Source organism: Cryobacterium sp. Y50 (assembly GCF_002929805.1).
GTDB lineage: Bacteria > Actinomycetota > Actinomycetes > Actinomycetales > Microbacteriaceae > Cryobacterium.
The window spans coordinates 57,672-113,970 of sequence record NZ_PJJM01000094.1; the positions used below are offsets into that span (position 1 = coordinate 57,672).

The 56,299-nt window shown below is 63.2% G+C and carries 55 protein-coding genes, 1 tRNA gene and 1 pseudogene (1 of these 57 running past the window's edge); 44 read left to right on the forward strand and 13 right to left on the reverse strand.

The features are described 5' to 3' along the window. The 21 genes from tilS to CXY73_RS12405 all read left to right on the forward strand — a co-directional run. On the forward strand, nt 1–617 hold the 3' portion of the coding sequence (gene tilS / locus CXY73_RS12310) for a tRNA lysidine(34) synthetase TilS (protein ID WP_104177866.1). Its footprint begins 358 nt before the window's first position; 617 of the gene's 975 nt are visible here — the last part of the coding sequence; its start codon lies beyond the left edge, outside the window; its stop codon occupies nt 615–617. Nucleotides 618–645: 28 nt separating this feature from the next. Then, nucleotides 646–1,218, forward strand: a complete 573-nt coding sequence (gene hpt, locus CXY73_RS12315; RefSeq protein ID WP_104136152.1) for a hypoxanthine phosphoribosyltransferase — start codon at nt 646–648, stop codon at nt 1,216–1,218. A gap of 83 nt (nt 1,219–1,301) precedes the next feature. Next, on the forward strand, nt 1,302–3,311 hold the full coding sequence (gene ftsH / locus CXY73_RS12320; RefSeq protein WP_104136150.1) for an ATP-dependent zinc metalloprotease FtsH: 2,010 nt from the start codon (nt 1,302–1,304) through the stop codon (nt 3,309–3,311). Nucleotides 3,312–3,317: 6 nt separating this feature from the next. After that, nucleotides 3,318–3,887, forward strand: a complete 570-nt coding sequence (folE, locus tag CXY73_RS12325) for a GTP cyclohydrolase I FolE (RefSeq protein ID WP_104136148.1) — start codon at nt 3,318–3,320, stop codon at nt 3,885–3,887. Beyond that, nucleotides 3,884–4,741 carry a dihydropteroate synthase gene (gene folP, locus CXY73_RS12330; protein ID WP_104177867.1) on the forward strand — a complete coding sequence of 286 codons (858 nt, stop codon included), beginning with the start codon at nt 3,884–3,886 and terminating at the stop codon, nt 4,739–4,741. The genes folE and folP overlap by 4 nt, the downstream gene beginning before the upstream one ends. Then, nucleotides 4,734–5,096, forward strand: a complete 363-nt coding sequence (gene folB / locus CXY73_RS12335; protein WP_104136142.1) for a dihydroneopterin aldolase — start codon at nt 4,734–4,736, stop codon at nt 5,094–5,096. Before folP ends, folB begins: the two co-directional genes overlap by 8 nt. Continuing rightward, on the forward strand, nt 5,093–5,626 hold the full coding sequence (gene folK, locus CXY73_RS12340; RefSeq protein WP_104177868.1) for a 2-amino-4-hydroxy-6-hydroxymethyldihydropteridine diphosphokinase: 534 nt from the start codon (nt 5,093–5,095) through the stop codon (nt 5,624–5,626). Before folB ends, folK begins: the two co-directional genes overlap by 4 nt. Continuing rightward, the gene (locus CXY73_RS12345) at nt 5,623–6,099 is read left to right on the forward strand and encodes a DUF3180 domain-containing protein (protein WP_104136137.1); all 477 of its coding nucleotides are present in this window, start codon (nt 5,623–5,625) and stop codon (nt 6,097–6,099) included. The genes folK and CXY73_RS12345 overlap by 4 nt, the downstream gene beginning before the upstream one ends. Further along, nucleotides 6,092–6,628, forward strand: a complete 537-nt coding sequence (locus CXY73_RS12350) for a PH domain-containing protein (protein WP_233198302.1) — start codon at nt 6,092–6,094, stop codon at nt 6,626–6,628. Before CXY73_RS12345 ends, CXY73_RS12350 begins: the two co-directional genes overlap by 8 nt. Continuing rightward, the gene (locus CXY73_RS12355; RefSeq protein WP_104177869.1) at nt 6,625–8,298 is read left to right on the forward strand and encodes a PH domain-containing protein; all 1,674 of its coding nucleotides are present in this window, start codon (nt 6,625–6,627) and stop codon (nt 8,296–8,298) included. The genes CXY73_RS12350 and CXY73_RS12355 overlap by 4 nt, the downstream gene beginning before the upstream one ends. After that, nucleotides 8,295–9,056 carry a Rossmann-like and DUF2520 domain-containing protein gene (locus CXY73_RS12360; RefSeq protein ID WP_104136132.1) on the forward strand — a complete coding sequence of 254 codons (762 nt, stop codon included), beginning with the start codon at nt 8,295–8,297 and terminating at the stop codon, nt 9,054–9,056. The genes CXY73_RS12355 and CXY73_RS12360 overlap by 4 nt, the downstream gene beginning before the upstream one ends. Continuing rightward, a complete protein-coding gene (gene panC, locus CXY73_RS12365; RefSeq protein ID WP_104177870.1) occupies nt 9,053–9,925 on the forward strand; it encodes a pantoate--beta-alanine ligase in 873 nt (290 codons plus the stop codon). Before CXY73_RS12360 ends, panC begins: the two co-directional genes overlap by 4 nt. A gap of 111 nt (nt 9,926–10,036) precedes the next feature. Further along, entirely contained in the window at nt 10,037–11,506 is a 1,470-nt protein-coding gene (gene lysS, locus CXY73_RS12370; RefSeq protein ID WP_369831242.1) for a lysine--tRNA ligase, read from the forward strand. After that, a complete protein-coding gene (locus CXY73_RS22325; RefSeq protein ID WP_199184305.1) occupies nt 11,506–11,652 on the forward strand; it encodes a hypothetical protein in 147 nt (48 codons plus the stop codon). The genes lysS and CXY73_RS22325 overlap by 1 nt, the downstream gene beginning before the upstream one ends. Nucleotides 11,653–11,686: 34 nt before the next feature. Continuing rightward, the gene (locus CXY73_RS12375) at nt 11,687–11,866 is read left to right on the forward strand and encodes a hypothetical protein (RefSeq protein ID WP_104136123.1); all 180 of its coding nucleotides are present in this window, start codon (nt 11,687–11,689) and stop codon (nt 11,864–11,866) included. 5 nt (nt 11,867–11,871) lie between these two features. After that, on the forward strand, nt 11,872–13,335 hold the full coding sequence (gene cls, locus CXY73_RS12380) for a cardiolipin synthase (RefSeq protein WP_104136121.1): 1,464 nt from the start codon (nt 11,872–11,874) through the stop codon (nt 13,333–13,335). Between the two features lie 160 nt (nt 13,336–13,495). After that, nucleotides 13,496–16,021: an ATP-dependent Clp protease ATP-binding subunit gene (locus CXY73_RS12385; protein WP_104177872.1), complete on the forward strand. Its 2,526-nt coding sequence runs from the start codon at nt 13,496–13,498 to the stop codon at nt 16,019–16,021. Between the two features lie 100 nt (nt 16,022–16,121). Further along, the gene (locus CXY73_RS12390) at nt 16,122–16,688 is read left to right on the forward strand and encodes an amino-acid N-acetyltransferase (RefSeq protein ID WP_104136116.1); all 567 of its coding nucleotides are present in this window, start codon (nt 16,122–16,124) and stop codon (nt 16,686–16,688) included. Between the two features lie 211 nt (nt 16,689–16,899). Beyond that, nucleotides 16,900–21,627 carry an ExeM/NucH family extracellular endonuclease gene (locus tag CXY73_RS12395; RefSeq protein WP_104177873.1) on the forward strand — a complete coding sequence of 1,576 codons (4,728 nt, stop codon included), beginning with the start codon at nt 16,900–16,902 and terminating at the stop codon, nt 21,625–21,627. 131 nt (nt 21,628–21,758) lie between these two features. After that, complete coding sequence (locus CXY73_RS12400) at nt 21,759–22,406, forward strand: hypothetical protein (RefSeq protein WP_104136111.1); 648 nt, start codon at nt 21,759–21,761, stop codon at nt 22,404–22,406. A gap of 193 nt (nt 22,407–22,599) precedes the next feature. Further along, entirely contained in the window at nt 22,600–23,007 is a 408-nt protein-coding gene (locus CXY73_RS12405; RefSeq protein WP_199185351.1) for a dehydrogenase, read from the forward strand. Between the two features lie 147 nt (nt 23,008–23,154). Here the strand turns inward: CXY73_RS12405 and radA are convergent, their stop codons facing one another. After that, nucleotides 23,155–24,516 (reverse strand): DNA repair protein RadA, encoded by a 1,362-nt coding sequence (radA, locus tag CXY73_RS12410; protein WP_104136105.1) that lies wholly within the window; start codon nt 24,514–24,516, stop codon nt 23,155–23,157. Between the two features lie 53 nt (nt 24,517–24,569). Continuing rightward, nucleotides 24,570–25,349: an SGNH/GDSL hydrolase family protein gene (locus tag CXY73_RS12415; RefSeq protein ID WP_233198303.1), complete on the reverse strand. Its 780-nt coding sequence runs from the start codon at nt 25,347–25,349 to the stop codon at nt 24,570–24,572. 86 nt (nt 25,350–25,435) lie between these two features. On the opposite strand from CXY73_RS12415, the gene CXY73_RS12420 reads away from it, so the two are divergent. Beyond that, nucleotides 25,436–25,525: transfer RNA gene (locus CXY73_RS12420), tRNA-Ser, on the forward strand. A gap of 258 nt (nt 25,526–25,783) precedes the next feature. On the opposite strand, the gene CXY73_RS22825 is transcribed toward CXY73_RS12420, so the two are convergent. After that, a complete protein-coding gene (locus CXY73_RS22825) occupies nt 25,784–26,494 on the reverse strand; it encodes a site-specific integrase (protein ID WP_233198304.1) in 711 nt (236 codons plus the stop codon). A gap of 540 nt (nt 26,495–27,034) precedes the next feature. After that, nucleotides 27,035–27,634: a helix-turn-helix domain-containing protein gene (locus CXY73_RS12430; RefSeq protein ID WP_104177876.1), complete on the reverse strand. Its 600-nt coding sequence runs from the start codon at nt 27,632–27,634 to the stop codon at nt 27,035–27,037. Between the two features lie 104 nt (nt 27,635–27,738). Between CXY73_RS12430 and CXY73_RS12435 the strand changes: the two genes are divergently transcribed. The 4 genes from CXY73_RS12435 (at nt 27,739) to CXY73_RS12450 (ending at nt 29,770) form a co-directional block, all read left to right on the forward strand. Further along, nucleotides 27,739–27,948: an AlpA family transcriptional regulator gene (locus tag CXY73_RS12435; protein ID WP_104177877.1), complete on the forward strand. Its 210-nt coding sequence runs from the start codon at nt 27,739–27,741 to the stop codon at nt 27,946–27,948. A gap of 163 nt (nt 27,949–28,111) precedes the next feature. After that, the gene (locus tag CXY73_RS12440; protein WP_146071745.1) at nt 28,112–28,540 is read left to right on the forward strand and encodes a hypothetical protein; all 429 of its coding nucleotides are present in this window, start codon (nt 28,112–28,114) and stop codon (nt 28,538–28,540) included. 438 nt (nt 28,541–28,978) lie between these two features. After that, nucleotides 28,979–29,341 (forward strand): single-stranded DNA-binding protein, encoded by a 363-nt coding sequence (locus tag CXY73_RS12445; protein WP_104177879.1) that lies wholly within the window; start codon nt 28,979–28,981, stop codon nt 29,339–29,341. 42 nt (nt 29,342–29,383) lie between these two features. Next, complete coding sequence (locus CXY73_RS12450; RefSeq protein WP_104177880.1) at nt 29,384–29,770, forward strand: hypothetical protein; 387 nt, start codon at nt 29,384–29,386, stop codon at nt 29,768–29,770. Between the two features lie 61 nt (nt 29,771–29,831). Here the strand turns inward: CXY73_RS12450 and CXY73_RS12455 are convergent, their stop codons facing one another. Then, nucleotides 29,832–31,175, reverse strand: coding sequence for a hypothetical protein (locus CXY73_RS12455; RefSeq protein ID WP_104177881.1), 1,344 nt, complete (start codon nt 31,173–31,175; stop codon nt 29,832–29,834). Nucleotides 31,176–31,997: 822 nt separating this feature from the next. On the opposite strand from CXY73_RS12455, the gene CXY73_RS12460 reads away from it, so the two are divergent. Beyond that, complete coding sequence (locus CXY73_RS12460; protein WP_104177882.1) at nt 31,998–32,735, forward strand: hypothetical protein; 738 nt, start codon at nt 31,998–32,000, stop codon at nt 32,733–32,735. Further along, nucleotides 32,732–34,645, forward strand: a complete 1,914-nt coding sequence (locus CXY73_RS12465; RefSeq protein WP_104177883.1) for a hypothetical protein — start codon at nt 32,732–32,734, stop codon at nt 34,643–34,645. Before CXY73_RS12460 ends, CXY73_RS12465 begins: the two co-directional genes overlap by 4 nt. Nucleotides 34,646–34,672: 27 nt before the next feature. Here CXY73_RS12465 and CXY73_RS12470 read toward each other — a convergent pair whose 3' ends face one another. Continuing rightward, nucleotides 34,673–35,608, reverse strand: a complete 936-nt coding sequence (locus tag CXY73_RS12470) for a DNA-processing protein DprA (RefSeq protein WP_104177884.1) — start codon at nt 35,606–35,608, stop codon at nt 34,673–34,675. Nucleotides 35,609–36,225: 617 nt separating this feature from the next. On the opposite strand from CXY73_RS12470, the gene CXY73_RS12475 reads away from it, so the two are divergent. The 10 genes from CXY73_RS12475 to CXY73_RS12520 all read left to right on the forward strand — a co-directional run bounded on the left by CXY73_RS12475 (nt 36,226) and on the right by CXY73_RS12520 (nt 46,149). Next, nucleotides 36,226–37,410, forward strand: a complete 1,185-nt coding sequence (locus CXY73_RS12475) for a ParA family protein (RefSeq protein WP_104177885.1) — start codon at nt 36,226–36,228, stop codon at nt 37,408–37,410. A gap of 19 nt (nt 37,411–37,429) precedes the next feature. Beyond that, the gene (locus tag CXY73_RS12480) at nt 37,430–37,759 is read left to right on the forward strand and encodes a pilin (protein WP_233198305.1); all 330 of its coding nucleotides are present in this window, start codon (nt 37,430–37,432) and stop codon (nt 37,757–37,759) included. A gap of 8 nt (nt 37,760–37,767) precedes the next feature. Beyond that, entirely contained in the window at nt 37,768–38,463 is a 696-nt protein-coding gene (locus CXY73_RS12485) for a hypothetical protein (RefSeq protein ID WP_104177886.1), read from the forward strand. A gap of 11 nt (nt 38,464–38,474) precedes the next feature. Then, complete coding sequence (locus CXY73_RS12490; protein ID WP_104177887.1) at nt 38,475–39,725, forward strand: hypothetical protein; 1,251 nt, start codon at nt 38,475–38,477, stop codon at nt 39,723–39,725. 133 nt (nt 39,726–39,858) lie between these two features. Next, the gene (locus CXY73_RS12495) at nt 39,859–41,529 is read left to right on the forward strand and encodes a hypothetical protein (protein WP_104177888.1); all 1,671 of its coding nucleotides are present in this window, start codon (nt 39,859–39,861) and stop codon (nt 41,527–41,529) included. Then, nucleotides 41,526–42,998, forward strand: coding sequence for an ATP/GTP-binding protein (locus CXY73_RS12500; RefSeq protein ID WP_104177889.1), 1,473 nt, complete (start codon nt 41,526–41,528; stop codon nt 42,996–42,998). The genes CXY73_RS12495 and CXY73_RS12500 overlap by 4 nt, the downstream gene beginning before the upstream one ends. A 4-nt stretch (nt 42,999–43,002) precedes the next feature. Further along, complete coding sequence (locus tag CXY73_RS12505; RefSeq protein WP_233198306.1) at nt 43,003–44,067, forward strand: hypothetical protein; 1,065 nt, start codon at nt 43,003–43,005, stop codon at nt 44,065–44,067. Nucleotides 44,068–44,323: 256 nt separating this feature from the next. Beyond that, complete coding sequence (locus CXY73_RS12510; RefSeq protein ID WP_104177890.1) at nt 44,324–44,566, forward strand: glutaredoxin family protein; 243 nt, start codon at nt 44,324–44,326, stop codon at nt 44,564–44,566. A gap of 419 nt (nt 44,567–44,985) precedes the next feature. Further along, entirely contained in the window at nt 44,986–45,648 is a 663-nt protein-coding gene (locus tag CXY73_RS12515) for a hypothetical protein (protein ID WP_104177891.1), read from the forward strand. Between the two features lie 162 nt (nt 45,649–45,810). Continuing rightward, a complete protein-coding gene (locus CXY73_RS12520; protein WP_104177892.1) occupies nt 45,811–46,149 on the forward strand; it encodes a hypothetical protein in 339 nt (112 codons plus the stop codon). A gap of 177 nt (nt 46,150–46,326) precedes the next feature. On the opposite strand, the gene CXY73_RS12525 is transcribed toward CXY73_RS12520, so the two are convergent. Then, nucleotides 46,327–46,722, reverse strand: a complete 396-nt coding sequence (locus CXY73_RS12525) for a hypothetical protein (protein ID WP_104177893.1) — start codon at nt 46,720–46,722, stop codon at nt 46,327–46,329. A 320-nt stretch (nt 46,723–47,042) separates the two neighbouring features. Here CXY73_RS12525 and CXY73_RS12530 point away from each other — a divergent pair, with 320 nt between their 5' ends. Further along, nucleotides 47,043–48,098, forward strand: coding sequence for a DUF4238 domain-containing protein (locus CXY73_RS12530; protein ID WP_158254116.1), 1,056 nt, complete (start codon nt 47,043–47,045; stop codon nt 48,096–48,098). 285 nt (nt 48,099–48,383) lie between these two features. Continuing rightward, nucleotides 48,384–48,596: an ATP-binding protein gene (locus CXY73_RS23325; protein ID WP_304529283.1), complete on the forward strand. Its 213-nt coding sequence runs from the start codon at nt 48,384–48,386 to the stop codon at nt 48,594–48,596. 435 nt (nt 48,597–49,031) lie between these two features. Here CXY73_RS23325 and CXY73_RS12540 read toward each other — a convergent pair whose 3' ends face one another. The 4 genes from CXY73_RS12540 to CXY73_RS12555 all read right to left on the reverse strand — a co-directional run bounded on the left by CXY73_RS12540 (nt 49,032) and on the right by CXY73_RS12555 (nt 52,815). Then, a complete protein-coding gene (locus CXY73_RS12540; RefSeq protein ID WP_104177895.1) occupies nt 49,032–49,796 on the reverse strand; it encodes a hypothetical protein in 765 nt (254 codons plus the stop codon). A 163-nt stretch (nt 49,797–49,959) separates the two neighbouring features. Beyond that, the gene (locus CXY73_RS12545; RefSeq protein ID WP_104177907.1) at nt 49,960–50,829 is read right to left on the reverse strand and encodes an RES family NAD+ phosphorylase; all 870 of its coding nucleotides are present in this window, start codon (nt 50,827–50,829) and stop codon (nt 49,960–49,962) included. Continuing rightward, nucleotides 50,778–51,917, reverse strand: a complete 1,140-nt coding sequence (locus CXY73_RS12550) for a sce7725 family protein (protein WP_233198307.1) — start codon at nt 51,915–51,917, stop codon at nt 50,778–50,780. Before CXY73_RS12550 ends, CXY73_RS12545 begins: the two co-directional genes overlap by 52 nt. A 7-nt stretch (nt 51,918–51,924) precedes the next feature. Then, complete coding sequence (locus tag CXY73_RS12555; RefSeq protein WP_146071748.1) at nt 51,925–52,815, reverse strand: sce7726 family protein; 891 nt, start codon at nt 52,813–52,815, stop codon at nt 51,925–51,927. A 572-nt stretch (nt 52,816–53,387) separates the two neighbouring features. Here CXY73_RS12555 and CXY73_RS12560 point away from each other — a divergent pair. Continuing rightward, a complete protein-coding gene (locus tag CXY73_RS12560; RefSeq protein WP_104177897.1) occupies nt 53,388–53,948 on the forward strand; it encodes a recombinase family protein in 561 nt (186 codons plus the stop codon). 16 nt (nt 53,949–53,964) lie between these two features. Here the strand turns inward: CXY73_RS12560 and CXY73_RS12565 are convergent, their stop codons facing one another. Further along, a complete protein-coding gene (locus CXY73_RS12565; RefSeq protein WP_104177898.1) occupies nt 53,965–54,162 on the reverse strand; it encodes a hypothetical protein in 198 nt (65 codons plus the stop codon). A gap of 180 nt (nt 54,163–54,342) precedes the next feature. On the opposite strand from CXY73_RS12565, the pseudogene CXY73_RS23330 reads away from it, so the two are divergent. The 3 genes and pseudogenes from CXY73_RS23330 to CXY73_RS23585 form a co-directional block, all read left to right on the forward strand. Then, nucleotides 54,343–54,646 (forward strand): annotated as a pseudogene (locus CXY73_RS23330) (recombinase family protein); the annotation flags it as partial. Nucleotides 54,647–54,822: 176 nt separating this feature from the next. Continuing rightward, a complete protein-coding gene (locus CXY73_RS12575; RefSeq protein ID WP_104177899.1) occupies nt 54,823–55,278 on the forward strand; it encodes a helix-turn-helix domain-containing protein in 456 nt (151 codons plus the stop codon). A 31-nt stretch (nt 55,279–55,309) separates the two neighbouring features. Beyond that, nucleotides 55,310–55,897, forward strand: coding sequence for a PIN domain-containing protein (locus CXY73_RS23585; protein WP_104177900.1), 588 nt, complete (start codon nt 55,310–55,312; stop codon nt 55,895–55,897). 155 nt (nt 55,898–56,052) lie between these two features. On the opposite strand, the gene CXY73_RS12585 is transcribed toward CXY73_RS23585, so the two are convergent. Then, the coding region (locus CXY73_RS12585) for an SDR family oxidoreductase (protein ID WP_146071749.1) at nt 56,053–56,299 on the reverse strand (247 nt) is incomplete at its 5' end.

Below are 56,299 nucleotides of genomic sequence, written 5' to 3' on the forward strand. Positions count from 1 at the left end.
TCGAGCAGACCGGGGCGAGCGGCGTGCTGCTCGGTCATACCCTCGACGACCAGGCCGAAACCGTGCTGCTCGGGCTGGCCCGGGGCTCCGGGCCGACCAGCCTGCGCGGAATGGCGGCGCGAACCGGGTCGATTTTGCGACCATTGCTGGGCATCCGCCGCGCCGATACCCGGCAATTCTGCGCCGATACCGGCCTTACGCCGTGGACCGACCCGCAGAATTTCGACCCGCGTTACGCCCGGGTGCGGGCGCGCGAGACCGTGCTGCCGCTGCTGGAAAGCGAGCTCGGTCCCGGCGTAGCAGTAGCGCTTGCCCGCACCGCCCAGGCGCTGCGCGAAGATTCCGACGCGCTCGATGAGCTGGCAGCGGCTGCAGTACGCACGCACTGGGTCAATGGCACGATTGACGCGGCCGCTCTCGCCGCCCAGCCGGCCGCGGTGCGGCAGCGCGTGCTTAGGTTGGGAGTCGAGCAGGAGTGTGGGGTGTGGCTGGACCGTGCGCAGACCCTGGCCGTGGCGGCGCTGGCGACGGATTGGCACGGACAGGGGGCGCTCAGCCTGCCAGGCATTAGAGTTATACGGCAGGACGGATTGCTGATTTTCTCCGTGCCAGCGTAAATCTGAAGAAATGGACTGCATCTTTCATATGGAACCTCGCGACATTGACGGCGACCTCACCGAGATCCTGATCAGCGAGGAGCAGATCCGCGATCGCCTGGCCGAGATGAGTCGCCAGATCGAAACCGACTACGCCGGCACCGATCTGCTGCTGGTCGGCGTGCTCAAGGGCGCGGTCATGGTCATGGCCGATCTGGCTCGCGAACTGCACCACCCGATCACCATGGACTGGATGGCGGTCAGCTCCTACGGCTCGGGCACGCAGTCCAGCGGCGTCGTGCGCATTCTCAAGGACCTCGACACCGACCTGTCCGGGCGCAACGTGCTCATCGTCGAGGACATCATCGACTCTGGCCTGACCCTCTCGTGGCTGCTGGCGAACCTGAAAACTCGCGGTCCGGCATCCATCGAAATCTGTGCGTTGCTTCGCAAGCCGGATGCCGCGCGCGTCGATATCGACGTGAAATATGTCGGATTCAACATTCCGAACAAGTTCGTGGTTGGCTATGGCCTCGACTACGACGAGAAGTACCGCAACCTGCGCTCGGTCGGAATTCTCGCCCCACACGTCTACTCCACCGTCGCGGCTGCCGCGTTCTAGCCTCAGCGTGCGCACCACGCCAAGTTTTCCTTTGGGCGAACACACGACATTCCCTTGTAAACGCGCGCTAGCCTGAGGTCACCATGAACGTCAAGAAGCTTCTCCGCGGCCCCATTCTGTATATTGTGCTCGCCGTCATCGCAGTCTGGGTGGGGTCGAGCCTCATCACCATGTCCGGATTCCGTGAGGTCAGTACACAAGAGGGCCTGAGTTTTCTCAAATCGGGCAATGTAGCCGAGGCGACCATCGTCGACGGTGAACAGCGCGTCGATCTCACGCTGACCAAGGCCAGCGGGGACCTCGGCACCCAGGTGCAGTTCTATTACGTCGCTCCGCGCGGCGAAGAAATCATCACCGCGGTGACCGCAGCGAACCCGAAGGACGGCTTCACCGACGAGGTACCGCAGCCCAACTGGGTGCTCTCCGTACTCAGCTTTCTGCTGCCCGTGTTGCTCATCGGTGCTTTCTTCTGGCTCATGATCTCGATGCAGGGCGGTGGCAGCAAGGTCATGAAGTTCGGTAAGTCCAAAGCCAAGCTCGTCTCCAAGGAAAGCCCACAGGTCACCTTCGCCGATGTTGCCGGCGCCGATGAAGCCATCGAAGAGCTCGAAGAAATCAAGGACTTCCTCAAGGAGCCGGCTAAATTCCAGGCGGTCGGAGCCCGTATTCCGAAGGGCGTGCTGCTGTACGGCCCTCCCGGAACCGGAAAAACTCTGCTGGCCCGCGCCGTGGCCGGCGAGGCCAACGTGCCGTTCTATGCCATCAGCGGCTCGGACTTCGTCGAAATGTTCGTCGGCGTCGGCGCCAGCCGTGTGCGTGACTTGTTCAGCCAGGCCAAGGAAAATGCCCCGGCCATCATCTTCATCGACGAGATCGACGCCGTCGGTCGTCACCGTGGTGCCGGAATGGGCGGCGGCCACGACGAACGTGAGCAGACCCTGAACCAGCTGCTGGTGGAGATGGACGGCTTCGACGTGAAGGCGAACGTCATTCTGATCGCCGCCACCAACCGACCAGATATTCTTGACCCGGCTCTGCTGCGCCCGGGCCGGTTCGACCGGCAGATCGGCGTTGACGCGCCCGACATGCTCGGCCGCAAGCGCATCCTCGAGGTGCATTCCAAGGGCAAGCCAATGGCCGAGGGTGTCGACCTCGAGGTTCTCGCCCGCAAGACGCCCGGCTTCACCGGTGCCGACCTGGCCAACGTGCTCAATGAGGCCGCTTTGCTGACCGCTCGTTCGAACGCCCAGCTCATCGACAACCGAGCGCTGGACGAGGCCGTCGACCGGGTCATGGCCGGACCCCAACGCCGCACTCGCGTGATGCGTGACAAGGAAAAGCTCATCACGGCGTACCACGAGGGTGGGCACGCCCTTGTCGCGACCGCCATGAACTTCACCGACCCGGTCACCAAGATCACCATTCTGCCGCGTGGCCGGGCCCTCGGTTACACCATGGTCATGCCGCTTGAAGACCGCTACTCGGTCACCCGCAACGAGCTGCTCGACCAGTTGGCCTACGCCATGGGTGGCCGTGTCGCCGAGGAGATCATCTTCCACGACCCGACCAGCGGCGCCTCCAACGACATCGAGAAGGCCACGGCCACCGCACGCAAGATGGTCACCGAGTTCGGTATGAGCGCGGTCGTCGGTCCGCTCAAGCTTGGCCAGGGTTCCGGCGAGGTATTTCTCGGCCGCGACATGGGCCATCAGCGTGATTACTCGGAGCGCGTGGCCGAGAGCGTTGACCGCGAGGTGCGCCAGCTGCTCGAGGACGCCCACGACGAGGCCTATGAAGTTTTGATCAAGAACCGCGTGATCCTGGACGACCTCGCCACCGCACTGCTCGAGCACGAAACGCTCGACCAGAGCGCTCTCGCGGAGATCTTCACCAACGTCGAAAAGCTCCCGCAGCGCCCGCAGTGGCTCTCGAGCGACAAGCGCCCCGTCTCTGACGTGCCGCCGATCGCGATGCCAGCTCCGAAGGCTCCCATCGACGGCGCCGCCGTCGACGGTGGCATCACGAGCGGTGACGCCGCCCCCGCCAAACCGAAACGCGCGCCGGCCCGCAACCCCCGCCCCGCGACCGCTTAGGCGCCCGTGGCAGTGGACAGGGCACGCATCGAGGCGGCTGTTTCAGAGATTCTCGCTGCAATCGGCGAGGATACGGAACGGGTCGGCTTGGAAAGCACGCCGCGACGAGTAGCGGATGCCTACGCCGAGTTCTTCGCCGGCCTGGACCAGGACCCGCAGAAGCTCCTGCAAGATTTCGTGCCGGTCGATGGCAGAACCGGTGAACTCGTGCTGCTGCGCGACATCGCCTTCCGATCCATCTGTGAGCATCACCTGCTGCCGTTCCTCGGCACCGCTCACGTGGCCTACCTGCCGCGCGACCGGGTCGTTGGCCTCGGACGGTTGCCCGCCGTTGTCGAAACCATCGCCGCCCGGCCGCAACTCCAGGAGCGTCTCACCGAGGAAATCGCTGATGCTTTTCAGGACGGCCTCGACCCGCTCGGCGTGCTCGTCGTGCTCGATGCTGTGCACGGCTGTGTCGGCACTCGCGGTCCACGTCAAAGCGCCAGTTCGACCGTCACCATGGCCTCGCGCGGCACGCTGACCGAGCCGACCGCCCGGGCCGAGATCATTGCCCTGATCGCCGCCGGCCAGTGACACTCATCATGGGGGTGCTCAACGTCACACCGGACTCCTTCAGCGATGGCGGACGGTGGGCAGCAACGGATGCCGCCATCGAGCACGGTCTGCTGTTGCACGCCCAGGGCGCCGACCTGATCGACGTGGGTGGTGAATCCACTCGTCCGGGTGCCACGCGTATCACGCCGGCCGAGGAACAAAACCGGGTCATTCCGGTCGTCACCGAGCTCGCCCGGCAGGGACTATGCCTGAGCATCGACACGCTCAACGCCGCGACGGCCCGCGCGGCTGCGAAAGCCGGAGCGAGCATCATCAACGATGTTTCCGGTGGGTTGGCCGACCCCGATATGGCCGCTGTCGTCGACGACACGGGCCTGAACTTTGTGGTCATGCACTGGCGTGCCCATGCCCAGCTGATGGACACCGTCACCGAGTATGACAACGTCGTCACTGATGTCATGGCCGCGCTGAGCGCCCGGGTGGACGTGTTGACCGCCGCCGGCGTCGCTCGCGAGCGCATTGTGCTCGACCCTGGTCTCGGCTTCTCCAAGAAGGCCGAGCACAACTGGCAGTTGATCAACCGGCTGGATGCCTTTGTAGCACTCGGGCTGCCGATCCTCGTCGGTGCCTCGCGCAAACGCTTTCTGGCGGACGTTCTGCCGGTCGGTACTCCGGTGCTGGACCGCGACCTACCGACAGCCGTGGTGAGCGTGTTGGCCGCACAGGCGGGCGTCTGGGCGGTGCGCGTCCACGACGTCGCCGGCACCCGCGCGGCACTCAACGTGCTGTCCTGCGCGCTGCAGTCGACGCCCTTGGCCGCCAATGAGTTGTCGGGCGGGGCGCCCCGTCCGACACAATGGAACCATGACTGATTCGATCACCCTCACTGGCCTGCGGGTGAACGCCCACCACGGTGTCTACGACTTCGAGAAGGAAAACGGCCAGGACTTCGTCATCGACGTGACCGTCTGGCTCGATCTGCTGCGGGCGGCGGCGAGCGATGACGTGAGCCAAACCATCCACTATGGCGAACTTGCCGAGGAAGTCACCGACGCAGCCAAGTACAACCCGGTCGACCTCATCGAAACCGTCGCCGAACGCATCGCCGCCGTCGTGCTGGCCCACCCACCGGCACTCAGGGTGCAGGTCACGGTGCACAAGCCGCAGGCTCCCATTTTGGTGCCCTTCACCGACGTGGCCGTGCAGATCACCCGGGTGCGTCCATGACAGGCGATCGAGTCGTTCTGGCCCTCGGGAGCAACCTCGGCGACCGGGCAGCGACGCTCGCGAGCGCCGTGCGGGATCTCGCCAACCTGCCTGGGGCTACGCTGGTCGCGGTGTCGCCGGGCTACGAATCGGCAGCCGTGAAACTCGACGGTGTTGACGAGCGCGCCCCGCGCTATCTCAACGCGGTACTCACGATCGATTACAGCGGCGACGCCTACGAGCTGCTCGACGCCGTCAACGCCATCGAGGCTGAGCACGGCCGGGTGCGCGCCGAGCGCTGGGGCGATCGCACACTCGACATCGACATCATCGCCTTCGGACAGCTGAGCATCGACGACGCGCGCCTCATCGTGCCGCACCCGCGCGCAGCGGAGCGCGACTTCGTGCTCGCCCCCTGGCACGACCTCGATGAGCAAGCCACCGTTCCTGGACGGGGTCTGGTGCGCGACCTCCTCGCCGCGACCGGTAATACCGTGCGGCGATCAGCGGATGCCGCCGCCCTCTGCCCGGCACCGGGAGCACCGCGATGAAGCGCTCGCACGCGACCGGGCTGCTCGCGGTGTTGCTCATCGGTCTCGTGATCGGCTTTCTGCTCGAGATTGCGTTTGCGGCATCCGGTGCCCCCATCGTCGTTCCACCGGTTACGCTGTCGCTGACGCTCATGCTGTTGGCGGCCGTCGTCGTGAGCCTGGCCTGGCGGGTGCGTCAGGGTAGCCGGCGTAAGGCGCTGCGCCGCATCGACCCGTTCTGGGCGATGCGCGTGGCCGTGCTGTCGAAGGCGACCTCACTAGCGGCGTCGGTGCTGCTCGGCGGTTCTCTCGGCATTGTGCTGTACATCCTGACCCGATCGGTGGTGCCAGCGGTCACCTCGCTCTGGCTCGCGATCGGCACGGCGATCGGCGCGGCCGTCATGCTGGCGGCCGGCCTCGTGGCCGAACACTTCTGCATCTTGCCGCCCGACGACGACACCAACACCGACGAGCCCGGAGGTACGTGTGCCTGATCCCGACGATTTGAACCCACCCGAACACGCGCAAGTCGAACCGTCGGAACGGCTTGACTTGGTCGGCGTAGGTGAGTGGAAGCGGGTTTCCCCGAAATACGTGCTGGTCGAGATCGTCGGCACTATTCTGTTCGGGGTCGTGGTCTGCGGTGGCGCCAGCCTGCTCTGGCTGCTGCTCGATGCGACCTGGGCGCTGTGGGTCGGCATCGCGGTGCTCCTGATGACGATCATCAACCTGGTGTTCGAACCTCGCCGGGTGCGCTCCATCGGCTATCTGCTGCGCGAGGATGATTTGCTCTTTCGCCGCGGCATCCTCTTTCAACGCTTTGTAGCGGTGCCCTACGGACGGATGCAGCTCATCGATATCACCCGCGGCCCGGTGGCTCGCTGGCTCGGTCTGGCCGACCTCAAGTTTGTGACCGCTGCGGCAACCGCCGGGGTCTCGATCCCCGGGCTGCCCGAAGCAGATGCCGAAAGCCTGCGCGACCGTTTGGTGGAGCTCGCCGAGATCCGCCGGGCGGGACTGTGAGCGAGCCCGCCGTTCCGGCACCGCTAGCGGCACCGCGTACCGACCACACCGACGGGCAGTGGCACCGTTTGCACCCCGCGACACCGCTGCTGCGCGGCGGCATTTTCATGGTCGCAGTGCTCGGATTCGTGATCGCAAACCTGCGCGAACGGCTCATCGACCTGTTCCTGGGCGAGGAGAACTATGGCGGCGACCCGATTGATGAGATCTACCAGCGGGGCGGCACCGGGTGGGCGCTGCTCATCATCGCCGGTGTGCTGCTGGTCATTATCGTCGCGTTCTACCTGTCTTGGCGCATGCACACCTTTCGCATCAACGGGGAAGTCGTCGAGGTGCGCAGCGGCCTCATCTTTCGCAGCAACCGCAAGGCGCGCCTCGACCGGGTGCAGGGAGTGAACCTGGCTCGGCCGTTGATCCCCCGACTGTTCGGAGCCGCCAGGCTCGACATCGCCGTGGCCGGCCAGGACGGCAACGTACAGCTGTCCTACCTCGGCTCGAAATTAGCGGATGACCTGCGCCGCGACATCCTGCACCTCGCCTCCGGCCTGCGGCAGGCCAGAGCGCCGGTGGTCGCTGCGGACGCCGTTGCACCACCAAACGACCCGGCCTTGACCGGCGACGACGCAGCCCCCACCCTGATCGGCCCACCCACCGCGCACTCGACCCTCGGCAACTTCGCCGCGGCGCGCTGTAACGAGTTTGTGGCCTCGGAGCTTGACCCCGACGCCGCCCCGCCGGAGTCGGTCGTGCGCATTCCGCCCGGACGGCTGATCGGGTCGGTCGTGCTCAGCGGGTTCACCGTTTTTCTACTTCTGGCCGGCATCGGACTGATCGTCAGCGTGATCGCCGGCAGTAGCGGCTGGGTGCTCGTGGCCGTTCTTCCCGGCCTGATCGGCAGCGTCGGCTACTACTTCTCCCGTATCACCAAGCAGCTGCGGTTCACGATTGCGGGCACGGCTGACGGCGTGCGGGTCGGCTTTGGGCTGCTTTCCACGAGCAGCCAGACCCTGCCTCCGGGGCGCATCCACGCCATCAAGGTGTCTCAACCCATTCTCTGGCGTCGGCTCGGCTGGTGGCAGATCAGCATTAACACGGCAGGGCACGCTGCCGGGGCCAGCGCGAACAATCCTACGAGCACGGTACTCCTGCCGGTCGGCACCTTCGCCGATGTCGAGAAGGTGCTCGAACTGGCTCTCCCGGGCTTCACCACCGATACCCACGGGGCGCTGGTCGAAAACGGCATGCTCGGCGGCCGCAGGGTTGATGTCGGCGTGGCCGATTTCTACAGCAACGCGCCACCGCGAGCGGTCTGGCTGCGACCCTTCTCCTGGTGGCGCACCGGCTGGGCCGTCTCGGGCAATGTCGCCCTGATCCGCCGCGGGGTGCTGTCCCGCGACCTGATCCTCATACCGCTCGCCCGTATGCAGGGTGTGAGCGTGAAGCAGGGCCCGATCAAGCGTCGGCTACGCCTCGCCTCGGCCGACCTGCTCGCGGTTGCTGGCCCGGTCACGGCGTCGCTCAGCGTCATCGACGTCGATGAAGCGCTCGTGCTTTTCAAATGGATGTCCACCTGCGCGGTCAGCTCAGCGCTGGCCGACACCAGCCACCGCTGGAGCCGGGCCGAGGAGGCCCCGCAGCCGGCAGCCGACCAGTACGGAGCGACAGAATGACCGGAAAGCCTGGCCGCCTCGGCGTCGGAATCATCGGAGCCGGCCACGTCGGCCCCATTCTCGGCGCGGCACTCGCGGGTGCCGGCCACGCGATCGTGGGCATCTCGGCGATCTCGCAGGCCAGCCGCGATCGGGCCGAAGCCATTCTGCCGCTCGTGCCGATTCTAACCGTGCCCGAGGTAGTCGAGCGCAGTGAGCTGGTCATCATCGCGGTGCCCGATGCGCAGCTGGAGAGTCTGGTGCAGGGTCTCGCCGTCACGAACACGTGGCACCCCGGCCAGATCGTGCTGCACACCTCTGCCCGCTATGGCACCGCGGTGCTCGCGCCCGCCCTGACGGCCGGGGCGATCCCGCTCGCCATCCACCCGGCCATGGCCTTCACCGGCACGAGCCTCGACCTGGCCCGGCTCACTGACAGCTATTTCGCGGTGACCGCGCCCGGCCCGGTGCTGCCGATCGGGCAGGCCCTCGCGGTAGAGATGGGCGGCGAACCGGTCATCGTCGCCGAGGGCGACCGCGCCAGCTACGCCGAGGCGATCGAGATCGCCACCGCGTTTTCCACGTCGATCGTCGAGCAGGCCACGCGGCTACTCGCTGGAATCGGGATGGAGCAGCCGGGAGCCGTTCTGGGCCCGCTGCTGCGCTCCGCGATGGAGAATGCCCTCGGGCACACGAGCCCGGAACGCCTCGACCTGGCCGGGCTGGACGAAATCGCGCCCAGGCAGCATCCGCTTGACGACGACCGGACAATCGAATGAGCACACCAGAAGTAATCAGCACCATCACCGCCCTGCAGCACAGGCTCGGCCAGGCCCAGCGCCGCTCGGCGTTGGTCGGCGGAGACACCCGCATCGTGCTCGTGCCGACCATGGGCGCCCTGCACGCCGGGCACCTCGCCCTGGTTCGACGGGCGCACGCGCTCGGCGAGATCGTGGTGGTGTCGATCTTCGTGAATCCGCTGCAGTTCGGCGCCGGTGAAGACCTCGAGCGGTATCCGCGCACCCTCGACGCCGACCTGGCCACCCTCGCCGACGAGAAGGTGCCGTTCGTGTTCGCGCCCAGTGCCGGCGAAATGTATCCAGACAGCGCGAACGGCACGCGGGTTACCGCTGGCCCGATCGGCAGCGCCTACGAGGGTGCAGCGCGCCCCGGCCACTTCGATGGAATGCTCACGGTCGTCGCGAAACTGCTGGGCATCGTGGCACCGGATACGGCGGTGTTCGGTCAAAAAGACGGCCAGCAGGTTTTTCTCGTGCAGAGCATGGTTGCTGACCTCAACCTGCGCAGTGCGATCGAGGTCGTCGAGACCGTGCGTGAGCCGAGCGGGCTGGCCCTCTCGAGCCGCAACCGCTACCTCGACGACGCCGAGAATACGGCGGCGCAAGCTCTGTTCGCCGGACTGAACGCGGCCGCGTTGGCCGCGTTGGCCGGACCCGTCGTCGCCGTCGCCGCCGCACACGCACGCATTGCCGCCCAGCCGCTGGTTAAACTGGACTATCTCGTGATCGTGCACCCGCAGACCTTTCTTCCGGTCGACGACGCCTATCGCGGGCCGGCCAGGATGCTCGTGGCCGCGCGGGTCGGCACCACCCGGCTGATCGACAACGTGCCGCTTGCCCTCGGGTAGGCGCAGCAGCATCCGCTTATTTCTGACCTGACAGCACCAACGGAGAACCGCATGAGCCAGAACACCCCGCCCGCCGCACACGACGATGCCGAGGGCTTTTCCGACGTGGAAATGAACGAGCAGAAGGCCGTGCGCCTCGGCAAACGCGACCGCCTGAACGCGCAAGCTCAGAGCCCGGCCGGCGGTGCTTACCCGGTGTCGGTTCCGGTGACCCACACCATTCCGGCCGTGCGCGCCGAATTCGGCCAGCTCGAAACGGATGCCACCACCGGCGTCATCGTCGGCCTGGCCGGTCGCATCGTGCACCTGCGCAACACCGGCAAGCTGTGCTTCGCCAGCCTGCAGAGCGGTGACGGCACCCGCATTCAGGCCATGGTCTCGCTCGCGGCCGTCGGGGATGAGTCGCTTGCCGCCTGGAAAGACCTGGTCGACCTCGGTGACCACCTGTTCGTCACCGGTGAGGTCATCTCCAGCCGCCGCGGCGAGCTGTCGATCATGGTCACCGACTGGCAGGTCGCCGCGAAGGCGCTGCTGCCGCTGCCCAACCTGCACTCCGAGCTCAGCGAAGAGACGCGGGTGCGCAGCCGCTACCTCGACCTGATCAGCCGCGAGCAGGCCCGAACCAACGTGCGCTCCCGGTCGAAGGCCGTCACGAGTCTGCGCAAGACGTTCACCGATCTGGAGTTCATCGAGATCGAGACCCCGATGCTGCAGGTCATGCACGGCGGGGCATCCGCTCGCCCATTTCAGACCCACAGCAACGCCTTCGACACCGAACTGTTTCTGCGTATCGCACCCGAGTTGTTTTTGAAGCGGGCCGTGGTCGGCGGCATCGACCGGGTCTACGAAATCAATCGCAACTTTCGCAATGAGGGCGCCGACTCCACCCACTCGCCCGAGTTCGCGATGCTCGAGGCCTATGAGGCGTACGGCGATTACAACTCCATCGCCGACCTCACCCAAAAGCTGATTCAGGATGCCGCGTTCGCGATCGCTGGATCGCACGTGGTCACCTGGGCCGACGGCACACTGTTCGACCTCGGCGGCGACTGGGACCGCATCGGCATGTACGACAGCCTGTCCACGGCGGCCGGCATCACGATCACGCCCGAGACGCCGCTTGCCGACCTCGTCGCGCTCGCCGATCGCGAAGGCATCGAGATCGACCACCCGATTCACGGCAAGTATGTCGAAGAGCTCTGGGAGCACTTCGTCAAGGGCGACCTCGTGCGTCCGACCTTCGTGATGGACTTTCCCATCGACACGAGCCCGCTCGTGCGCGGCCACCGTTCGGTGGCCGGCGTGGTCGAAAAGTGGGACCTCTACGTGCGCGGCTTCGAACTGGCGACCGGCTACTCCGAGCTCGTCGACCCAGTCGTGCAGCGTGAACGATTCATCGAACAGGCCAGCCTGGCCGCAGGGGGAGACCTCGAGGCCATGCACCTTGATGAAGAATTTTTGCGCGCGCTTGAGTATGGCATGCCACCGACCGGTGGCATGGGCATGGGCATCGATCGTATGCTGATGGCACTGACCGGTCTCGGCATCCGCGAGACGATCCTCTTCCCACTGGTGAAATAATGAGCTATCTTCCCAAAGATGAATTAGAGCCCGACAAGGGCGGGCGCAAACCGCCGTCGATGAACCGCATCGCGATCTGGGTGATCGTCGGTGGCATCGGCGTCTATTTTCTGGGCAGCGGCATCTTTGGACTGCTCACCAGGTAGCGGGTATCCCAGCCTTTACGCGTAGTCTGGAGGTGTGATTGAGAACTTCTGGGGTAACGCGCTCTTTTCGGTCGTACCCACCATTGCGCTTGGCCTCATTTTCTGGCTGATGATGCGCTCAATCCTGCGCGCTGACCGCACCGAACGTAAGGTATACGCCCAAATCGAAGCCGAAGAACGCGCCCGGCTCGGTCTCGACAAACCGGTCACCTAAGTTCGATGTTCGGCATTGATGGCGTGACCATCACTGTTCTGCTGGCCCTGATAGTCGATTTTTCCATTCGCATCGTAGCAATCATTGTCGTGCCACGGAATCGACGCCCGATGTCGGGCATGGCCTGGCTGCTGACCATTTTCTTCATTCCGTACCTCGGCGTGCTGTTGTTCCTGCTGATCGGTTATCGCACACTGCCGAAGAAGCGCCGGTTGATGCAGGATGAAATCAATAGGTTCATTCTCGACAGCACCGACGGAATGGATTTGGTGCAGCACGACCGCCCGTGGCCGAGCTGGCTCGAATCGGTCGTCGAACTCAACCGCAACCTCGGGGCGATGCCGCTCGTCGGCGATAACACGGCGAGCCTGATCAACGACTATCAACTGTCTTTTGACACCATGATCGCCGACATCGACCGGGCTCAGAAATACGTGCACGTTGAGTTCTACATTCTCTCGCTCGATCACACCACGGCGCCGTTCTTCGACGCGCTCGAGCGCGCCCACCGGCGTGGGGTCAGCGTGAGGGTTCTGCTTGATCACATCCAGTCCATGCGCAAGCCCGGTTTCACGCAGACCAAACGGCGGCTGACGGATGACGGTATCGCCTGGCACCTCATGCTGCCCGTACAGCCGTTCAAGGGCAAATGGCAACGGCCTGATCTGCGCAATCACCGCAAACTGCTCGTGGTGGACGGCCTGGTCGGCTTCATGGGGTCGCAGAACATCATCGACCGCTCGTACAACATGCGCCGAAACATCCGTCGTGGCCTGCAGTGGAAAGACTTCATGACCCGGCTGGAGGGCCCGATCGTGTCTGGGCTCAACGCGATCTTCATCACCGACTGGTACAGCGAGACCAACGAGCTGCTCACCCGCGATATCGAGCCGGTGCATCCGCGGCCGGTGACGGATGCCCTCGACTGCCAGGTCGTTCCGAGCGGCCCCGGGTTTCGCGGCGAGAATAACCTACGCCTGTTCCTGGCACTGTTGTACTACGCGCAGGATCGCATCATCATCACCAGCCCGTACTTCGTGCCGGATGAGTCGGTCATGTACGCCATCACGACCGCGGTGCAGCGCGGACTGCACGTGGAGCTGTTCGTCTCCGAGATCGGCGACCAGGCCGTGGTCTATCACGCCCAGCGCTCGTATTACGAGGAACTGCTGACCGCCGGCGTGCATATCTACATGTACAAGGCGCCGTACATTCTGCACGCCAAGCACTTCACGATCGATGATGAGGTCGCAGTCGTCGGCTCGAGCAACATGGACCAGCGTTCCTTCAGCCTCAACATGGAGGTGTCGCTCATGGTGCGCGGCCCGTCGTTCGTGCGCAACCTGCGCACCATGGAAGACGAGAACCGACGCAACAGCCGCGAACTCACCCTCGAGGAGTGGCGCAAGCAGCCGCTGCGCTCGACCATCCTCGACAACCTCGCCCGGCTGACCTCCGCGGTGCAGTAGCGCCGGTAGCAAAACGGATGCTGCGCGCAGGGCGTGCGCGCAGCATCCGTCACTCTGTCTGCATCATCACGCCTACGGCGAACAAACACGCGCGAGCGGCGCAGGCTGGCTACTCTCGATGTAACGGCACCAACTGCCCTGGCGCCAAGGGAGCGATCACATGTTTGAAAGATTTACCGACCGAGCTCGTCGCGTCGTCGTTTTGGCCCAGGAAGAGGCCAAGATGCTCAACCACAACTACATCGGCACCGAGCACATTCTGCTCGGGCTGATCCACGAGGGTGAAGGCGTCGCCGCGAAGGCTCTGGAGAGCCTCGGCATCTCGCTGGACGCCGTGCGCGAGCAGGTTCAGGACATCATCGGCCAGGGGCAGCAGCAGCCCACCGGTCACATCCCCTTCACGCCTCGGGCGAAGAAGGTTCTCGAGCTAAGCCTGCGCGAAGCGCTGCAGCTCGGTCACAACTACATCGGCACCGAGCACATTCTGCTCGGCCTTATTCGCGAGGGCGAGGGCGTCGCCGCTCAGGTTCTGGTGAAGCTCGGCGCCGACCTCAACCGCGTGCGCCAGCAGGTCATCCAGCTCCTCTCCGGTTACCAGGGCAAGGAGCAGGTCGCCGTCGGCGCTAACGAGCAGGCGGCCAACACGGCCGGCAGTCAGGTGCTCGACCAGTTCGGTCGCAACCTCACCCAGATGGCCCGCGACAACAAACTCGACCCGGTCATCGGGCGCGAGAAAGAAATCGAGCGGGTCATGCAGATCCTCTCGCGTCGCACCAAGAACAACCCCGTGCTGATCGGTGAGCCCGGCGTCGGCAAGACCGCCGTCGTCGAGGGGCTCGCCCAGGCGATCGTCAAGGGCGATGTGCCCGAGACGCTCAAGGACAAGCAACTCTACTCGCTCGACCTCGGCTCTCTCATCGCCGGCAGCCGCTACCGCGGTGACTTCGAAGAGCGACTGAAGAAGGTCACCAAGGAGATCCGCACCCGCGGCGATATCATCGTCTTCATCGACGAGATCCACACCCTGGTCGGTGCGGGCGCCGCCGAGGGAGCCATCGACGCCGCGTCGATCCTCAAGCCGTTGCTCGCTCGCGGTGAGCTCCAGACCATCGGTGCGACCACCCTTGACGAGTACCGCAAGCACTTCGAAAAAGATGCTGCGCTCGAGCGCCGCTTCCAGCCGATCCAGGTGAACGAACCGTCGCTGCCGCACACCATCAACATCCTCAAGGGACTGCGCGACCGCTACGAAGCGCACCACAAGGTTTCGATCACCGACGGTGCCCTCGTAGCCGCGGCGAACCTTGCTGACCGCTACGTCTCCGACCGGTTCCTGCCGGACAAGGCCATCGACCTGATCGATGAGGCCGGCGCCCGCCTGCGCCTATCGATCCTGTCGAGCCCCCCGGAGCTGCGCGAATTCGACGAGAAGATCGCCGTAGTTCGTGCCGCCAAGGAACTCGCCATTGAAGAGCAGGACTTCGAGAAGGCCGCCGGACTGCGCGACGAGGAGAAGAACCTTCTTGGCGAGCGTCTGCGCTTGGAGAAGAAGTGGAAGTCCGGCGACGTCAAGACCACCGCGGTGGTCGACGAAGGCTTGATCGCCGAGGTTCTGGCCCAGGCCACCGGCATTCCGGTGTTCAAGCTCACCGAGGAAGAGTCCTCGCGGCTGGTCTTCATGGAGAAGGCTTTGCACCAGCGCGTCATCGGTCAGGAAGAGGCCATCTCGGCGCTCGCCAAGACCATCCGTCGCACCCGGGCCGGCCTGAAGGACCCGAAGCGTCCCTCTGGTTCCTTCGTCTTCGCCGGCCCCACCGGTGTCGGCAAGACGGAGCTCGCCAAGGCACTCGCCGAGTTCTTGTTCGACGACGAGGCCGCCATGATCTCGCTCGACATGAGTGAGTACGGCGAGAAGCACACCGTGTCGCGCCTGTTCGGTGCGCCTCCCGGATTCGTCGGCTTCGAAGAGGGCGGTCAGCTCACCGAGAAGGTGCGGCGCAAGCCGTTCTCCGTGGTGCTGTTCGATGAGATCGAAAAGGCTCACCCCGACATCTTTAACTCCCTGCTCCAGATTCTGGAAGAGGGTCGGTTGACGGATGGTCAGGGTCGCGTGGTCGACTTCAAGAACACCGTCATCATCATGACTACCAACCTCGGCACCAAGGACATCTCGGGCGGACCGGTCGGCTTCCAGCTGGAAGGCGACAGCACCACCGGGTACGAGCGTATGGCCGGCAAGGTCAAGGACGAGCTGAAGAAGCACTTCAAGCCCGAGTTTCTCAACCGCGTGGACGAGGTCATCGTGTTCCCGCAGCTGACCAAGCCTGAGCTGCTGCAGATCGTCGACCTGTTCATCAAGCGTCTCGGCGTGCGTCTGCTCGACCGCGACATGACCGTCGAGGTCACCGTCCCGGCCAAGGAACACCTGATCGAGGTCGGATTCGACCCGACGCTCGGTGCTCGTCCGCTGCGTCGCGCCATCCAGCGCGAGGTGGAAGACCGCCTGTCGGAGAAGATCCTGCAGGGCGAGCTCAACGCCGGTGACCACGTGCACGTGGACTTCGTCGAGGGCAAGCTTGTCTTCACCACGACGACCCGGGCAGAGTCGGTCGGCGTCGGAGTGAACACTGCAGCCGCAGTCGGCACCGGTCCGGCCACCCCCGACCTGGCTATCACTAGCGACTAGCAGTTCCAGCGCTAGTTTCAACAGAAGGGCCCGGCAGATGCGTCTGCCGGGCTTTTTCTGTGCCCTCACTAGACTGGTGGTTTGATCCTGAAACAGCCACATGAGAGGGCCGATCGGCGTGACCGTAGTGCAGCAGACCGCACCTGAACAACCCGAACTGGAGTATTCGGTGCGCCGCGCTCGCACGAGTGACGTTCCCGGCATCGAAGCGCTGGTCGAGCCGCTCGTACAGCAGCGCATTCTCCTCGGCAAGGACCGGGTCGTGTTCTACGAGGCGGTGCAGGAGTTTCGGGTCGCCGTCGACTCGTCCGGTACCCTGATCGGTTGCGGCGCGCTGCACGTCATGTGGGAAGACCTCGGCGAGGTGCGCACCCTGGCCGTCGACGCGACATGGCTTGGCCGCGGCGTCGGCTACACGATGATGCAACGCCTCGAAGCGGATGCCCAGGGCCTCGGCCTGAGCCGACTGTTCTGCCTCACCTTCGAGGTCGGCTTCTTCACCCGCAACGGCTTCAGCGACATGGGTACCGAAACCGTTGATCCGACCGTCTACGCCGAACTCGTGCGGTCGTCCGATGAGGGCGTCGCCGAGTTTCTCGACCTGGCTCGGGTGAAGCCGAACACGCTCGGCAACACCCGCATGGTGAAACGCCTGACTCGTTCCTGAACCGGCGGAATTCTGCGTGACCGGCCCGATCGTGGCTATCTGTGCTGCGTGGCGCCGATTTCAGCTGCGCATACGAGCAAAATGAGCGGAGTTTACCCCCCGGTCATGGGCCGTCACTAGGCTGCGAACTATTGCACCGACCGGCACCACATCACGGGAGCAAACCCCCGGGTGCAATGAGACCACCATCGTTCAATGAATGAGGAGATCCATGTCATCCGCCGTTCGCAGCCGCTCGAGGCTGGTTTTAGCCACACTTCTGGGGGTAAGCCTCGCGGCCGCTCCGATCATTGCCGTACCGGCCAGCGCCAATACCGCCGGCACCGGAGTCGTCATCAACGAGGCCTACTTCAACGGGGGCAGCTCGGGCGCGACCTATCTGAACAAGTTCGTCGAGCTGTACAACCCAACCGATGCCGACGTCTCGCTTGTCGGCACGTCGGTTCAGTATCGCTCGGCCACCGGAACGTCGAACCCGACCGGGGTCGTCGCCCTCACCGGCACCATTGCCGCCGGCGGCTACTACCTCGTACAGGGAAGCTCGAACGCCGCCAATGGCGCGGTACTGCCGACACCGGATGACTCCTTCGGCACCTCCTTTGCCGCTGGCTCCGGCACGATCTTCTTCGCCAACCAGTCCACGGCGCTGACCGCACCAGCCACGGGCTCGCTCACCGGGCAGGCCGAAATTCTGGACCTAATCGGCTACGGCAGCTCGAACACGTTTGAGGGAACGGTAGCAGCCAACGCATCCGTTACGACGTCGGTGAACCGCACTAACTTCTCTGACACCGACGTCAACGCCGCCGACTTCAGCTCGGGCGAGCCCACGCCGACGAACACGGCCGGCGAGACCGGCAGCCCGGTCGTACCAGACCCCGAACCGACTCCGGTACCCGACCAATTGACCGCGATCAACGCGATCCAAGGCACGACCGACGCGAGCCCGCTGGCCGGAACCGTCATCAAGACGTCGGGTGTCGTCACGGCCGCCTACCCGACCGGCGGCTTCGACGGGTTCTACCTGCAGACCGCTGGGACCGGTGGCGACGTTGACTTTGCAAGCCATACCGCATCGCATGGTGTTTTCGCGTACTCCAACTCGGCAACCGCGAACGTGCAGATCGGCGACCACGTACAGGTCGTGGGCACCGTCGTCGAATTCTTCGGCATGACCGAGGTGACCTTCGGCACCGTTGATGATGTCGTCCAACTCACCGACCCCGCTGTGTCGGTGACACCGGCTACGGTCTCGTTGCCCACCAGTATGCAACAGCGCGAAACCCTCGAGGGCATGCTGATCGCGCCCCAGGGCGACTTCACCGTCACCAACAACTACACGACCAACCAGTACGCCGAGATCGGCCTCGCCGCCGGAACGACACCCCTGGTGAACCCGACTGTGGCGGCACTGCCCGGCTCGGCCGAGTACACGGCGGCCATCGCGGCCAACGCCGCACGTGCAGTGACCCTCGATGACGGTGCGAGCACGAACTTCCTCTCCAGTACCAACCAGGGAACCCCGGTGCCGTACCTCACCGTCGCCGATCCCCTGCGCATCGGTGCGGCCGTGACCTTCAGCAAGCCCGTGATCTTCGACTACCGCAACGCCGCGTGGAAATTCCAGCCCACCGCGGCGCTGACCGCCGCAAACGCCGCCACGGTTCAACCGGCTACGTTCGCCAATACGCGAACGGATGCTCCCGAAGACGTGGGCGGGGACATCCGTCTCGCGAGCTTCAACGTCTTGAACTACTTCTCCACCGTCGGTGATTCCCTTTCCGGTTGCTCGTATTACAACGACCGGGCCGGGAACCCGATCACCGTGCGAAGCGGATGCGACGCCCGCGGCGCCGCGAACACCGTCAACTTCGAACGGCAGCAGGCCAAGATAGTCTCGGCCATCAACGCCCTCGACGCCGACGTTGTCTCGCTTGAGGAGATCGAGAACTCGGCCGCTTTCGGCAAGGACCGCGACGACGCCCTCGCCAACCTGGTAAACGCCCTCAACGTAGCGGTCGGCAGCACGGTCTGGGCTTTTGCGGCCTCTCCCACTGAGCTTCCCGCCAACGAAGACGTCATCCGCACCGCCTTCATCTACAAGGCCGGTACGGTCGAAACCGTGGGAGGATCCAAGATCCTCACCGGTTCCGCGGCCTTCAGCAACGCTCGCCAGCCACTCGCCCAGGCCTTCGCGCTGGTCGGTGACACGGACAGCTCGTTCCTCGCCATCGTCAACCACTTCAAGTCGAAGGGCTCAGGTACCGGCGTCGACGCCGACATGAATGACGGTCAGGGTGCCTCGAACGCCTCCCGGGTGAACCAGGCCATCGCCCTCGTTGACTTTGCCAGCGGGCTGAAAACCAGCACGGGCATCGACCGGGTGTTTCTCACGGGTGACTTCAATGCTTACGACCTGGAAGACCCGATCAGGGTGATCACCGACGCCGGGTATATCAACCAGGGTGCCAAGACTGGCGAGTACAGCTATGCCTTCGGCGGTACGGTCGGTTCGCTCGACCACGTGTTCGCTTCGCCCGAAGCGGATGCCACGGTGAACGACGTCGACATTTGGAACATCAACTCCGTTGAATCGGTGGCCCTTGAATACAGCCGCTATAACAACAACGTGACCGACTTCTACGTTGCCGACGCGTTCCGTTCCTCCGACCACGACCCGGTCGTGCTCGGACTCAACCTGGCCACGCCCACCGCGGTGGAGCTCAACCTGCTCAACATCAACGACTTCCACGGACGCATCGACGCCAACACCGTCAAGTTCGCCGGAACCGTCGAGCAGTTGCGGGCCGAGTACGGCGACGCGAACTCGCTGTTCCTCTCGGACGGTGACAACATCGGCGCGTCGCTCTTCGCGTCGGCGTCGCAGAACGATCAGCCCACCATTGACGTGCTCAACGCCCTCGGTCTCGCAGCCTCGGGCGTGGGCAACCACGAGTTCGATCAAGGCTTTTCCGACCTCACCGGTCGAGTGGCCGATGCTGCCAACTTCGACTATCTCGGGGCCAACGTCTACAACGTGGGAACAGAGACTCCCGCGATGCAGGAGTACGCCCTCCTCGACGTGGCGGGCATCACCGTGGGAGTGATCGGCGCAGTGACGGAGGAGACCCCCACCCTGGTCTCGCCCAATGGTATCGCCAGCCTCAGCTTCGGCGACCCCGTCGAAGCGGTCAACCGCGTTGCGGCCCAGCTCACCGACGGCGACCTGACGAACGGCGAAGCGGATGTCCTGATCGCTGAGTACCACGAGGGTGCCGGCGCTGGGACTCCCGACGGCGCAACGCTCGAGCAGGAACTCGCAGCCGGCGGGGCCTTCGCGAGCATCGTGAATGAGACCTCGGCCGAGGTCGATGCGATCTTCACTGGTCACACGCACAAGCAGTATGCGTGGGACGCCCAGGTACCCGGAGCGGCCACCGGCGTCACGCGCCCGGTGCTGCAGACGGGCAGCTACGGCGAGAACATCGGCCAAGTCGTGCTCAGCTATGACGTGGCCTCCGGCGACACCACCACGGTGAAGAACCGCAACGTGGCCCGCTCGATCGTTGCCGATGCCGACCTCGTGGCCGCGTACCCGCGCGTCACCGAGGTTCAGACCATCACCAATGCCGCGTTGGCCGAGGCCGCGATCCAGGGCAATGTGCCCGTGGGTTCGGTCACCGCCGACATCACTAGGGCGTGCCTCGGCGGAGTCGCGCCGTGCGCCGAAAACCGCATGGCGCCATCCGCTCTGGGGACGCTCGTGGCAAACTCGCTTCGCGCATCGCTGGCCGACCCCACCATCGGCGGCGCCCAGATCGGTGTCGTCAACCCCGGTGGGATGCGCGCAGACCTCTCGCTCGCACCCGATGGTGTCGTCACCTACGCCGAGGCGAACGGGGTGCTGCCATTCCTGAACAACCTCTGGACGACGAGTCTTACCGGCGCGCAGTTCAAGACTGTGCTCGAGCAGCAGTGGCAGACCAACGCCGATGGCACCATTCCCAGCCGTCCGTTTTTGCAACTCGGTCTGAGCGACAACGTGAACTACACGTTTAACGCGTCAAGAGATACCGGAAGCCGCATCACGGGCATCTGGATCGACGGCGCCCAGATCGATCCGGCGCAGTCCTACCGCATCGGTTCGTTCAACTTCCTGCTCACCGGAGGCGACAACTTCCGTGAGTTCAAGAACGGAACGAACACCCGTGATTCCGGCCTCGTCGACCGTGATGCCTGGATCTCCTACATCCAGGCCAACAGCCCGTTGTCACCGTCGTTCAAGGCCAACCAGGCTTCGATCACCGGCGCCCCCACGGCCGCAGTCAACCTGGGTGATACGATCACCTTCACGGTGGGCAGCCTCAATATCACCTCGCTCGGCGCCCCGAAGAACACCCAGCTCGCGCTGAGCTGGTCGGGCACCGACGTGGGTACGGCATCCGTTGATTCGACGGGCACGGCCACGGTCACCGTGACGGTGCCGGCCGACGCCGTGGAGAACAGCGTTCTCGAGATGACCGCGGTTGAATCGGGCACCATTGTGCGCCTCGCCATCGCGGTTGCCGTGAGCGCCGAACCGGGAGATGCGCCCACCGCAGCCCTGGAGAAGGAGCTCACCAAGAAGCTGCGGAACGCGATCGACACCGACCAAAACTCCTATCGGGCCGGTGACATGGTCGTTGTCGAGGTCGGAGTGCAGCACGCCGGAGAGTACGTGTCGGTGTGGGCCTATGACAAGAAAAAGGCCGCCAACCTCGGCGGCTGGTTACTCGTCAGCGCAGAGGGCACGGTGAGCGTCACGCTCGCCGACGGCCTCAAGCACGGCAAGTACAGCGTCTCCGCGCAGAATGCTAACGGTGACCTAATCGGCTGGACCGACGTCACTGTTGAACACGCCAAGAAGGCCCCGAAGCCGCCGAAACCAGGGCACCGCTAGGGCACGGTTATCGCAGGGGCCCGCTCGCACCGTTTCGGTTGCGGGCGAGCCCCTGCGTGTTCCGGCGGCAATTGCTGCCGACACGCACGCCATTGCCAGCTTCCGGCTCCGAACATCAATAACCTTGGGGCATGTCGTCGATCAAGCAACCGGTCGGCCGCCAGTCCAGCAAAGTCTACCGGCGCCGACGTTTCGTAGTGGGGCTCGGCGTGCTTGCCGTGCTCGTGATCCTCTTTCTTATCATCGTGCAACCGGGGGTGAGCAAGAGCGACGCCGACTCCCCGAAAAAGCCAGGCGCAGCCACGACCGAGACGGCCACACCAACGGATGCCGCCACCGCCATTCCCGAGGTCACCACCGCCGTCGATGGCTCGGCCTGCGACCCGTCCGCGGTTGCGGTCGCGGCCATCACCGACGCCACGAATTACGCGACCGGCGTGTTGCCGCAGCTGTCGCTGAGTCTGACCAACATTGGCACCACTGCTTGCGTTATCAACGCCGGCAACGCCCAGCAGGTGTTCACCGTGATGAGTGGTGAAGACGTCTATTGGACCTCGACCGATTGCCAGACTAATCCGATCGACGCCGAGGTGACACTCAAGCCCGGTGTGGTCATGCCGCTCGCAACCCCGATCAGCTGGGATCGCACCCGCTCGGCCGTTGACACCTGCCAGACCGAGACCCGCACCGCGGTTCCGGCCGGCGGGGCGTCATACTACCTGCACGTGACCGTGGACGGCATCGAAGCGGCCGACCCGGCGTTGATGATTCTGAACTAGGAGTCGGCGGAACAGTACGTAACGCCGGAAGGACTGCGCCACGTCGTCCCCACTGCTTCAAGGTGACCCGGGGTTTCCGGCGCAGCGTTCCGAAGGCCGCGCCGCACCGGGCCGAGCGTGGGGCGGGTATCCGTTCGCTCGTGGCATGCGCTGCCAGCTGGGCGTGTTCGGCTGTGCCTGATTGAATGAATGGGTGACCGATACGACTGCCAACACCCGTTCCGAGGCGCTCGCCGCCGCTCTGGCGGCGCAAGACGTCGTCGCTGTCGCCTATGCGCTGCGCAACGATTACATGATCGTGCCGCAACTCGTCGTCAACGGGGAGGCAGCGCAGGTGCGGGTCTTCGGCCGCGAAGGCTCCGACAAGCGGATGCTGCTGCTCTTCTCGGCCGCCGACAACTACGCGCGTGTGGTGCCCGACGATCCGAATCCGCGGGTCATGGTCTGCGACGGCCAGTGGCTGCGGGAATTTCTCACCGTGCATGCCGCTACCCTGGAAATGGTGTTCTTCGACATCGCCGGGCCGAACGTGATGCAGGCCGCTCCGGCCGATCTGCTCAAGGCGCTGAGCCCCGAACTCGGCCAGAGCGACGCCGACTGAGGCCTCGCCCGGGCACGCGGCAGCGCATCAGGCAGGCGTCAGTTGAACCGCCTGGTGTTCAGGCGCAAGCACAGCGCACCGAGCCTGCACCCTCTTTTCGGGCAGCGCTCATCTACGGTCGCGTATGGGCGGGGTGGTTGGCCGAGTCTAGAACGCCCGATCGAGTTCGGCGTCGCGTGGGCTGCGGCTGGTTCCGAGCGCGAGAGCAACCGCCGCGTGGATCGACCCGCAGGCGGCGTCGATTTGGGTGGTGAACCCGAGGCGCACGGCTTCGTTCACGCGTTGCTTCGACATGAGCGCCCCGCGCACTTCGCCCGCGAGGCTGATCTCACCGAAGGCAACCACATTGTGAGCGACTGCGAGTCCGGTGAACGCCGACGCGATGGCTAGCGCAATCGCGAGGTCGGCGGCCGGTTCGGTGAGACGGATTCCGCCGACCGTCGACACGTAGACATCCTTGGTGGAGAGCTTCATGCCGGCGCGCTCCTGCAGCACGGCGAGCAACATGGCGACGCGGGCTGAGTCGACGCCGCTCGTGACCCGACGTGGGTTCGGCGCCTGAGTGTCGGTTACAAGCGCCTGCACCTCGACCGGCATGGCCCGTCGGCCCTCCAACGCGACGGTCACGCAGGTGCCGTCGACCGGATCGGTGGCCCGACTGAGGAACAGGCCGCTCGGATCGGGCACCTCTGCGATGCCGTCGCCGGTCATTTCGAAGCAGCCGACCTCGTCGGTGGGCCCAAATCGGTTCTTGAGCGCGCGAATGAACCGCAGCGAGGTCTGTCGGTCGCCCTCGAACTGGCAGACCACGTCGACCAGATGCTCAAGCACGCGTGGCCCCGCAATCGAGCCGTCCTTGGTGACGTGACCGACGAGCAGCACCGGAAGGTTGCGGTCTTTCGCCACCCGAATGAGAGTGGATGCGACTTCCCGCACCTGGCTGGGCATGCCCGGTGAGCCGTCGGAAAGTGCGCTCGAGACGGTTTGCACCGAGTCAATTATGATGAGTTCGGGCTTCACCGCGTCGATCTGGCCGAGGATGACCCCGAGGTCGGTTTCGGCCGCGATATAGAGCTCGGGTTCGAGTGCATTGGTGCGTTCGGCGCGCAGCCGCACCTGGCTCACCGATTCTTCGGCGCTGACGTAGAGCACGCGGCTCTTGGCAGCGGCGGCTTTCGACGCGACCTCGAGCAGCAGCGTGGACTTGCCGACGCCGGGCTCACCGCTGAGCAGAATCACCGAGCCGGGCACGATGCCGCCGCCGAGCACCCGGTCGAACTCGTTGATTCCGGTCGGCCAGTGAGCGGCGGCATCGGTTTCAACGTGGGTGATGGGACGGGCGACACCATCGCCGACGAGCGTGATCGCCTTGAGCTTACGAGTGCTGCCAGCGGTCTGGCCGGCATCGACGACGGTGCCCCACTGCTGGCATTCGCCGCAGCGGCCCGCCCATTTCAGGGTGGTCCAGCCGCACTCGGAGCAGCGGAAAGAAGATACGGATTTTGCCATATTTTGAGCCTAGCCGCGGCCACCGACAGTCGACTCTGCGCGGGACGCTGGCTCTAGTCAGCGTCCTGGTGCCGCGGGTCGGCGGCCGATAACCGGTGGGCGGCATTGGCGCTGACCGCCGGGAGGAACGCCTCGGCCCAGGAGCGGTAACCGCGGTCGTTGGGGTGGAACAGATCCTTGGCGACGTGGGTCAGAATGCTGCGAAAGCCGGCCCGTTTGGTCGTAGAGTGCAGCGGAACCACCGCCAGTTCGTGCTCGGCGGCAACGCGGCGAATGATCTCGTTGGCAACGGCGACTTTGACCTCGTTGTGCGGCAGATGAAAGCAGGGCAGGTCGGCGACGAGGGCATGCGGCGGCAGTGCGGCGAACACTGTTCGGATGCCGGCTTCAAACGCCACGGAGTTCCACAGGGCGATATCGTTGGCGCCGATCGCGACCGTAACGAGGTCGGCCTCCAGCTTGGCGAAGCGGGGAAGCTGGTCGCGTACGGCCAAAGCCACGGTTGCGCCTGAAACGCTGAGATTGACAACGCGTACCGTCTGGCCGGTCGCCAGGCGCACGTGATCGGCGAGCACGCCGACGTAGCTCTTGTTCGGGCTCGACGCCCCGATACCCTGGGCGGCACTGTCGCCGATCGCGACGTAGAGCAGCTCGCCCGACTGCTTTGCGTGGTCACGCCACCAGGCTGAGTGTCCCGGCAGGGTCTCGTTGAGAATGGCCCTCTGCTGTTCCAAGTCGCGGCGCCACCAGGTCGTGGCCAGCACGATGCCGCCCGCGAATACAGCGACGGCGGTAGCCATGGCAGAGCGGATGCGTTGGGTCGGTGAGGTCACCCGCTGAGGCTACTCCGCGGCATCCGTGTGTCTGCTGCATGTTTGCCGATTCGCGTCGGACCTCAGTCTCTACTAAGATCGACGGCGGTACCGTGTCCGAGCGGCCGAAGGTGCGACTCTCGAAAAGTCGTGTGGGGGAGACTCCACCGTGGGTTCAAATCCCACCGGTACCGCCACGAAAAACCCCCTACATCCCAGTGTTTCACTGGGGAGTAGGGGGTTTCGTTTTGCCCGGATGGTCGTTTTGCCCACATTTTGCCCACACTTCAAAAAGTTTTGGACATAGAAAACACTCTGCATCGTGATCACAAGGAGGTTTCGGGCCGGTCCAGTTCGCGTCGATTGCGCCAGTGAATGCTCGAGAATTCGGTTTCTTTCGGCATCCCGGATCGGCAGAGCGGTCGTTCCCCGCGTTGCTGGTGAGCTGGTTGAAACTAGACGGAAGTCGAACCAAACGTCGTCGTGGAACGCGTGCGCGCTTCGTCGAGGGCGTTGCCGACGCGATCCAGGTCATCGTCGAAGAGGTCGGCATAGGTATCCAGTGTCATCGCGGCGGACGAGTGCCCCAACATTCGCTGAACGGCTTTCACGTTTGCGCCGGCCGAAATCGCCAGACTTGCCGCCGTGTGCCGGAGGTCATGACGGGTGATCGACGGAAAATTGGGATCGTCGATCTGACACTTCTTGAGCGCCGCCATCCACCAGCCGCGGCGGCTATCTGGCGGTCGAACGAACGCGATGCCAGTGCCGAAGACCAGGCTGTTTGCCGCTTTGCCGGTACATAATTCCTTCAGTGGGGCCGAGAGAAATCCTGGAAAGGGGACGCTGCGGGACTCGTGCGACTTGGGTGTGCCGAGCACGAAGGCCCCGCCCACACCCACAGCATTCAGATGCACGTTTGCTCGTCGGCGGGTAAAGTCGAGGTCTTTGACTCGAAGTGCTGTCATCTCACCCCAGCGGAGGCCGGTATACGCGAGGAATTCGACCATTGTGCTGTTCCTTGGACAGTGGCTGGCCAAGAGAGCAACCTGTTGGTGGGATAGGTAAATATGTTCCTTGCCCACTTTTCGAGGGAGCTTCACGCCGCGCGCAGCGTTGGACAGCACGCGGCGGTCACGTACCGCTACGTCGAGGATCGAGGCCAAGACTCCATAGGCGCGCAGCACAGATGTAGGGCTCATCTTTCGCACGAGATGCATATCCGTGACCCACGTTTGCACGTCGCTGTAGCGCACGTCTGCGACCGGTATTGCCGCCCACCGCGGCGCTACGTGCAGGCGCCAAGCAATTTCAAGAGGCCGAGCAGAAGATGCCTTCAGATGACCCCGGTGCGTCAGCCAATCGTCACCCAGCCGCCCAATTGTGATGCGCCCGGTCGAGACGTCGACAAACTCGCCACGCGACTTCGATACCTCCGTCGACGCGAGAAAACGCTCAGCCTCAAGTTTGGTTCTGAAGCCTCGCTTATCGGTTTGCGAACGATCAGGTTTGCGATACCGCACACGGTAACGCTTGCCGGAGGCTGTCTCGTACGCCGAAATCGTTCCCATGACCTCACCTCGGGATCCTCAATGATCGTGATTCTAGACTCACTCTCCTCGCACCCACCGACATCTCGATGGTGCGCTTAGCCGCCCCAACCTTCGAGGTCCCAGCCGGCAGTCATTCGGCCCGGACTTATCGGTCTACTTGACCCATCCTTCGAGGTCCCAGCCCGCGTCGGTGAGATAGCTGCTGATCTGGTCGATGCGCCGGTTTGCCTCGGCAAGTCGTTCCTGGGTGGTGTCCCAGATCGCAGGACCGGTGTTGACCTCGCCGGGCGGGGTAAGTTCTGCCTCGATGACCATGTTGGTGGTGAGACGGTGGCGCTCGCGCAGGCTGGCGAGGAGTTCGCGCATGGCCTCGAGTTGGGAGCGTTCGGTGCGTTCGGTGAGGTCACGCCACCGGTAGGTGCCATTCGTTTCCCCGGAGATCCAGGCATCGAATTCAGCGACGGTCATGCCCGCGAAGGTATCGCTGAGGTTGACCAGGTCGAGCGGGTCCTGTGGGCGTCCGATCGGTGCCAGGAGAAAGACCGGTGGAACTCGTAGGGCGTGGGAGATGTTCAGGAGCTGACTGACCGAGAGGTCCTGTTTGCGGCCGGCCTCGAGATTTTGCAGGATCGCCTCGGTGACGTTGCCGCCGGGCATGAGGTCGGCGAGGTCCTTGGCGGAGCGGATGCCGTGCCGTTTCCGGATGGCTTGGATCCGCTCGCCAATTCCGGACTGCCTCACAAAACCTGTCATGTCGACACCGTACAGGGATTGACCCTTGTCAAACAGTCAGAAGCGTTTTATTGTGATCGCAACACGAGATAATAAGTGTCTCGTGTCAACGAAGGGAAATAGTGATGAGTGAAGAATTCGTTCTCCCGATTGTCGCGGCGGAACTGACCGGTCTGACTGTCGGCGGCCTGGCTCAGCTGCGCTATAACGGCCGCGGTCCCCGGTTCTACAAGCCGACCCCGAAGAAGGTTCTCTATAAGAGGTCCGAGATCATCGCCTGGGTCGAGGCGAGCGCCCAAGTGCAGACCGGCGAACCCGCCCTCGTGGCACGGTGAGGCCGCTCTTCCTGCTGCCAGCGCCAAAAAGGCGGGCCGGTGGCAGGCCAAAGGAAAAGCCCCGGGTTGCACCCCGGGGCAGAGATCGAACACCCGCAAAGGATCTGATCTATGACCAGAGTACTGAAATTCTGCCAACTCGCAACGCTTCGCACCCGACCTGGTGGGTGAAAGCGCTGTGGGCCTCTATGCGGCGAAGGGTGCCGTTCTCGTGGCTGCACGATTGGGTCTGGGGCACGCGGCGACCCGTCTGCTGCTGCACATGGCGCTGGAAAGCTGGGACGACACCGACAACCCCGGCAATCAACCGCCACGCCGGTACTTCGCATCCCGCGAATCATCGGCGATCGCCCTGGGCTATCTGGCTCCTGACAACGGATCAGAGTCTGCATATCACTCGGTCAAACGGGCGATTGCAGAACTCGTCGCCAGCGGCGCTATCGAGAGAGTCAGCTCAGGCCATCGGGGCCACAACGCCGAGTTCAATCTGCTCGTCGATAGCAGAAAACCGGGCGGTCACCGAGGGTATGAAACTAACGTCATTCCGATGCTTCGGCGCGGAAGTTTGGGGGCCGGTGAACGGCCCCCGTAGGGGGCCGTTTAGCGTACCGATAGGGGGCCAGATCTGGCCCTATAGGGGGGCCGCTGACCGGCCCCCCTAACAGTACTAACAGGACAAACAAAATATTAACAGTACGCGCGCGCGAAAAACGCCTGTGGATAACTTGCCAAATACGCCGCCCGATTGACACTCGATCGCAGCCACAAATGGCTCGATGCGACACCGCGTAAAACACAATTTGTGACCTGTCCGGCCGATCAGCGTAGCTCGCTGCGCGCCTACCGTTCCCAGAATCTCAAACGCGGTCGCAGGCTCCCTCACTTCGCCTGAGATTCCGGGCACCAGCGGCGCTCCCGCTCGCTATCGATTTCTCTCGCCGGAAGGCACAAAAAACAGTTGGTCGAAGAACCCAAGGCCAACGACATCCCATAGCAAGTCAGCGAACCACCCATCGAAGGAGAAGAACTCATGACCACACGCACCATCATCGGCAACCTGGCTCTCGACCCCGAGGTCGTCACAGCAGGCAGCATCCAAATCACCAAACTGCGCGTCATCGAAAACACCGGCGAATACCGCGGCGGCAAATGGCTCGCCCACGACGCCGCAACCACGCACTTCGTGGAAGCCAAGTTCGAGCTCGGCCAGAACGTCGCCGCCACTCTGCACAAGGGCGACCCCGTCATCGTCGTCGGTCGCGAGCACACCGACAGCTGGGGCGACGATCAGGCACGCCAATACGGACGGGTCATTGACGCCGACAACGTCGGACCCGACCTCAACCGGGCCGTCGCCACCGTGCGCCGCAACTCCAAGCCCGACACCGAATAGGCATCTCGGGTGGGCCGCACACATCTTGAAAGGAGCACCACAATGAACGACCACGACAGCGAGCTGATCACCCGGGCGAACGAGCTGGCTGACACCGCACGCAGCCTGGCACACGCGACGCGCGCGATCGACCGGCCCTACGACTCATACCTGCTGCTCGGATGCCTGACGGCCACCCAACGCTCCCTCGGCCAGGTTTACGACCAGCTCGCGAATTGGCACAGCAATGTCGTCGATGGCGTCGAGTACAACGGTGAAGACGGTTGCGGCGCCGGCTGCGCACCCGGAGTCGCCCGTGCCGAACTCGGCCTCCGAGATGCCGCCCAATTCGCCGGCATCGTCGAAGATGCCCTCCTGCAAGCCCACAACGCCAACAGCGTCGTCCGCTGGTTCGACAAATCTAAGAATGCCGCCGGAGCTAGTGCCTGACTCGAAGGTGTGTAGTGGCCCATTTCTCAGGTCGTCTGAGTGCAACTGCATGAGACGGGGTTTATGAAGTGGGCGCCGCCTCAGGACCAAAGTCCATGTCGAGTGGTTGGCTCACGTAGAGATCATTAAATATCTCTGGTTCCCCCTCTGACCACGGCCAATTTGAAGCCCCGTGACGACGAAAGAACAGAAATGATCGGTCAGCGAGAAACAAGCTGCGGTTCGGGCGGCTGTAGGTCAAGACGAGAGGGTTGACGCCAATCTTGACTTGGAGTTTATCGATGCGATCGAGTGCCTGCGTTAAGTCGGAAGCTCGAATCGCTTCGCCGCCACTTTGCACGAGGATGCGCTGCAGCAGAATCGCAGAGTCGAGCCCGTCTGTCAGTTCAGGATCTGTCGCGTCGGTCGACGCTTGGAGGAGATGCCTGTAGACCTCCAGCCCTTCTGGCAATCTGCGCATTCCCCGGACAAAGTTGTCTGCGAAAGTTTGGAATCTACCTTGCATCTGGGCTGCCACCGCAGATCGAGCCAACAAATAGCTAGCCCCAGCCGCAACATGCCGACGCCGCCCTGGCACGGTCGCAAATATCGACTCTGCAATACAGACTTGTTCCGCGAGGCGTTGCAGGAGGCCGACACTGCCCGAGGCCTCCCGCACTATTTCATCCGAAAGGATTTTGTCGAACTCAATATTCAGGGCGGTCGCGCCTTGACTTAGAACGCTCGCCAGTTCGATATCAGCCCAAGTGAGCTTGATGTCTTCTATGCGCCCATCGAGATCACCGTTGAAATATGACAACATGTGATCCTGCGGCCAGACGCCAACCACAACCACAACCACAAACAAGCCGTATTCCCCCATCGCCTTGAACAGGAATGCGAGTTCACGCTGCACGTCCTCGCTCAAGTAATGGAAATCCTCGAGCACAAGTCGCTTCTTTGACGCGGCGATTGTCGTCGACACCCAGAGGAGGTCGGCGGCAGTTCGCCCAATAGGTGCAAGTTCAGTCGTGGTGCTGGTGGACACCGATCCTCCGAGAGATCCATCGACCTTGAGCTTCGCGAGAATCTTTCCGAGTTCCGCAGCTGCGGAGAAATCAAGAGTGCCTCCAATGTCGCGCGTCTTCGACATGGTCAAGGTCGCGTTTACGCCAAGTCGACCCAAGGCCTCTTGTAGAAGCGAGGCCGCCGACGAGGCCGGAGTGCACTGAACGAGCAAGGATGAGCTGTCGGGAAGTCGTTTAGTTCGCAGCCATGACTTGCCCTGTTTGCTACCGCCGTGAACTGCGACATGCTTGTCAGCGTTTAATGCGCGGGTGAACGTGGCGTCCAAACCGCCGCGGTCGACGTATGACTGACTGTCGACATGCGCACTAATTCCGAAGACCTCGCTCAAAAGAACCATGAGCAAATCCTAGGCCGGGTTAGGGAGCGGGGGAGGACAGCCCGCCAGGAAGCGCCAAAGCACTTCCTCTGCTGGCTTGATAGCAGACCGTACGTCTGGACTGGCGATACCAGGAAACACCCTCTGTCTGGGGTCATGTGGCGCGATTCGTGTCGGAGTGTTTTGGTCGTTCCTGATATCCCTACCGTTGAGCTGAAGTGCGCTGCATCGTCTGAGACATTGAGAAGATAGACACACGCTTGACCAGTTCACGGGCACCCCCGGTAGTGGTGACATGCGAGTAGTCAGTCTTGATTACAAGCGATGCAAGGGTGCTCGCCTATTCGTTTACCTATTCACTGGTAGCGAATAGGTAAACGAATAAGTAGGGGGTCTCTTTCCCTGTCCCACCGCCACCCCCTCGCTGCGCTTACTTCCCAACCTCCCACACCCATCGTTCCTCAGTGTGTAGGAGGTTGGGAAGTAAAGGGGAGGTGGTGGGACAGGGAAAGAGAAGAAAAAAAAAGAAGGAAAAAACAGAAGTACAAAAACAAAAAAGAAAAAAACTGAAAAGAAAAAAGAGAAAGACCAAGAACAAAAGACAGAGAAGAAATGAGAAAAGGTGAGAAAAGGGAACAGGAAAAGATAGCGAGGGCGGGCCGAAGATGTGGGAGCTGACGGCAGAAAAATAGAAGGCAATCGGGTAAGAAAAAGTGACGAGCAGACGCGATAACGCCGTCGAGGTGAAATCGATGATGTGCGGTGTGGCATGCGGGGCTGTGTCGGTAGCTGGGTGCAGAATCGTGGTGGAAAGCTGAAGCGTTGTCAGTTTGGAGCTGAGTGATGGTGCAGGTGACGGAGCGCGACGAGGCACTTTTGGCGTGGTTGGACGTTGTTCGGCTAGCCGATATGGACGCCGTGCGGTGGGCGTTGGGCGCCCTGTCTGGTGCCGGGGAGCCGGTGTCGTTGCGGCGGGCGCAGCAGTGGGCCGCGCGGATGATCGGGACTGGATTGCTCGACCGGGGCCGGGTTGCGTATCGGGACGGGTCGATAGTGTGGGCCACGTATCTGGCGATTGGGAAGCCGGCGCCGAACCTGTTTCGGCAGACGACGCGGCACGAGGTAGCGGTCGCGACGGTTTCGGCGCGCTATCTGGCGCAGGGGTTCACGTGGCGGCGGGATCGCAAACCGAACAGCGTGCGCGAGCATCAGGCCGATGGGCTGGCCGAGCGGGACGGGGTTGTCGAGTTGGTGGAGGTGGAGTTGACGCCGAAGACGTGGCAGCGGTATCAGTCGATTTGTCAGAGCCACGCGTATCGCTTGGCGCATGAGGGGATTGATCGGATCGCGTATTTCTGCACGGCGGACGCTGATCGGGCGGTAACACGGGAGGCTGACAAGCACCTGGTCCGCACCGACCGACCCCGTTTCGTTTCCCAACACTCCCTCGACGCACGCGGGTACTGGACCGGCGCCGAGCTGGGCGCCGGCGCCTACGCGACAGCGCACGGACGAGCCGCCCTCGTGGCGGAGCTCGAGAGCAGCAGCGGGTGGGGCGAATCGACGCAGGCCCACGCATGAGCGACACGGCCGCTCCGGTTGAGACGGACGTCACCAGCGACACGATCGCGCGGCTGCTCGGCGCCGCGTTCGCGGTCGTCATGGTGTTGATTGCGTTGCCTCTGGTCGTGCCGGTCGTGGTGAGCCGGATTGCCGGCGACGTTATCGCGACGAAGACCCGGTTCTGGGTGGTGTGGCGGTGGCAGTGGACAGTCAACACCGGCGGCATCCTCCTCGTAGCCGCGCTCCTCACTTGGGAGGCAATCCTGCTGGCGGACTGGATCCGCTCCGGGGCCGCGACCGAATTCTTTGATGGCGCTGAGTGGTGGAGGCGGCTTTGGCCGATGTTTGGTCCGTGGGTGGTGGCGAATTTCTTTGCCGGGGTGCTGTTGCTGCCGGCGGCGTGGTCGTTGCGGCGGCGGAAGATCGCCGAGCAGGTGCGGTCCCGGCGGGTATCGAACGTGGTGCGGCAGGAGAAGATTGAGACCGCACGCAAGCGTGCCGCCGACAGCAGCGTGGCCCGCCGCATCGGCGTGCGCCTCGAGGCCGAGACAGGCCGCATCGTCGGCACCACCCGCCAAGCGGTCACCGTGCCGCTGGCCGTGGGAGATCAGCGGCAGGCGTTCGGGGTGACGAGCCGCGTGACGGTTCGGACCCTCGCTGACCGCTTCTATGACATGCGCCGGGTGCGCGACTGGGTCGATGCCACCGGAAAATACCTGGTACTGCCGCCGACGGCATCGTCGGTTCGGGCACTGATCATCGCTGAGTCCGGCAGCGGCAAAACCGTCCTCATCAACGGGCTCGTGCTGTGTGCATTGGAATACGGGTGGCCCGTGTTCGTTATAGACGCGAAAGGTGACCCGGCTGACGCCGAGAATCTGGTCGCTGTCGCCGAGACCTACGACCGCACCGCGACAACCGGCGGTACGTGGAACCTGTTCAACGGCACCGGCGACCAGGTCACGGCGAAGCTGATGCGGCTGATGCCTGTCCCTGACGGTGCAAACCAGCATTATCTCGATGAGATTCGTGGGGTGCTGCAAATGGTTCAAGGCGGGTCTCCGCTGCGCAGCATCGATGACCTGCGCGAGCGGCTAACCTACCCAGCCCGGTTCGTCGACAACACAGACGACCTGCCGCTGATCAACAAGCGCGTGGAGCGCGACGGGTCGACCGCGGGAGCACGAGCGTTGCAGAGCCTACTTGTGGCGCTGCGGCCGATGCAACGCTGGATCGGCCAGGACGGCTGGTCCTACGACGCGCCGAAAGCTGACGTGACGGTCATTCCGCTGTCGCCGGTCGACGATGCCCAGGCGCGGCTGGGTGATCTGCTCCTGCTGGACTTGCGGAACTTTCTCGCCACCCGGTTGGAGCGGCGCGACAAATCCCCGGTGGTCGTTATCGTTGACGAGTTCCCCCAGCTGGTGACCGGTGCGCAGGACCCGGGTGATACCGCGGGGAGCCTGTTTGAGACGGCGCGCAGCGCCGGCGTCGGCCTAGTCCTCGCGACGCAGAGCCCGGCGGGCCTATCTAACGATGAGGTCCGCCGTCGCCGTGCACTCACCAGTGGCGCGGCGCTGATCTTTGGCCGGTCCAAAGACCCGGAAGATGTGGTGAAGTATGCCGGGACGGTGATGCGGATGGAATCCGCCGGCCGCGCCACCGGCGAGGAGCTTGGCAGCGCCCGCGCCCAACACACCTACGTCATACCGCCGCAAGATGTACGGGAAGCGGCGGACGGAGCGTTCTGGATCGTGCAGGGCGGCGCGATCGCTCCGTTCCGAGCGCTGCCCAACCGGCAACTGCAGACACCAGTATCCGTTCCAGTCACGCCGGTGCCGGTGCCGGCTGATGTCGAGCGTGGTCCTGACGAGAGGGTTGTGCGGCTCGACGTCGTCGAGACGGATGAATCCGGGAGCGCCGCCTGACCGATGCGGGCGGCGCTCCCGCCAGGGTCAGAGTCGGTCGGCGTCGTCGATGGTGGCGACAAGTTGGGCGCCGTAGTGACGGATGAGCCGGTCGCATCCCGCATTGGACGCGGTCGAAGTCCTCCCGGGCACGGCGCCGCACGGTCGGCCGAGTTTCATGGCGGTCTCCGCGGTGTGGAGGTGCCCGGACTCGTACTCCGCTTCGACGATGACGGTCTTGGTTGTGAGCGCCGCAAGGAGTCGGTTGCCACGTTGGAACCGCCACGCCGAGGGCGTGCATCCCGGTGGGATCTCACTCACGACGACACCGCGCGTCGCGACCCCGTCGACCAGCTCCGCGTTTTCCGCAGGGAAGGTGTCGTCCATGCCCATGGGGAGAACAACCACGTTGCGGCCCGCGAATGCCCGACCGGTGGAGAGGACGGCAGCGTCGATGCCGCGAGCGGCGCCGGAGGCAATCGCCCAGCCGCGCTCGATTAAACCGGAGGCCAGGTCCACGCAGACGTGCTTGCCGTACGGAGTCGCGAACTGCGTGCCCGTCAGCGCCACGCTCGGCGCGCTCAGAAGCAAAGCGTCCCCGCGCACCCAGAGAGCAAACGGTCCTGTCTCTCCGAGATCGGCAACGGACGCCGGCCAGTTCGGGTGTGATGGCGTGAGCAACTCGTACCCGCCTGCGACGGTGAGGCGGATCGTGTCGACGACCCGGTCAACCGAGTATCGAGGCAAGACTGATGCGCGCAGCTGCGCGAGGGTCCCGTCTTGGCTGGCCGCAGTATCGCCGTTGAGGCTGAGGAGGGCGGTCAGGGCTGCGTCGGCCCCATACCGTGCGATGAGTGCACAAACGTGGGAGTCGCCGGGTTCGGCGATGGTGGCCCAGGCGGTGCGTGCGATGGTGTCGTGGCTGATGGGACTGCTCACGGTGGTGTCGGTGCTGATGGTGTCGATAACCGCAGCGATGGTCATGATGGTGGTTCCCTCTCCTGGACCGAATATTTTGTTTGCCTTCCGGCGAGAGAAATCGATAGCGAGCGGGAGAGCTGTAGTGCCCAGAATCTCAGGCGAAATAAGGGAGCGTGCGACCGCGTCTGAGAATCTGGGAACGCAAGCGCGAAGCGAGCTACGATGACCGGCCGGAAAGGTCAAACAAGCCCTTGAAAAACAGGCCGCGAACGCGGATCAAAATATGAGGTTCGCAGCGGCGCCAGCCGCTTCCACATAGGTCCTTGCGCGGTCCGGCGATCCGCGCGTGCCGGCACAGAGGTTGAACAACCAAGCGCACTGGGCGGTCGTTGTGGCCGAGATTTTTGAAGGTATTTTTTGTCTTCTGGGGGTGTGTCACCACCAATGTCAGAGGTGAGCATTACTCTCGACTTAGACGGCAACGACGCTGCACAGAAAGGGAATCGTGACGGTGCACACCCGGTCCGCTCGAACGGATACGACAGCATGGCTGGCAGGAATATGCCCGGTTGTTGCCATAATCCGCCGACGCCCGGCTAGCCCCATGACTGATTCCAATCGCTGTGTCGTCGTGGTGATTGACGAGCACCGTATGGGGTCCTAGAGAGGGAAATTTGCTTGTGTCCAGTCAGAATCAGGCAACAACACAGACCACGAACCAGCACACTGACCCACCCGTAAGTACCGCATTTCGCGGCGCTTCACGTGCCCAGGGCTACATCGAAGCGGATGCCCCCACCCCCGAACGTCCGGTCGCCCCGCTTCCGGAACGCCAAGCCGTCGACGAGAGTGTTGCACCGTCCACCGCGACGCCGCAGCGGCCGGCAGGAAACCCGTCGGAGCCGGCTCTGGCCGACCTGTTTGGCGGTTCCGATCACGACCTCGGACTGCTCTCCACCGCACCGCAGGCGCAGGGCGCGCAGCGCGGCCTGCGCGGCATGCTCTCCCGCCTCGGGTTCTCGATGACGCCGGGGCCGACAGAGCTGGCCGAGCGCGAACAGACCGAAGCGTTGCGCCGCGATGAGGAAACGATCCGGCAGGCAACATGGACTCGCGCGGTGAGCGTGTTGGTCGCCAACCAGAAGGGCGGCGTCGGGAAAACGCCGTCGGCGATCATCGCCGGCGGAGTCCTCGCCGCCGCGCGCGGAGGATCAGTCTGCATCCTCGAGGTATCCGACGACCCCGGCGCACTGTCGTTCCGCGCGGAAGGGAACCCGGCCCGCGGCATGGGCGAACTCGTCCGCGACGTCGACACCATCACTAGCGCCGGGCAACTCGCCGGCTACACAGCCCCGCAAACCTCCTTTGCGTCCGTGATCGGTACCGTCCGTCGCCGGCCGCGCCTCACCCATGAGGATGTGATGGCCGTCGCGGCGGTCGTCGACCAGTACTACGGCATCCGCATTATGGACAGCGGCAACCAGCCCTCCTCCTCAGCGTTCCAGGGCGCCGTCGATACCGCCGATGCGTTGGTGATTCCGGTGTTCAACGCCGGGGACGCGGTGTTGGAGGCGGTTGCGCTGCTCGATGTACTGCGGTCGGCCGGCGGCAAGGCGGCGAGCTTGGCCGACCACGCCACGATCCTGCGGCTGACCGACGGCCGACCGGAGAACCGGCAGGTCGTCGACCGCGTCGACCAGATCATCGCCGACGCTGGCGTCGAGCAGGTGTTCACCATCCCGTATGACCCGCACATTGCCGAGCGCGGGCAGATCACCCTCGATCACCTCGCTCCACAGACGCGGCGGGCGTTCGCCGCAGCGGCCGCGGGCGTCGTGCGCACCCTGCAAGCCACCGTCCGATAGCCGCGAAAGGCGAACCGTCATGCTCACAGAACCCCTGCAGACCCTCGTGGGCACCGTGGTGCGCACAATCGACAACCCGCTCGACGGCATCCTGCCGGACTTCACCATCTTCGGGGCGGAATTCACCCTGCTCTGGCAGAAGCTCCTCGCCGGGGTATGGGGGATCGGCATCATCCTGGCGATCGTGTTCCTAATCATCGGCATCATCAAAATGGCCAGCGCCTCCAGCGGTGGCAACCCCAACGAATACAAAACCGCCCGCAACCAAGCCATGTGGGCCGGGATCTCCCTCGGGGTGCTCGCCGCCCTCGCCGTGATCGTCGGCGCCATCCTCGCCGTCTTCGGATAGGAGCACTCGTGCACGCGACCGCACCACCCACCCGCCGCACCTGGCCCGTGATCGTCGGCGCCGCCATCCTCATCGGCGCACTCATCATCGCTGGCGCCGTCTACTTCGGCAGCCAAGCCGACACCGCCGCACCTACTGCCGAGCCGACAATGCCGATAGCGAGCAGCACGCCGTCGCCGAGCACTGCACCGGTCGAAACGGAGCCGACCGGATGCCTCGGCGGCGAAACACGAGACGCAGCCATGGTCCTCGCCGCCCAGAAAGCCGCGTCGCACACGAGCAGCGGGGCCGTCGAGTACGCCGCCGCCTTCGTACGGTGGCTACACCAGTACCCCTACCCGTCGTCAGACGATGCAGACTCTGTCGCGGCAAGCGCTCTCGCCACTGATGTTCCGACGAAGGATTTGCGAGAGTTTTTCGCGAACAATCCGAACGTCTCAGGCGGGCTCGTGCCGGACGCGACGGAATACTACCTGTCGACCATTCCTGGTGTGTGGCACATCGAATCGGCGTCGAACGACGAAGTCGTCGCCACGATCGGTACGGGGCTCGTCATACAAGGGGCCATGAGCCCAACGTTAAAAGGATCGATTACCGTGACCGCCCGGTGGGAAAACGGCGCGTGGAAATTTGCGAAGTCTGAAGGGACACGCACGACGGAGGACTTGTTTTCGATCGGTGAACCCTTCACGAGCGGGTGCTGACGATGCTAGGCATGGCGACCACGCCCGGCGATGACCCAGGATTTTTCGGAGATCTCGTGGGCGGCATAGGTAATGCCATCAACGGTGCCGCCGGAGTGGTGTCTTACTGGTCGGACCCGTGGGGAAACACATTCAAGATGCTCCGCGACACGGCGCAGGGGATGAGCCGTGACATCATGCCGGCGCTGACCAGTGCAACGCTGCCGGATTTGACGGCGGACTGGTTCATCAGCGCCTACAAGATTAGCTTTGCTACGGCGATCTTCGTCGCCGTACTGCTGCTGATCCCGCAAGCTGTACGAACGGCGCGCGGCGCCCAGGCCGGCCGCGATCTGGTCGAGTCCGTCGGACTGTACTTTGGAACGTTCCTTCTCGGGGCCATGTTCGGCCCAATGTTCGGGATCATGCTGATCAACTTCTTTCACTCCCTCACGGACGTCTTCGTCGCGGCCGGCCTGACCGGCACAGCGAATACCGTCACCGGGCAGTTCACCACCATGATTGAGCAGGCCGACCCAGTCGGCATCACCGGCGGAATCGTCATGGGCGTCATCCTGATGATCTGCATGATCCTCGCCCTCTTCCTGGTGCTGCTCATGTTGCTCGTTCAGCTGGTGACCCTCTACTTCACCGGCGTGTTGCTTCCGCTTGGGTTGGTGTGGATCATCGACAAAAACAAGCGCTCCTTCGGCTTGAAGATCGCCGCGTTGTGGATAGGGATTCTCGCAGCCCACCCGCTGCTGTTCTTGCTGCTGGGTTTAGCCTTTTCGATGACGGCGAACCAGATCAGCGCGTTCGGCAACAACTTCGGCCTGCAATCGATGGTGTCCCTGATGGTCGCGATCATCGGGCTGCTGATGGCCGCGCTCTCGCCATTGCTGCTGATGAAGTTCGCCCCGATCATTCCGATGGCCTTCGGCGGCACCACCGGTCCATCCGTGGACGTCGGGAAACACATCGGGGCGCAGAACATGACCGAAGCCACCGAACGCTACGGCCAACCCTCCAGCCAGGATCGGACCTCCTCGACGACGACGAAAGAGTCCACGGACTCCACGACCGAGCGCGTCTCAGAGTCCTCGACAGCTCCGGGGACGGCGCGCCGATCGGCGCCGGCCGGGCAGCGACGGCCACCGCGGGAGCGGCCGGGGCAAGTGCGGCCGCTGGCGGAGCGGCTACCGCGGCTGAGACCGGGCTCGCCGCCGCCGGGACGGCGGAATCAGCGACCGGCGCGGGCGCGGTCGTCGGCGTCCCGACGCTGATCGCGGCGGCGGGGATCGCGGCGGCGCACAAGAGCGTCGAGGCCGTCGGCAAAGGCATGGACATGGTCCAGACCGCCGGAGAGCAGGCGACGGAGTCGATGGATGACACCCCGACCCTGGGAGGAGATCACACATGATGACGGACCTGCGAAACCGCACGGTTATTCGCTATTTGGGTGGGGAGAGCGGGCACCGCTCCTTCTTCGGCGGCACGCACTCCCGCGCTCGGATCATCTTCCTGGCCTGCTCGCTCGTGTTCGGGATGGTGTTCACCCCACTGATCGGCTGGCCCGCACTCGCAGCGGCAGCAGTCAGTTGCGGGGTGACGTTCCTCGTCACAGCGAAAACACACCGCGGGTCAATCGTCGACCGGCGGCGTAAACGAGCCCGCTGGAAGAAACGCACCTGGGCGGGCACGACCAGGTTTGAGCCCTACGAAGTCGGCGCGTGGGACCAGCTCCAGCAAGCCCTCACCGACGCCCGTGCAGCGAAAGGCCCGGCAGCCCGGGAGGCGGCTGCGGAGGCGGGCCGGGCCGTGGTGGCGATGCGGGCGAACCCGGACGGGTCGGACAGACTCGGCTGGCTGCAATACGGCAGGGGCGAGCCCGGCATTGCCTGGCATGCCCCGGTCGGGGAGCAAAGCTACCTGTCGGTGGCCTTCACTGTCAGCGGTCAGCTGCGCGGGATTGAATCGGCCAGCGTCATGGCGCGCGCCGCCCATGGCTGGGGAGCGTTCCTCGCTGCCTGCGCCGTCCCCTCCGTCCTCGTTCAGGACGTGCAGATCACTACCCGGGTGCTGCCGGCCGATACTGCGTTGCAGGAATTCTGGGTGCTCAACAACCTCGACCCGGCGGCGCCGGTCGATGCGGTCGCCTCCTACGAGGAGGTGTTGCGGCTGACCGGGAACGACGCGATGGTGCAACGCCACTTCGTCACCGTCAACTGGCCCCTCACACCGTCATTTTTTGACGCCGCTGCCAAGTATGGCGACGGCCGAGACGGATGGCGGGCGTTGATGCGGCAGGAGATAGCCTCCACCAAACGTGGTTTGACGGAGTCGAAGATCGGCCGAGTGGAGGTGCTGACGGCGCGGCAGGTGGCGGCGGTGGTGCGTCATCAGCAAAACCCGTCCCGGCCGATCGACTTCGTCGCTGATGTGCACCCGAACCGGGTCGGCGAACCCGCGGAGGAAGAGTTCTCCGCGCACATCGTCGACAGCATCGACCCGCTCACCGGGCTGCCGGTGCGGTGGTGGCATCGCACCGCCGCGATCCGCGCCGAAGCGCTCGCGACCGCCGCTCGCACTCAGCTGTGGGTGTTGGATCTGCTCATCGGAAAGGACATCCAGTTCATCCGCTCGGTCAGCTTTCACCTTCACCTGGTGCCGGCGTCGGAGGCGAAAGTCGCCGCCCGGCAAGACCTGGTCCGCGACACCGCCGAAGCCCTCTCCCGCAGGGAGGCCGGGCAGCTCGACACGGACGACACCGACGTGCACATGACGGCCGCCCGCCGTCGCCGGCAAGACCTCGTGTCCGGGTCGCAGCACCACGGTGCTCTCTGGATCGGCTTCGTGACAATCTCCGTCCGCTCCCGGGAAGAGCTGGCGCGGGCGTCGCGGCAGCTCGAGGAGACCTGCTCCACCGGCCTCGGCATTGAAAGCCTGGACTGGCTCGACTCGTATCAGGCCGCGGCATCGGGCACGACGTGGCCGATTGGCCGCGGCCTGGTCGCGTCCGCGCCGTCGTTCTCCGCCCGCGTCTACAGCCGCCTGGCCGGCAAATCCGACAAGGAAGCCCTCACATGACCACACCCGACCCCCTCAGCTCGCGCTCAAGGTTGTGGGCACTGCCCGTGCTGCGCCGCTTCGCGCCGCCCGTCGAGGTGCCCGCCGACGAAGCCGGCGGGCTCGACGCAGCCGGTAGTCGGGCTGCAGTGGAGATTGTGCCGTGGGCGCTGCCGGGCACGCCGCTGCGCACGCAAGCTGCGGCGGCGCGCCGCGGCTTCTATGCGCCCGCCCTGGCCGGTGCGCCGACGACGACGCGGCAGGCCGAGATCCTGAACACCGCGCTAATCGGCCCGCCGACCGGCACCCGCGGTGTCGTCAACGGGCGGGACGTGTTGTCGCGGACGACGATCTCCCACGACCCCGTCACCGCCTACAACTCCGAGCCGCGGGAGGTGTCGAGTCCGAACGTGATCGTGATGGGCGACGTCGGCGCCGGGAAGAGCTCGCACACAAAGTGCAATTACGTTGTCCGCCCGCTTCTGCTGCAGGGGCGGCGTGGGGTGGTGTTTGACAAGAAGGATCAGAATGGGGAGGGCGAGTACTCCAACGTGGTGCGGCATTATGGCTTTGAACCGATCCGGTTCACCACCGACGGCACCGGCACCACCCTAAACTTGCTCGATCCGATGATCGCCCGCGGCACCGGAGTCAAAGGGCAGACACGACTGCTGAACATCGTCACCCGAATCGCTCGCGGCGATCAGCCCCTCAGCGAATGGGAAGAAGAAGCCCTCCGCGCGGCGCTGCGCCGCACCGTCGGCCAAACCCACGGGCGGGCGCCGGTGCTCGCCGACGTGCTGCCGAACCTCGGCCTCGTCGTCGACGATGACGACTACCGCACCCTGTCGGTCACCGCCCGCGACGACCTGCACAAGGCAGGCCTGTCCGTGAAGTGGACTTTGAACGGGCTGCTCGATGAATACGCCGGCCTCCTCGACGGAGAAACATCTGCAGCGGTGGACCTCAGTGGCAAGCTCACCTCGTTTGATATTTCGCAGCTGCCCGATGACGGCCCGGCGGTGCCGGTGGTGATGGCGATTGGAAACATGTGGATGCTGGGCCGGCTGCGCAGCGAACGAGACTCCGCGACCACCGTTGTTTATGAGGAGGGCTGGCACATGATCGGCGGGCCGTCAGCGCAGCTGATCAAAGCCAACCAAAAACTCTCCCGCGGCCTGGGCATCTCGAACGTGTTCGTCATGCACAAAGGCACCGACATCCCCAAGGACTCACCCGGCATGGCCATCATCCAGGAAGCCCAAACCGTCATCGTCTACCGGCAGTCCCGCCCCGAAGACGCCCTCTGGTGCCAGCAAACGTTCGGGTTCGCTCCGGAGACGGCACGAACCATCGAGACGCTGGCGGATGGGCATTACATTTTCAAGTTCGGGTCGCACCCGGAAGCGCACGTGGAGCACATCCGCTCCGAGTGGGAGCGGCAGCTGACCAACACCGACGAGGGCCTATCCGTCGGCACCATCTTCTAACATCATGGGCCTGGTCAAACTGCTCGCCGCCAGCCTCACCGGCCTGCTCCTGACCGTCGGCAGCACCGTCGCCCTCTCCTCCGGCACCGGCACCACCTGTGGCCTGGCCATGGTCAGCCGAGCGGACGCCGCCGAGCACCCGGCTGTCGCCGGGTATAGCGGCGACCAGCTCGCCAACGCCGCCGACATCATCAACGCCGGCGCCCAACTCGGACTCAGTGTGCAGGCTCAATCGCTCGGGGTGATGACGGCGATTGGGGAGTCGAGCCTGGTTAACCTCGACCACGGCGACACCGCCGGCCCCGACAGTCGTGGCCTGTTCCAACAACGGGCCACCTGGGGATCCCTCGCGGAGCGGATGGACCCCGCCACCGCGGCACGGCTGTTCTTCCAACGCCTAGTGGCGCTATCAGGGTGGGAGACAATGACGCCGTCGACGGCAGCATCCGCTGTGCAGATCAACGCCGACCCGAAACACTACGCACCGTTCTTCGCGCCGGCGACCGACGTCGTCACCGCGCTGACCGCCAGCGCCGGCGGGACGTGTGGTGTCGGTGGAAGGAATGCGGTCGGGCTGGCTCAGCAGCTCGTCACCGCCGCCGACAACGGGCAGCTGCGCGGCCTGGTCCCGGACCATCTGAAGGAGATCCGGTGGATCGCCACCGGGCAGACCGTCCCGGACTGCGGGATCGACACCCGCATCCTGCAGGTGATGGTCCTGGCCGTCAACCAGTTCCACCAGGTCGGCGTCAGCGACATCAACCGCAAATGCACCGGGCAACTCCTCGGCGCCGGCACCCAATCGTCACACTGGATCAACGGCGGAGACGGAGCCGTCGACTTCTACTCCCTCGGCGGACGCAGCCTCACCGGCGCCGACGGCCAGTCCCTACGCCTAATCGGACTGCTCGACCCGGTCATGCCCACCGGGGCGCGGATCGGGCAGGCAGACTGCCGGCGGGAGGCCGGCATCAGCCTGGCGCTGGTGCACTTCACCCAGTTCAACGACACCTGCAATCACCTGCACCTCGACGTCGCGTTCACCGACGATCCGATGACCGTTGGATAACCGCGCAGCCCCACCCACGTCAAGGGCGGTATCTGTTCGTTCAAGGAGCATGCTGGCCCGGGCGGGCGCTGACCAACGTGCGCACGAGGTGCCGACCGGTGGGACAACTGGGCTCGGCGTTCCCTCCGGTCGCTTATTTCCTCACCCACTGGCCCCACCAATCGGTCCCGCACTTATGGTCACTTCCTCCCGGGCACAGCGAACCTCCGCTACCGAACAGCACCACCCCCAAGGCGTGAGTGAAAGGAGCCCCGCGATGAACGAAACAGTCGGCGTCATCGTCTACACGAAACCGAACTGCCAGCCCTGCCGGATGACCAAACTCGCCCTCGACAAGCAGGGCATCAACTACACCGACGTCGACCTCACCGAAACACCCGCAGCCCTCACCTACGTGCAAGACGAACTCGGCTACAGCAGCGCTCCCATCGTCGTCATTGACGACCACAACCATTGGGCCGGCTTCCGCCCCGACCTCATCGCCAAAATCGGCCACTAGCCACCGGGCCGATCGATGAGGCCCCGGCAGCAGGGCCACCTGTCTGGCAGGGAAGCAGGAGCGGGGCGTGGAGCGGCCAGCGCGGTTAGCGCCGCTCGGCGCGGACGCTCGTAAACCGCGGCGTGCTCAACCCCGTGAATCGGTGGCCGCACTTCGGAGACCCTGCCTAACACGAGACGCAACCCCGGGGGCACCCAGGGGAGACCCTGCGGGTCCTGGACCGCTGCGCGGACGTCCTTTTCGTTCTTTTGTCTGTCTGGCCGGTCATCGTAGTTCGCTTCCGTGCCTACGTGCCCACCTGCTCGGGCGCGGTCGCACGCTCCCTTATTTCCCCCGACCAGCCGTGCACTTCGGCACTCCCGCTCTCTATCGATTCTCTTGCCAGCCAGGCAAAAAAAATCAGTTGAGCGGAGAGAATCATGCCCCAGTTCCCCGTCACCACCCGTCCCGAACGCACCAGCGACGACATAGCAGCAGACCGAAAAGCAGCCAACGCATTCTTTGCCCGATACACGACCACCGACAGCCCCAGAACTCAGCGCGACCGAGACGCCCTCCTCCGGTTCTACAGCTTCGACTGGAACCTCATTTGCTGCGTCATAGAAGCCAGCGAGTGGTCACGAATTCATGCCGACGACACCGCCGCGCACCGCGCCGCACGACGAGCTGAACGCGCCGCCCAAGCAGCCCTCAACGACATTCCCGCTCGCGCCGATTCCCGGCTCCGTCCCTACGTGCACGCCGCGACTATGAAGCGCCTGCCGGCCCCCGGTGTGACGCCCCGCCCGGTGAGTGAACGCCTCACAGCCCGAGGCCAAGCCGACCGCTTCTGGACGCAGTGCCTGAACCCGACTGCCAAGTTTCGTGCCGCCGTCCTCCACGACGCCGACCAGCCCTTCAGCCAGTGGTTGCTCCTGCGCCCCGGCTACGGGCCCCTGCAGGACGCGCCTGAAGGATACTCCGGGACGCTTCGACTGCCCAAGGCGCAACGATTCGTGCCCGGCTCGATCCGACCCGCCGGAATCAGCTACGACCGTGCACTGGAAATCGCCCTCGCCGCCCTCGACAACACCAGCCACTAACACCGGGTGAGACCGCCGCGAGGCGGCGGTCTCACCCGGTGAGGGGGAACCTCCCCCTCACTCACCCCCACCGCGCGACGTTATCCACAGACTGGCCTGATCGGCGGCGACCGCCAGCGTTGGCGAATTAGCGTCAAGGCCAACCGTCGCGAAAGGACCCTCATGCGTTTTCTAAAACTGGCCGTCACCACCTACGGACACGACCGCTCCCGTCCGGTCATTGGCGCCGACGATGTCTGGATCAACCTCGACCAGGTCGTCTCGATCGAAGAGCAACTCGACAGCAACGCCTTCGCAGACGCTGTGCGAGAAGGAATCGCGCCGGAAGAGCACTACCCGTGCGTGGAGCTGACCACCGCGAACGGGAGCACACACCTGGTGTCGCTCGGCGTGTACCCAGACCAGGCCAGCGGCTTCGCCGCCCTCACCCGATTCTTACCCCTGCTCCTCGGCGACAGCGACGACGACACCCAGCTCGCAGAGATCCTGGCGGATTCCTGACCTGCTCAATTGGGCTCACCCCGATGGACGCGTGAGCGCCGCGGGCATGTGGCTGTGACACTTTGTGCTCTTTGGTGTCCATCCGTAAGACGCTAGTTGGCGCATCGAGCTAAATTCGAGACGACACCGTTCCGTGTAGCTGCCGAGCCTGCGCCGTCCCCGTGCGCGCAGCTGCTGTCAAACCAGGTCGTGTAGGTCGGTGCGCCAGAAAAGTATTGGAATTGTGCTCTCGACGTTGTAGACGCGGTCCCGAGGGTCGTTGACGCGCACACCGAGATCGAACTTGTCTGCAAACTGTTGGGCCTCTGCTCTGAGCTGGTCGTTGTCTTCTTGGTAGGGCGACGTGATGGCTAAAATCGGTTTTTTTGCTCCAGAGCCACGGGGCTTGAACCGCTGAGTGTGGTCGAACAGGTGTGAGAAGCGGCCGATAAATTCGGCGTCGAGCTTGTCAGGTGAGATCAGCCCTTCGATCCCGTACGGTGAGCCGTACTGTCCATTCCAAATCAACCCCTGCTCATCTGCGATCCTGTTGACGTTGGAGTAGCTGCTGTCTCGCTCGTTGAAGCTTGGCACGGGAATCCTCCTTTGTTGCGGTCGGCGCCAGTGCCGGACTCGGTGTCCATCATTGCGCATTCGCGTTTCAAGATGGGTCCGCCTCCAAGGCGATGAGCCCAGCGTGCAGGAGCCCAGCCACGTTGAATGGGCAGGGACTCGCTTCTCGTATTCCTCGGGAAAGCCATGGTCGAGTCCCTACACGCTCGTCTGCATCACGAATCCATCTTCGTCTCGCGTCGACTCCACATATCAAGTGAGCCCGATACGTTCGAGTCATGGCAAAACGTAGGGGAAACCGAGTAATTCGGAATCATCCGGTACTTCTGGAGATCGAACATATGGCTGCGGCAATGGTGGCAGGCGGTAGGGAGCCTAGAAAACACCATCTTGTGCCGCGTTTCTATCTCGAGCGTTGGAGCGAAGGCGGCATGATCCGGAGTACGGACATCGACGCTAAGTACACCTTTACATCCCCACCCGAAAAAGCGGCGAAACGGACGGACTTCTACCGGGTGGAAGAGGGCACCTTCAAGTGGGGTACCGCGATTGATTTTGAAGTCTTTCTGAGCGTTCTTGAAGGCAAGGTCGCGGGAATTACGCGGCGTTTGCTCGACGACTCGCTCCAACCCTCCGAACTTGATGTTGAGTCTGAAGGTGAGCTCCTTTGGTACGCCGCGCTTCAGATGACCCGAGGAGTGAATTTCCGGCGCGGGTTGCAATGGAATCAATTGCAAACCCACGTCATCAAATACGAGTGGGGAGGTGACGCATCTCTAAGTCGACGGCTCGAGCGGAGTGGACTTGAAGCGACCGCAGAGCGAGTTGCGACGATGCGGTCGCAGCTAACGGACATGCAGCACGACCCCCAGAAACTACCGATGCTCACGGCGTTGAAGGTGAAGCACTCGGCGAGTATGGCGTCATCGTTGATCCCGTATCTAGCCACTCGAAAGCTGGTCGTCTACCGCACTCCTGCAAGGCTAGTGACGTGCGACGAGCCGGTGGTCGCCCTCGACACTTATCTCGGAGCAGATACAGGTAGCTTCGGAGCGGCCAACGCTCCGATAATCGTTCTGCCTTTAGCCCCGACAGCTGTTCTTGCAATGTTCCGGCATGATGTCCCAGTTCTTTTGGACGCATCTGAGGAGCTAACTGTTGCGGAGGTTCTTGACCTCAATCAAGCGATTCTCGGAAATGCGTTCCGGTACGCCTTCGAACGACCAAGCATGACCTTGACGAGCAAGTTGCACGTGCCTCCGCTGCCTCCGGCAGGCGAACGGCGAGTCGTTTCGAAGGGTGGTGACGGAAAGGAGCTGCATGAACTGATTGTTGGCCGACGCTGGCGAAATGAGCCGGGGGCACCCATTCGTCCTGTTCACCGCTGGTGGCGCTGATAGTTCTCATCCCAACAGGTCGCCCCAAGGCCCTCCGAGACGATGCCACCGAGCCGCCAACACCGGGTGCGGCCGCCGCCAGGTGGCGACCTCACGCGGTGAGGGGAACATCTCCCTCACACACCCCCATTGCGGAGGTTTCGCTGGAAGGCGGCTTCGACGCCCTATCCCGATTCGTACCCTTACTTCTTGGCGGCACGGTCGATGACACCGAGCTCCCAGAGATCCTGCGCGAGACACTGTCGGTCAGGGCGTTCCGACCGTAGACAACGTCAGGCCCTGGCGATGAAGCGCCGCAGTGGCCAGCTAACGACAGCGGCCCAGATCAGCCGGAAAGAGAACCTTGTCTTTTACGGGCACTCCGGCACCGGAAAAACGTTCTTCTTCGAAGCCCTCGGCCAGCAAGTCGTCGAGGCCGGCATGCGCGTGGCGTGGTTCCGCCTCGAGGACCTCGGTGCACTCATGCGCGCCCACCGCGCGGACGACAGCATCACCTGAGTCGTCCGCGCATCCTCCGCTCCGACCTCATCGTGATCGTGACATCGGGCTGCTCGCCGTCGGGACGGACGCGGCCGAGGGACCCTATCGCCTCATTGACGCAGCCGATGAAAACTGGACTATCGCCGTCTTGTCGAATCTGCATCCTGCCGGATTCGACGAGCTCATGCCCAAAACCCTCGCCAGAGCGACCGTCGACGTGCTCCTGCACCACGCTTACGTCTCAGGCGTCGGGCGAATCGATCCACCTCACGGAGGCCCTAGCCGGGCAAGGCGTGACACCTATGAGCTAACACTCGCTCCAAGAATGGCCAACGCGGCCGAACTCCTGGTGGGCAGATCTGTCGGCCATGAGCGGGCAGTTTTCATAGCCACCAGCGGGAATTTGCCGTGGCCGCCATTGGGCAGATCCTTATGGTCCTTAACACTCAGGTCCTAGGGTGCATCAGATGGGCACGTCGGCAGCCGCAGCCCAGCAGAAGATTTCAGCAATTCGACGACTGTCATTGAGGTCCAATTCCTAGAGCCCGGAATACAGATCTCGCGCCTGAGAATGTCTTCGGACTCGGTCCATTCCGGTCTCTTTTTCTGGTCTAGTAAAAGGGTGAACTGGAGTTGTTCGCCCACCACGTAGCCCACAAAATCAGTGCTCGAGCCTGACAGCTGAATGCGTTCGACCGGCGTCCAAGGCTGCTGGAGCACGAGAGTCAGGAGCAAACCCGTGAACGTTGCCCAAGCCCATCCAGCTCGCCTGGCCACAGCTTGTGCCCGCCGCTGAGCCTGATCCTGCTTCTTCGCGCTTCGCAACCAACGACTAAGAAGATGGCCAAGGATGGTGCCCAGCAAGACTCCGGCGAATACTAACACCGGAGCGACACTCATGATGAAAAGAGAGAGTGGGAGCCAGATTAAAGCCGTTCGAAACTTAACGGCAAGAGACGCGCCATCTGCATTTCCCGCCAAGACCCATGCTCGAGGTTGTTCCAAGCCCATAAACGCCGGAACGAATGCGACCGCAACGAGTAGCAGGGTGGAGGCGAGAATTGAAGTGCGATCAGCAACGCCCAAGACCGCGAGGCCAACGGGAACGCTAAACCCAGAAAAGAAGAACACACGCAAGACTGCAAGGGCGACTGCCGCGAGTGAGGCGATGAGCGCGAGGTGCTTGAGCGCTAAGGGGAGGAATCGCTCGGAACTCATAACGTGATTGTGTCACGAGAGAACGACAAGACGGATGGTCGGCTCCTCCCCTCTGGCCGAGTACGTTCGGCTCCCGGCGATGGCCCAACTCAATCCAAGGAGCTTTTGACCCGTTGGGTAGTGCAACCTGCGAAGTCCAAGGTGGGGGCAGAGCGACGGCGAGCTAATTGCCAATTTGAACGCTTACTCGCTCGACTAAAACCTGACTGACGCGCAACGCTTCGAATGCTTCTGGGTTGAACAGGGCCAAATTGATCCCGTTGTCACTGCTGACGGAACTGCGGTAGACGACTCCGTCGAATCCGCACGACTTGATGAACTCGCAAAGGTATTGAGTGGGAATGTACTCATAGGGCGCGCCCCGCGGGTGGACAGGACGGGTGAGCTCGTCGGCGAGTCGTTCTAGCAGGGGGAGGTCGGCGCGCAGCCGAATAATTTCGGACTCGTCTCCGACTAAAGGGGACGTTAGCTTTCGCGGATTCCTTAGATCGGCAAACTTCAGCTCCGGCAATTCAAACTCCGCAATGCACGCTTTTTCCCCCGTATGAGGACGTAGTTCAGCGACAGCCGTCGTTGGCGTAGAGCCGAGGTAAAGATACGGAATTCCGGCAGGATTTGCTCGTCCGTGGCCAGCAAGATGCCGAGGAGGTGCATTCATCTCGCTGAGCGGATATGGATCGTCACTGCTCATTAGTCGCGCCCGGTACCAGGTCGACTGATCGAATGATTTCGAACTTGCGATCAGCTGGCCGAGGAGCTCGGCTATTCGATCCATATCCATTGGGTCATCAAGGAACCAACGGTTGCGGTGCATCATCTCATCACGCAGGTCTTCCCAGCGACGGAGATTCCCACCCGCCGAGTATTGAATCGGGGCGAATGACTTTCTCACCAGCTCGCCATCGTCTAATACGTCAGCGAGTAATTCCTTTGCGCTGGCTGGCTTCAATCCTGAGCCGTCGAAGAAGTTCCACTCATCAGTTAGCAACTTGATGATTGACTCCCCGTCATCGACGATTTCGTAGGAGGCCATGAGCGCCTCGAACCACTGTGCGAGGCGTTCCGGAAGCACGCTTTCCGCATTTGGAGCGCCGCAATAGCCGCAGGTCGCCCGAACAGGATCGCACTGAGGGATGTATTCGTTACGAATCTGAATATCACCGAAACACGCGGCGCAGCACCGTCGCTCAGCCACGGGATTGAAAAGCAGCGAGGGTCTCTAGATGGTGCTTGATGGAGAGTTTTTTTTACGTATCCGAGACCAGGGAAATGGCCGCGCGCGTGCAGTTCGCGGAACTCTTGGACAGCCGAAGTATCTTCAATACACGACCCTGCGCTATCCAGCTGTGCAATCAGCTTGGAGAGGGCTTGGGAAAACTTGCCTGCCGGATCGACTGGTGTGTCGTTCGAGTCGGAAATAAAATGATAAACGAACATGGCATCGTCTTGGTCCGTGTCGATATACGTTAGGTGGATAGCAACTGCGTAAGCGGGTCCACCACCTTCCGCGTAATAGTCACCGACAGTCAGAAAGTCCCCGTAACCGTTTGCACCGAGCTCGCTATAGGTTATGTGAAGGTCCGAGAATCGGTCGACGAGGGAGTAATCAGCGTTCTTCTTGCGCTCGAAACCGTCCTCGATCAAGATGCGGTGGCCGCCTATAAAAGGTCGACGATAGAGAGTGTTGCGAGCATCCAAAAATACATGCGTCAGCTGAGTCGCCGTCAGTTGGGCCGCAAGACCTTTGCCATCTGTAAATCCCGCGTGGACAAGCATCAACGGTCGATCTTCGTAAGGCGAGATCGCTCTCATGGCGTCCTCAACCGTCATAAGGTTAGTGAGGAGCAAGGCCGGGAGAACAGCATCGTTATCTCCAAAACTTTCCTCTAAATAAGCAGCGAGCCCGTCCCCGTCGTGCCGGTGATCGCCCAAGCGGGGGTTGACAATGACTGCTGCTGATGCCCCCCGCGACACGAGCTCTCGCAACGCGCGGTCTAGGCTGCTTAGGACTTCGCGGACGGGCTCAATTATCGGGATAAAGCCTGCGTTAGAGATCACTTCGGCCGATTCACGTATTGCAAGAAGCTCAAACTGCTTCCCTCGAAAGAACGGATAGTACATGTTGCTCCTAACTCCAGGCAAGGGCGGTACGGAGCGGGAGCCACGCCGCTGCGGTCAAGTTCTGTCTTGCAGTGACGGATAGGTCGGTAGCCAATGCGGCCGCACGCAATGACAACGGCAGCTCTTTCAGGTATGGTTCCAACTCGGCTCGTGACCTCGAAGTCCGTAGGACTCGAACCGTCGCATCGTGAACTGTCCTTGAGCCGAGGCTCGCGAAAATTTCCCGAAGTACGTGCCACCGCTGTGTATTTGGCACGTTAGGAAAATCGATCCCTGCATCACTTGCTACGTCGATGGCTTCTTGTACGCGAAGCGTGTCGAGAATCGAGAGTGGATCGACCCTTTCTGGCTGATCAATCGCTTGACGCTCGACCTGAAGTCGGAATCTTGAGGACAATACTAGAACGCCCACGTCATTGGGAGTAATGCTTAGGGCCGCGCAGGCCTGCATGGGACTGGTGACCACGTAAACGCTAGCGAAGACTGCTCTGTAGTCGGCGATCTGCCCCGCCAGTCGGCTAAAAGAGTCTCGCTCTGACTTGATTTCATATGCCGTCGACGTCCCGTTCAGGATAACCAGATCGGCTTTAGACTTTCTCGCACGCAATTCATTTACGATCGTGGCAGTCCGCAGGTTGTGGCGGCCGAGAGCGATCCTTTGAGTCACAGCGACTCTATAGACGTAATCGTCTCGATTACCGATTCTGCGCAATGACGAGAACGCCAGATCAAATGCATCCGCCAATGTCGCATCTGCTGGAAGGGAATCAGGAATTCCTGACTGCTGAAGCAAACGGGCTAACAGTGGTGACTGTCCGGTCTCACCCAGCTCCCGCACGACTCCTCGTGAGAACACCCGGGTCAGTGCCGCTGTTTCGACCGTCGGGGAGGTCCTCATGGGTTCTCCTAAGATGGCCGCCTATTACTTGTAAAGACTACCTTAGAAACTCTAAAGGGCAGGCTACCCCACGAATGCGGCGGAAAGGCTATGCGCGGCGATGCACGCGTGTGAGGAAGGCGATCCCGACATGGTTGGATGGCCGCGCCCATGGCCAATCGCCACGAGGGTGGTTGAGCACGCGTCTCACAACCCGTGGGCTGCGAAACACATTGACGAGACAGATCAACCATGCACGATTGTGGAGAGCGCAGCAGAACGCATTTCGGCCAGTGACCGGGATCTGGGCATCATTGTCCGTGGGCGACGGATGAGTCAACGTGTGTCGAAACGTGTGTTTTTACCGGCGTTACCATTCTTGTGGGCAAGGACGGTTGCGAGATATGAAGAGGCGTCAACGGGGAAGCGGAAAGCGTCGAAGCAAGCACCGAACTGTCAATTTGGCGTGTACCCCAGCTAGGCGTCAGGCGTCTTTATCAAATATTGTCAGGGTAGGGTCATATTTTGATTGGTGGACACCCCTCGCGGCGGGGTCTTAGACTTCAATCTGACGGAACAGGGGAGAAAGTCGCATGGCGGGTCAACGAGTTGGATATGTGCGGGTGAGTACTCTCGATCAGAACACTGTCCGTCAGCTTGCTGGCGTCGACGTCGATCGGGTGTTTGAGGATAAGGCGTCGGGGAAGGATCAGAACCGGCCCGAGCTGGAGGAGATGATCAAGTTCGTTCGAGATGGCGATACTGTTCTCGTGCATTCCATGGATCGCCTGGCCCGCAACCTAGATGATCTACGCCTAATTGTGCGCCGGCTCACCGCGAAGAAGGTCCGGGTCGAGTTCGTGAAAGAGCAGCTCTCCTTCACGGGCGACGACAACGCGATGGCGAACCTGCTCCTGAACGTCATGGGTGCGTTTGCTGAGTTTGAGCGGTCTTTGATTCGTGAACGTCAACGTGAGGGCATTGCCTTGGCCAAGAAGCGTGGCGTCTACCGTGGCCGTACCCCGTCACTGGACACGGCCCGCGCGGCCGAACTGCGGGGGAAGGCTGCCGCTGGCGTGCCGAAGTCTGTGCTTGCTCGAGAGTTTGGGATCAGCCGAGAAACTGTCTACGTCTACCTCCGCGCCGGGGACTGAGCTGGCTATAGACGATTCAGTGTGTTGAGAGGTGGATGCCTGCTGTGTCGATCAGTTCGGTCCAACGCGTTCGAGGGTCGGTGTCTTCCCGGATCGTGGAGGCCGGGGCGTAGGCGTCTGCCTCGGATAGGGCGGTCAGGTTGAGCCCGGTGAGGTCGATGATGGGTACTTGATAGGTGCGGTACGGTCCAATCGGCGGAGGAGTGCCGTACATGAGGGCGTGAGCGCAGACCGTGTCGAGGTCGATGTCAGTCCACTAGGACCGCTTGACGCGCGTAATCGTCCCTTCAGAGACGATCGGCAACCTCGCCGCGAGGCGTGCCGAGCGTGAGCATGGAGGTGATCACGACGTCAGCGTTGGCCCGTCCGCCGGATCACGGATCTGAAGGTGCAGGCCCGCTTCGTGCAGGAAAACCTCATCTTCACGGGAGACGACACGGCGATGGCCACGTTCATGCTGTCCGTGATAGGGGCGTTCGCCGAATTCGAACGAGCGCTCATCCGGGCACGGTAACGAGAAGGTATCTCCCTCGCCAAAGGCCGGCGTACATACAGGGAGAGGAAAGACGTTGAATGCCGACAGGATGGCCGAACTCATCCGGCGCGCCGCCGCTGGCAACGCGAAAGCAGTACTTGCCCGCGACTTCGGCATCAGCCGCCCAACCGGCTACAAATACCTTCCACCAAGGTCCACGTAGACCACAGAGGCGATCGCGTTGTTGTGCAGTCGCGAACTGTGACATTTGTGCAGACGAGTATGCACAATGATATGAGGTGCGGAGCAAGGACTTCAGCAGTTGCACTTATAAGTGCAACGTCTTAGAGTGGTCTAATTCGGCGTTCCACACGCGAGAACTGTTTGGAGAGTGGACACATGACGGCCACCGTCCTATCCAACGGCACCGTTGTTATCGACGAGGAGTTGCGCGCGCAAGCGGCTGCTCTTGTCAACGAAGCACACGATAACGCCTTCAGTGGCGTTACTGTGACCGTCGAAGATGGCCGCGAGATTCGGTTGAGTCCGGGCCTCGGGATCTTCGTCGCCCGTGTGCTCGAGCGGGTAGCCCACGGTGCAGTTTCCGTGATGACGCTCCCCGATGAACTCACCACTACGACGGCCGCCGAGTTGCTCGGGGTGTCACGTCCGACACTGATGAAGCTTGTCAACTCCGACACGATTCCTTCGAAGAAGGTTGGCTCGCACACGCGCCTCGTCACCACTGACGTGCTCGCCTTCCGCAGTGCACGTGACGAGAAAAGAAACGCCGCGTTCGCTTCGCTGCGGGGTTTGGACGACGAAATCGACGAACTGTTCACTCACCACAAATAGTTGGTGCGGCTGAACCGATACCCTGAGACTCATGCTTCAGAGAGTCTTCGTCGACGCCAACGTCTTGCTTAGTCGGACGACGCGCGACTGGCTCTTCCTGCTGCGCAACGAGACGCAGCAGATGTTCCAGCTCCACTCAACGATTGATGTCGTCACTGAAACGGTTCGAGCCCGTCGGCGTCTGCAGCCCGAACTCGACGGAAATATAACCCGTCGTCTGCACGACGATCTCATCGAGAACCTCGATGAGATCGTTGCTGACTTCGACGGTTCCGTCGAGTTCCACGGCTCTGACCCGGATGACCGGCACGTCCATGCCGCCGCTATCGCAGGCGGCTCCAACATCCTGGTTACCAGTAATGGCGGCGATTTCGGCGATCCCGATCTTCTCCCTTACGAGATCTACACGCCCGACGAGTTTTTCCTCCTCGTTGACGACGGAGCTCAGGACTGCGTCCGCCGAGTCACGATGGCACAGCTGAAGTACTGGAACGCCAAACGTGCCCGCGGGCACAGCGTCAAACCATTGCCCGGCGCGCTCATCGATGCGGGCTGCCCGATCTTCGCTGCCCGAGTGAGCGGGCATGTGAGATTCCTCGCAGGACCTCCGCCTCGCTGAGTTCTCCCGCCGAATCCACGTTGATACGCTGTCCGTTGAGACGGCTTACCGAGTCAAACCTGATCGGCAGAATCTCACCGTTGAAAATTCTTGCATGCCCGCCCTGTTTCGTACCTTGGAAATCATTAGCTTTTTCGAGACGTCCGAGACCACCGTCAGAACAGTGTGTATCCGCCGCCGCCGTCGACGATGATGACCGTGTCAGACATGAAGCTTGCTGCGTCAGAAGCGAGAAACACAACCTCAGGGCTGACCTCGTCCGGCGTGGTGGACCGCTTCTGGGGTGCGTCTTCGATCCAGAAACGCCGGAACCGAGGCTGGTGAGTATTTGATGCGGTGAGAGCCACCCGATCGTGCGGTTCAGAGCCACCGTTCGTGCCGAAGAGAGCCAGCGGTGGTGCG

Excerpts from the sequence above, each read along its gene's own strand:
- CXY73_RS23325 (WP_304529283.1), top strand. The coding sequence starts at position 48,384 with ATGAAGCGCCGCAGTGGCCAGCTAACGACAGCGGCCCAGATCAGCCGG.
- CXY73_RS12435 (WP_104177877.1), top strand. The coding sequence starts at position 27,739 with ATGAGTGAAGAATTCGTTCTCCCGATTGTCGCGGCGGAACTGACCGGT.
- CXY73_RS23585 (WP_104177900.1), top strand. The coding sequence starts at position 55,310 with ATGCTTCAGAGAGTCTTCGTCGACGCCAACGTCTTGCTTAGTCGGACG.
- CXY73_RS22325 (WP_199184305.1), top strand. The coding sequence starts at position 11,506 with ATGAGCTATCTTCCCAAAGATGAATTAGAGCCCGACAAGGGCGGGCGC.
- hpt (WP_104136152.1), top strand. The coding sequence starts at position 646 with ATGGAACCTCGCGACATTGACGGCGACCTCACCGAGATCCTGATCAGC.
- CXY73_RS12470 (WP_104177884.1), bottom strand. The coding sequence starts at position 35,608 with ATGACCATCGCTGCGGTTATCGACACCATCAGCACCGACACCACCGTG.
- CXY73_RS12520 (WP_104177892.1), top strand. The coding sequence starts at position 45,811 with ATGCGTTTTCTAAAACTGGCCGTCACCACCTACGGACACGACCGCTCC.
- radA (WP_104136105.1), bottom strand. The coding sequence starts at position 24,516 with ATGGCAAAATCCGTATCTTCTTTCCGCTGCTCCGAGTGCGGCTGGACC.
- CXY73_RS12395 (WP_104177873.1), top strand. The coding sequence starts at position 16,900 with ATGTCATCCGCCGTTCGCAGCCGCTCGAGGCTGGTTTTAGCCACACTT.
- folK (WP_104177868.1), top strand. The coding sequence starts at position 5,093 with ATGACAGGCGATCGAGTCGTTCTGGCCCTCGGGAGCAACCTCGGCGAC.
- CXY73_RS12495 (WP_104177888.1), top strand. The coding sequence starts at position 39,859 with ATGATGACGGACCTGCGAAACCGCACGGTTATTCGCTATTTGGGTGGG.
- CXY73_RS12385 (WP_104177872.1), top strand. The coding sequence starts at position 13,496 with ATGTTTGAAAGATTTACCGACCGAGCTCGTCGCGTCGTCGTTTTGGCC.
- CXY73_RS12510 (WP_104177890.1), top strand. The coding sequence starts at position 44,324 with ATGAACGAAACAGTCGGCGTCATCGTCTACACGAAACCGAACTGCCAG.
- CXY73_RS12400 (WP_104136111.1), top strand. The coding sequence starts at position 21,759 with ATGTCGTCGATCAAGCAACCGGTCGGCCGCCAGTCCAGCAAAGTCTAC.
- CXY73_RS12500 (WP_104177889.1), top strand. The coding sequence starts at position 41,526 with ATGACCACACCCGACCCCCTCAGCTCGCGCTCAAGGTTGTGGGCACTG.
- CXY73_RS12555 (WP_146071748.1), bottom strand. The coding sequence starts at position 52,815 with ATGAGGACCTCCCCGACGGTCGAAACAGCGGCACTGACCCGGGTGTTC.
- CXY73_RS12530 (WP_158254116.1), top strand. The coding sequence starts at position 47,043 with ATGGCTGCGGCAATGGTGGCAGGCGGTAGGGAGCCTAGAAAACACCAT.
- CXY73_RS12550 (WP_233198307.1), bottom strand. The coding sequence starts at position 51,917 with ATGTACTATCCGTTCTTTCGAGGGAAGCAGTTTGAGCTTCTTGCAATA.
- CXY73_RS12505 (WP_233198306.1), top strand. The coding sequence starts at position 43,003 with ATGGGCCTGGTCAAACTGCTCGCCGCCAGCCTCACCGGCCTGCTCCTG.
- CXY73_RS12345 (WP_104136137.1), top strand. The coding sequence starts at position 5,623 with ATGAAGCGCTCGCACGCGACCGGGCTGCTCGCGGTGTTGCTCATCGGT.
- folB (WP_104136142.1), top strand. The coding sequence starts at position 4,734 with ATGACTGATTCGATCACCCTCACTGGCCTGCGGGTGAACGCCCACCAC.
- CXY73_RS12565 (WP_104177898.1), bottom strand. The coding sequence starts at position 54,162 with ATGTACGGCACTCCTCCGCCGATTGGACCGTACCGCACCTATCAAGTA.
- CXY73_RS12465 (WP_104177883.1), top strand. The coding sequence starts at position 32,732 with ATGAGCGACACGGCCGCTCCGGTTGAGACGGACGTCACCAGCGACACG.
- CXY73_RS12455 (WP_104177881.1), bottom strand. The coding sequence starts at position 31,175 with ATGGTTCTTTTGAGCGAGGTCTTCGGAATTAGTGCGCATGTCGACAGT.
- lysS (WP_369831242.1), top strand. The coding sequence starts at position 10,037 with ATGAACGAGCAGAAGGCCGTGCGCCTCGGCAAACGCGACCGCCTGAAC.
- CXY73_RS12430 (WP_104177876.1), bottom strand. The coding sequence starts at position 27,634 with ATGACAGGTTTTGTGAGGCAGTCCGGAATTGGCGAGCGGATCCAAGCC.
- CXY73_RS12540 (WP_104177895.1), bottom strand. The coding sequence starts at position 49,796 with ATGAGTTCCGAGCGATTCCTCCCCTTAGCGCTCAAGCACCTCGCGCTC.
- CXY73_RS12545 (WP_104177907.1), bottom strand. The coding sequence starts at position 50,829 with ATGGCCTCCTACGAAATCGTCGATGACGGGGAGTCAATCATCAAGTTG.
- CXY73_RS12575 (WP_104177899.1), top strand. The coding sequence starts at position 54,823 with ATGACGGCCACCGTCCTATCCAACGGCACCGTTGTTATCGACGAGGAG.
- CXY73_RS12390 (WP_104136116.1), top strand. The coding sequence starts at position 16,122 with ATGAGAGGGCCGATCGGCGTGACCGTAGTGCAGCAGACCGCACCTGAA.
- ftsH (WP_104136150.1), top strand. The coding sequence starts at position 1,302 with ATGAACGTCAAGAAGCTTCTCCGCGGCCCCATTCTGTATATTGTGCTC.
- CXY73_RS12490 (WP_104177887.1), top strand. The coding sequence starts at position 38,475 with ATGGCGACCACGCCCGGCGATGACCCAGGATTTTTCGGAGATCTCGTG.
- CXY73_RS12480 (WP_233198305.1), top strand. The coding sequence starts at position 37,430 with ATGCTCACAGAACCCCTGCAGACCCTCGTGGGCACCGTGGTGCGCACA.
- CXY73_RS12450 (WP_104177880.1), top strand. The coding sequence starts at position 29,384 with ATGAACGACCACGACAGCGAGCTGATCACCCGGGCGAACGAGCTGGCT.
- CXY73_RS12560 (WP_104177897.1), top strand. The coding sequence starts at position 53,388 with ATGGCGGGTCAACGAGTTGGATATGTGCGGGTGAGTACTCTCGATCAG.
- cls (WP_104136121.1), top strand. The coding sequence starts at position 11,872 with ATGTTCGGCATTGATGGCGTGACCATCACTGTTCTGCTGGCCCTGATA.
- CXY73_RS12515 (WP_104177891.1), top strand. The coding sequence starts at position 44,986 with ATGCCCCAGTTCCCCGTCACCACCCGTCCCGAACGCACCAGCGACGAC.
- CXY73_RS12360 (WP_104136132.1), top strand. The coding sequence starts at position 8,295 with ATGACCGGAAAGCCTGGCCGCCTCGGCGTCGGAATCATCGGAGCCGGC.
- CXY73_RS12460 (WP_104177882.1), top strand. The coding sequence starts at position 31,998 with ATGGTGCAGGTGACGGAGCGCGACGAGGCACTTTTGGCGTGGTTGGAC.
- panC (WP_104177870.1), top strand. The coding sequence starts at position 9,053 with ATGAGCACACCAGAAGTAATCAGCACCATCACCGCCCTGCAGCACAGG.
- CXY73_RS12445 (WP_104177879.1), top strand. The coding sequence starts at position 28,979 with ATGACCACACGCACCATCATCGGCAACCTGGCTCTCGACCCCGAGGTC.